54 protein-coding genes and 1 pseudogene (2 of these 55 running past the window's edge) are annotated in these 55,186 nt (G+C 65.2%); 25 read left to right on the top strand and 30 right to left on the bottom strand.

Annotated features, from left to right (window positions below; all coding sequences use genetic code 11):
- Window positions 1-766 carry the 3' portion of a GumC family protein gene (locus tag ACFO5X_RS05700; RefSeq protein ID WP_380716279.1) on the top strand. It extends 776 nt beyond the left edge of the window, so the window shows 766 of its 1,542 coding nt (coding positions 777-1,542); the start codon falls outside the window, past its left edge; its stop codon occupies window positions 764-766.
- Between the two features lie 39 nt (window positions 767-805).
- Window positions 806-1,693 (top strand): CpsD/CapB family tyrosine-protein kinase, encoded by an 888-nt coding sequence (locus ACFO5X_RS05695; protein ID WP_380716278.1) that lies wholly within the window; start codon window positions 806-808, stop codon window positions 1,691-1,693.
- Here the strand turns inward: ACFO5X_RS05695 and ACFO5X_RS05690 are convergent.
- On the bottom strand, window positions 1,687-2,346 hold the full coding sequence (locus ACFO5X_RS05690; RefSeq protein ID WP_380716277.1) for a rhomboid family intramembrane serine protease: 660 nt from the start codon (window positions 2,344-2,346) through the stop codon (window positions 1,687-1,689). The genes ACFO5X_RS05695 and ACFO5X_RS05690 overlap by 7 nt on opposite strands.
- 111 nt (window positions 2,347-2,457) lie before the next feature.
- On the opposite strand from ACFO5X_RS05690, the gene serB reads away from it, so the two are divergent.
- From serB to ACFO5X_RS05670, 4 genes are read left to right on the top strand one after another with little or no spacing between them, the layout of a single operon-like run.
- Window positions 2,458-3,342 (top strand): phosphoserine phosphatase SerB, encoded by an 885-nt coding sequence (gene serB, locus ACFO5X_RS05685; protein ID WP_380716276.1) that lies wholly within the window; start codon window positions 2,458-2,460, stop codon window positions 3,340-3,342.
- Window positions 3,343-3,380: 38 nt separating this feature from the next.
- Window positions 3,381-3,707, top strand: a complete 327-nt coding sequence (locus ACFO5X_RS05680; RefSeq protein WP_380716275.1) for an ArsR/SmtB family transcription factor — start codon at window positions 3,381-3,383, stop codon at window positions 3,705-3,707.
- 3 nt (window positions 3,708-3,710) lie between these two features.
- The gene (locus ACFO5X_RS05675; RefSeq protein ID WP_380716274.1) at window positions 3,711-4,169 is read left to right on the top strand and encodes an SRPBCC family protein; all 459 of its coding nucleotides are present in this window, start codon (window positions 3,711-3,713) and stop codon (window positions 4,167-4,169) included.
- A 27-nt stretch (window positions 4,170-4,196) separates the two neighbouring features.
- Window positions 4,197-4,511 (top strand): hypothetical protein, encoded by a 315-nt coding sequence (locus ACFO5X_RS05670; RefSeq protein WP_380716273.1) that lies wholly within the window; start codon window positions 4,197-4,199, stop codon window positions 4,509-4,511.
- Window positions 4,512-4,516: 5 nt separating this feature from the next.
- Here ACFO5X_RS05670 and ACFO5X_RS05665 read toward each other — a convergent pair whose 3' ends face one another.
- A complete protein-coding gene (locus ACFO5X_RS05665; protein WP_380716272.1) occupies window positions 4,517-5,521 on the bottom strand; it encodes an asparaginase in 1,005 nt (334 codons plus the stop codon).
- A gap of 169 nt (window positions 5,522-5,690) precedes the next feature.
- Between ACFO5X_RS05665 and ACFO5X_RS05660 the strand changes: the two genes are divergently transcribed.
- The 4 genes from ACFO5X_RS05660 (at window position 5,691) to ACFO5X_RS05645 (ending at window position 8,608) form a co-directional block, all read left to right on the top strand.
- Window positions 5,691-6,221, top strand: a complete 531-nt coding sequence (locus ACFO5X_RS05660; RefSeq protein WP_380716271.1) for an invasion associated locus B family protein — start codon at window positions 5,691-5,693, stop codon at window positions 6,219-6,221.
- Window positions 6,222-6,311: 90 nt separating this feature from the next.
- Complete coding sequence (rlmN, locus tag ACFO5X_RS05655) at window positions 6,312-7,493, top strand: dual-specificity RNA methyltransferase RlmN (RefSeq protein WP_380716269.1); 1,182 nt, start codon at window positions 6,312-6,314, stop codon at window positions 7,491-7,493.
- The gene (locus ACFO5X_RS05650; protein WP_380716268.1) at window positions 7,490-8,233 is read left to right on the top strand and encodes a DsbA family protein; all 744 of its coding nucleotides are present in this window, start codon (window positions 7,490-7,492) and stop codon (window positions 8,231-8,233) included. Before rlmN ends, ACFO5X_RS05650 begins: the two co-directional genes overlap by 4 nt.
- A 165-nt stretch (window positions 8,234-8,398) precedes the next feature.
- Window positions 8,399-8,608, top strand: a complete 210-nt coding sequence (locus ACFO5X_RS05645) for a hypothetical protein (RefSeq protein WP_380716267.1) — start codon at window positions 8,399-8,401, stop codon at window positions 8,606-8,608.
- Window positions 8,609-8,620: 12 nt separating this feature from the next.
- On the opposite strand, the gene ACFO5X_RS05640 is transcribed toward ACFO5X_RS05645, so the two are convergent.
- Both ACFO5X_RS05640 and ACFO5X_RS05635 read right to left on the bottom strand, forming a co-directional pair.
- A complete protein-coding gene (locus ACFO5X_RS05640; RefSeq protein WP_380716266.1) occupies window positions 8,621-9,637 on the bottom strand; it encodes a calcium-binding protein in 1,017 nt (338 codons plus the stop codon).
- A 112-nt stretch (window positions 9,638-9,749) separates the two neighbouring features.
- On the bottom strand, window positions 9,750-10,592 hold the full coding sequence (locus tag ACFO5X_RS05635; protein ID WP_380716265.1) for an LOG family protein: 843 nt from the start codon (window positions 10,590-10,592) through the stop codon (window positions 9,750-9,752).
- 76 nt (window positions 10,593-10,668) lie between these two features.
- On the opposite strand from ACFO5X_RS05635, the gene ACFO5X_RS05630 reads away from it, so the two are divergent.
- The 3 genes from ACFO5X_RS05630 to ACFO5X_RS05620 all read left to right on the top strand — a co-directional run bounded on the left by ACFO5X_RS05630 (window position 10,669) and on the right by ACFO5X_RS05620 (window position 13,123).
- Entirely contained in the window at window positions 10,669-11,592 is a 924-nt protein-coding gene (locus ACFO5X_RS05630) for a threonine/serine dehydratase (protein WP_380716264.1), read from the top strand.
- Between the two features lie 62 nt (window positions 11,593-11,654).
- Window positions 11,655-12,482 (top strand): 2,3,4,5-tetrahydropyridine-2,6-dicarboxylate N-succinyltransferase, encoded by an 828-nt coding sequence (dapD, locus tag ACFO5X_RS05625; RefSeq protein ID WP_380716263.1) that lies wholly within the window; start codon window positions 11,655-11,657, stop codon window positions 12,480-12,482.
- A gap of 308 nt (window positions 12,483-12,790) precedes the next feature.
- Window positions 12,791-13,123: a hypothetical protein gene (locus tag ACFO5X_RS05620; RefSeq protein WP_380716261.1), complete on the top strand. Its 333-nt coding sequence runs from the start codon at window positions 12,791-12,793 to the stop codon at window positions 13,121-13,123.
- A 10-nt stretch (window positions 13,124-13,133) separates the two neighbouring features.
- Here the strand turns inward: ACFO5X_RS05620 and ACFO5X_RS05615 are convergent, their stop codons facing one another.
- The gene (locus tag ACFO5X_RS05615; RefSeq protein WP_380716260.1) at window positions 13,134-14,189 is read right to left on the bottom strand and encodes a Hint domain-containing protein; all 1,056 of its coding nucleotides are present in this window, start codon (window positions 14,187-14,189) and stop codon (window positions 13,134-13,136) included.
- Between the two features lie 303 nt (window positions 14,190-14,492).
- On the opposite strand from ACFO5X_RS05615, the gene dapE reads away from it, so the two are divergent.
- The 4 genes from dapE (at window position 14,493) to ACFO5X_RS05595 (ending at window position 20,004) form a co-directional block, all read left to right on the top strand.
- Window positions 14,493-15,638 (top strand): succinyl-diaminopimelate desuccinylase, encoded by a 1,146-nt coding sequence (gene dapE / locus ACFO5X_RS05610; RefSeq protein ID WP_380716259.1) that lies wholly within the window; start codon window positions 14,493-14,495, stop codon window positions 15,636-15,638.
- A 16-nt stretch (window positions 15,639-15,654) separates the two neighbouring features.
- Window positions 15,655-16,230 (top strand): TIGR04282 family arsenosugar biosynthesis glycosyltransferase, encoded by a 576-nt coding sequence (locus tag ACFO5X_RS05605; RefSeq protein WP_380716379.1) that lies wholly within the window; start codon window positions 15,655-15,657, stop codon window positions 16,228-16,230.
- A 30-nt stretch (window positions 16,231-16,260) separates the two neighbouring features.
- Window positions 16,261-18,519: a ribonuclease R gene (gene rnr, locus ACFO5X_RS05600; RefSeq protein WP_380716258.1), complete on the top strand. Its 2,259-nt coding sequence runs from the start codon at window positions 16,261-16,263 to the stop codon at window positions 18,517-18,519.
- A 204-nt stretch (window positions 18,520-18,723) separates the two neighbouring features.
- On the top strand, window positions 18,724-20,004 hold the full coding sequence (locus ACFO5X_RS05595) for a lytic murein transglycosylase (RefSeq protein ID WP_380716256.1): 1,281 nt from the start codon (window positions 18,724-18,726) through the stop codon (window positions 20,002-20,004).
- Between the two features lie 4 nt (window positions 20,005-20,008).
- Here the strand turns inward: ACFO5X_RS05595 and ACFO5X_RS05590 are convergent, their stop codons facing one another.
- The 6 genes from ACFO5X_RS05590 to ACFO5X_RS05565 form a co-directional block, all read right to left on the bottom strand.
- Window positions 20,009-21,187, bottom strand: a complete 1,179-nt coding sequence (locus ACFO5X_RS05590) for an ABC transporter permease (RefSeq protein WP_380716255.1) — start codon at window positions 21,185-21,187, stop codon at window positions 20,009-20,011.
- Window positions 21,188-21,191: 4 nt separating this feature from the next.
- Window positions 21,192-22,469: an ABC transporter permease gene (locus ACFO5X_RS05585; protein ID WP_380716254.1), complete on the bottom strand. Its 1,278-nt coding sequence runs from the start codon at window positions 22,467-22,469 to the stop codon at window positions 21,192-21,194.
- On the bottom strand, window positions 22,466-22,756 hold the full coding sequence (locus tag ACFO5X_RS05580) for a DUF1330 domain-containing protein (protein ID WP_380716253.1): 291 nt from the start codon (window positions 22,754-22,756) through the stop codon (window positions 22,466-22,468). Before ACFO5X_RS05580 ends, ACFO5X_RS05585 begins: the two co-directional genes overlap by 4 nt.
- Before the next feature lie 65 nt (window positions 22,757-22,821).
- A complete protein-coding gene (locus ACFO5X_RS05575; protein ID WP_380716252.1) occupies window positions 22,822-23,928 on the bottom strand; it encodes an extracellular solute-binding protein in 1,107 nt (368 codons plus the stop codon).
- Between the two features lie 101 nt (window positions 23,929-24,029).
- On the bottom strand, window positions 24,030-25,013 hold the full coding sequence (locus ACFO5X_RS05570; protein WP_380716251.1) for a hypothetical protein: 984 nt from the start codon (window positions 25,011-25,013) through the stop codon (window positions 24,030-24,032).
- Between the two features lie 113 nt (window positions 25,014-25,126).
- Window positions 25,127-26,227 (bottom strand): ABC transporter ATP-binding protein, encoded by a 1,101-nt coding sequence (locus tag ACFO5X_RS05565; RefSeq protein ID WP_380716250.1) that lies wholly within the window; start codon window positions 26,225-26,227, stop codon window positions 25,127-25,129.
- A 231-nt stretch (window positions 26,228-26,458) separates the two neighbouring features.
- Here ACFO5X_RS05565 and ACFO5X_RS05560 point away from each other — a divergent pair, with 231 nt between their 5' ends.
- The 4 genes and pseudogenes from ACFO5X_RS05560 to ACFO5X_RS05545 form a co-directional block, all read left to right on the top strand.
- Window positions 26,459-27,643, top strand: a complete 1,185-nt coding sequence (locus ACFO5X_RS05560; protein ID WP_380716249.1) for a M24 family metallopeptidase — start codon at window positions 26,459-26,461, stop codon at window positions 27,641-27,643.
- A complete protein-coding gene (gene argE / locus ACFO5X_RS05555) occupies window positions 27,640-28,803 on the top strand; it encodes an acetylornithine deacetylase (RefSeq protein ID WP_380716247.1) in 1,164 nt (387 codons plus the stop codon). The genes ACFO5X_RS05560 and argE overlap by 4 nt, the downstream gene beginning before the upstream one ends.
- Before the next feature lie 102 nt (window positions 28,804-28,905).
- Window positions 28,906-30,531, top strand: coding sequence for a long-chain-fatty-acid--CoA ligase (locus tag ACFO5X_RS05550; protein ID WP_380716246.1), 1,626 nt, complete (start codon window positions 28,906-28,908; stop codon window positions 30,529-30,531).
- A gap of 77 nt (window positions 30,532-30,608) precedes the next feature.
- A pseudogene (locus ACFO5X_RS05545) lies at window positions 30,609-30,701 on the top strand (chemotaxis protein MotB); the annotation flags it as partial.
- Window positions 30,702-30,909: 208 nt separating this feature from the next.
- Here the strand turns inward: ACFO5X_RS05545 and ACFO5X_RS05540 are convergent.
- Window positions 30,910-31,269, bottom strand: coding sequence for a flagellar biosynthesis protein FlgN (locus ACFO5X_RS05540; RefSeq protein WP_380716245.1), 360 nt, complete (start codon window positions 31,267-31,269; stop codon window positions 30,910-30,912).
- On the bottom strand, window positions 31,259-31,480 hold the full coding sequence (locus tag ACFO5X_RS05535; RefSeq protein WP_380716244.1) for a rod-binding protein: 222 nt from the start codon (window positions 31,478-31,480) through the stop codon (window positions 31,259-31,261). The genes ACFO5X_RS05540 and ACFO5X_RS05535 overlap by 11 nt, the downstream gene beginning before the upstream one ends.
- A 173-nt stretch (window positions 31,481-31,653) precedes the next feature.
- On the opposite strand from ACFO5X_RS05535, the gene ACFO5X_RS05530 reads away from it, so the two are divergent.
- Complete coding sequence (locus ACFO5X_RS05530) at window positions 31,654-33,354, top strand: flagellar hook-length control protein FliK (RefSeq protein WP_380716243.1); 1,701 nt, start codon at window positions 31,654-31,656, stop codon at window positions 33,352-33,354.
- 4 nt (window positions 33,355-33,358) lie between these two features.
- On the top strand, window positions 33,359-34,018 hold the full coding sequence (locus tag ACFO5X_RS05525; RefSeq protein WP_380716242.1) for a flagellar hook capping FlgD N-terminal domain-containing protein: 660 nt from the start codon (window positions 33,359-33,361) through the stop codon (window positions 34,016-34,018).
- Window positions 34,019-34,030: 12 nt separating this feature from the next.
- Here the strand turns inward: ACFO5X_RS05525 and ACFO5X_RS05520 are convergent, their stop codons facing one another.
- From ACFO5X_RS05520 to ACFO5X_RS05495, 6 genes are all read right to left on the bottom strand, one after another.
- The gene (locus ACFO5X_RS05520; RefSeq protein ID WP_380716241.1) at window positions 34,031-35,404 is read right to left on the bottom strand and encodes a UDP-glucose dehydrogenase family protein; all 1,374 of its coding nucleotides are present in this window, start codon (window positions 35,402-35,404) and stop codon (window positions 34,031-34,033) included.
- Between the two features lie 75 nt (window positions 35,405-35,479).
- Window positions 35,480-36,799 carry an NAD(P)/FAD-dependent oxidoreductase gene (locus tag ACFO5X_RS05515; RefSeq protein ID WP_380716240.1) on the bottom strand — a complete coding sequence of 440 codons (1,320 nt, stop codon included), beginning with the start codon at window positions 36,797-36,799 and terminating at the stop codon, window positions 35,480-35,482.
- Complete coding sequence (locus ACFO5X_RS05510; RefSeq protein ID WP_380716378.1) at window positions 36,796-37,614, bottom strand: ABC transporter permease; 819 nt, start codon at window positions 37,612-37,614, stop codon at window positions 36,796-36,798. Before ACFO5X_RS05510 ends, ACFO5X_RS05515 begins: the two co-directional genes overlap by 4 nt.
- Window positions 37,611-38,492 (bottom strand): ABC transporter permease subunit, encoded by an 882-nt coding sequence (locus tag ACFO5X_RS05505; protein ID WP_380716239.1) that lies wholly within the window; start codon window positions 38,490-38,492, stop codon window positions 37,611-37,613. Before ACFO5X_RS05505 ends, ACFO5X_RS05510 begins: the two co-directional genes overlap by 4 nt.
- A gap of 12 nt (window positions 38,493-38,504) precedes the next feature.
- The gene (locus ACFO5X_RS05500; RefSeq protein ID WP_380716238.1) at window positions 38,505-39,632 is read right to left on the bottom strand and encodes an ABC transporter ATP-binding protein; all 1,128 of its coding nucleotides are present in this window, start codon (window positions 39,630-39,632) and stop codon (window positions 38,505-38,507) included.
- 66 nt (window positions 39,633-39,698) lie between these two features.
- Window positions 39,699-40,784: a polyamine ABC transporter substrate-binding protein gene (locus ACFO5X_RS05495; RefSeq protein ID WP_380716237.1), complete on the bottom strand. Its 1,086-nt coding sequence runs from the start codon at window positions 40,782-40,784 to the stop codon at window positions 39,699-39,701.
- Window positions 40,785-40,924: 140 nt separating this feature from the next.
- On the opposite strand from ACFO5X_RS05495, the gene ACFO5X_RS05490 reads away from it, so the two are divergent.
- Window positions 40,925-41,611 (top strand): GntR family transcriptional regulator, encoded by a 687-nt coding sequence (locus tag ACFO5X_RS05490; protein WP_380716236.1) that lies wholly within the window; start codon window positions 40,925-40,927, stop codon window positions 41,609-41,611.
- A 65-nt stretch (window positions 41,612-41,676) separates the two neighbouring features.
- Window positions 41,677-43,071 carry an aspartate aminotransferase family protein gene (locus ACFO5X_RS05485; RefSeq protein WP_380716235.1) on the top strand — a complete coding sequence of 465 codons (1,395 nt, stop codon included), beginning with the start codon at window positions 41,677-41,679 and terminating at the stop codon, window positions 43,069-43,071.
- A 36-nt stretch (window positions 43,072-43,107) separates the two neighbouring features.
- On the opposite strand, the gene ACFO5X_RS05480 is transcribed toward ACFO5X_RS05485, so the two are convergent.
- The 11 genes from ACFO5X_RS05480 to ACFO5X_RS05430 all read right to left on the bottom strand — a co-directional run.
- The gene (locus ACFO5X_RS05480) at window positions 43,108-44,682 is read right to left on the bottom strand and encodes a gamma-glutamyltransferase (protein ID WP_380716234.1); all 1,575 of its coding nucleotides are present in this window, start codon (window positions 44,680-44,682) and stop codon (window positions 43,108-43,110) included.
- A 37-nt stretch (window positions 44,683-44,719) separates the two neighbouring features.
- Window positions 44,720-45,946, bottom strand: a complete 1,227-nt coding sequence (locus tag ACFO5X_RS05475) for an MFS transporter (RefSeq protein ID WP_380716233.1) — start codon at window positions 45,944-45,946, stop codon at window positions 44,720-44,722.
- 36 nt (window positions 45,947-45,982) lie between these two features.
- Window positions 45,983-46,726, bottom strand: coding sequence for an SDR family NAD(P)-dependent oxidoreductase (locus ACFO5X_RS05470; RefSeq protein WP_380716232.1), 744 nt, complete (start codon window positions 46,724-46,726; stop codon window positions 45,983-45,985).
- Window positions 46,723-47,733 (bottom strand): ABC transporter ATP-binding protein, encoded by a 1,011-nt coding sequence (locus tag ACFO5X_RS05465; RefSeq protein ID WP_380716231.1) that lies wholly within the window; start codon window positions 47,731-47,733, stop codon window positions 46,723-46,725. The genes ACFO5X_RS05470 and ACFO5X_RS05465 overlap by 4 nt, the downstream gene beginning before the upstream one ends.
- Entirely contained in the window at window positions 47,730-48,782 is a 1,053-nt protein-coding gene (locus ACFO5X_RS05460; RefSeq protein WP_380716230.1) for an ABC transporter ATP-binding protein, read from the bottom strand. The genes ACFO5X_RS05465 and ACFO5X_RS05460 overlap by 4 nt, the downstream gene beginning before the upstream one ends.
- Window positions 48,782-49,621: an ABC transporter permease gene (locus ACFO5X_RS05455; RefSeq protein ID WP_380716228.1), complete on the bottom strand. Its 840-nt coding sequence runs from the start codon at window positions 49,619-49,621 to the stop codon at window positions 48,782-48,784. Before ACFO5X_RS05455 ends, ACFO5X_RS05460 begins: the two co-directional genes overlap by 1 nt.
- Window positions 49,618-50,622 (bottom strand): ABC transporter permease, encoded by a 1,005-nt coding sequence (locus ACFO5X_RS05450; RefSeq protein ID WP_380716227.1) that lies wholly within the window; start codon window positions 50,620-50,622, stop codon window positions 49,618-49,620. The genes ACFO5X_RS05455 and ACFO5X_RS05450 overlap by 4 nt, the downstream gene beginning before the upstream one ends.
- Window positions 50,623-50,707: 85 nt before the next feature.
- Window positions 50,708-52,261 carry an ABC transporter substrate-binding protein gene (locus ACFO5X_RS05445; RefSeq protein ID WP_380716226.1) on the bottom strand — a complete coding sequence of 518 codons (1,554 nt, stop codon included), beginning with the start codon at window positions 52,259-52,261 and terminating at the stop codon, window positions 50,708-50,710.
- A gap of 104 nt (window positions 52,262-52,365) precedes the next feature.
- A complete protein-coding gene (locus ACFO5X_RS05440) occupies window positions 52,366-53,256 on the bottom strand; it encodes a polysaccharide deacetylase family protein (RefSeq protein WP_380716225.1) in 891 nt (296 codons plus the stop codon).
- 10 nt (window positions 53,257-53,266) lie between these two features.
- Window positions 53,267-54,016, bottom strand: coding sequence for an SDR family NAD(P)-dependent oxidoreductase (locus ACFO5X_RS05435; protein WP_380716223.1), 750 nt, complete (start codon window positions 54,014-54,016; stop codon window positions 53,267-53,269).
- Window positions 54,013-55,186: the 3' portion of a hydantoinase B/oxoprolinase family protein gene (locus tag ACFO5X_RS05430; RefSeq protein WP_380716222.1), read on the bottom strand. 839 nt of this gene lie beyond the right edge of the window; only the last 1,174 of its 2,013 coding nucleotides appear in the window; the start codon falls outside the window, past its right edge — the gene reads right to left on this strand; its stop codon occupies window positions 54,013-54,015. The genes ACFO5X_RS05435 and ACFO5X_RS05430 overlap by 4 nt, the downstream gene beginning before the upstream one ends.

The following is a 55,186-nucleotide window of genomic DNA, read 5'->3' as shown; positions in this document are numbered from 1 at the left end:
CAAGTCCGAACTGGCCTCGGCACTGCTGCTCTATTCCGAGACCAACCCGAAGGTGAAGCTGCTGCAGGCGCGGGTCGCCCAACTCGAGGGTGCGGTCCAGGCAGAGCGGGCGTCCGTTGGAAGCGCGAGCCAGCCGGGAGAAACCGCCAATCCGGCGCTGAACCTGCAGCTTGCCGAAATCGATACCCGGATATCGACCCTGGAGAACCAGCGCCAGGGACTCGAGGAAAAGATCGCGACACTGACCGACGTGATCGACCGCACGCCTTCCAATGCGATTCAGCTGGAAGAGATGCAGCGGGTCTACAAGAACCTCGAAGACCAGAGCAACGCGGCGGTCGACCGGCTTGCGCAGGCCACGACCGGCGAACGGATCGAGATCCTGTCGCGCGGCGAGCGCATCTCGATCATCGAACAGCCGGCGATCCCGAACCTTCCGACCAAACCGAACCGCATCAAGATCGCGGGTGGCGGCACGTTCATGGGAATCGCATTGGGACTTGGCCTCGTTGTTCTTCTTGAATTCCTGAACCGTGCTCCACGCCGGCCCGAGGATATCATCAAGAAGCTGGGCGTCTGGCCGATGGCGGCCATCCCCTACACCCGGACGCGCCGCGAACTGTACGTCCAGCGCAGCATCAAGGTGGCGATCACGCTGCTGATCCTGGTGGGCGGGCCTATCGCGGTCTGGGCGGTGCACGAGTTCTATCTGCCGCTGGATCTGCTGGCAGACAAGGTCATGAACAAGCTGGGCGTGCGCTGGTAGGGCGGCACACCGGGTAATTTTCGAACGGAGAGGCAAGGCATGGACCGGCTTCAACAGGCAATCAGCAAGGCCCGGCGCGAACGCAGCGCCTCCACGGAGCGTGAGGTTCCGACGCCGGTTGCGGCCGCCATCGGCGCGGCCCGGCGATCGGCCGCCGAGATGCAGACCGAAGCGCCAAAGGCCGCCGCGGTCGAGCGCCCGCTGGGCGATCTGGCCACGCGCTGGGCGCAGTTCAAGCCGCTGCAGGTCAGCGCGCGCTCGATCCAGAACAACCGTCTGCTCGCCTTTTCCACGGGTGAGACCGCAATCCCGTATGACATGCTGCGCACCCGCGTGCTGCAGGTTGCGCGCAAGAACAACTGGAAGCGGATTGCCATCGTCTCCCCGGAGAGCTCTGTGGGCAAGACGACCATCACCGCCAATCTGGGTTTCAGCTTCAGCCGGATGCGCGACAAGCGCACCATGGTTCTGGACTTCGACATGCGCCGGATGGGCCTCGCGCGCGTCCTGGGCGCGCAGACCGAGTTCAGCATGGCGGATGTGCTGCAGCGGCGCATTCCCTTTTCGCAGCACGGGCTGAGCCACGACACCAACGTTGTTTTCGGGCTCAACCGGAACCGGTCGCAAAACACGTCCGAGATCCTGCAGGATCCGATGAGCGCCGAGGTATTGGCCGAACTGGAAGAGATCTACCAGCCGGACATCATGCTGTTCGACACGCCGCCGCTGATGGCCAGCGACGACAGCCACGGCTTCCTTCAGCTGGTCGATTGCGCCCTGCTGATCGCCGCGGCCGAGCGCACGCCGGTCGAACGGATCGACGTGGCCGAGCGGCAGCTGTCCGAACTGACCAATGTGATGGGAATCGTGCTGAACCGCTGCCGCTATACCGGCGGCGCGCATGGTTACGAAAACGATTATTACTGATCGCCGCGGCGGCGCGGCAGCGCCGCCATCGCCGCCACACCGGCGGCAAAGCCGCCCAGATGCGCCTCCCAAGCCAGGGCTCGATCCTGGGCGAGCCACATCAGGGCGTTCAGCGCCACCATGATCACGATATCCCGCAGCACGGTCAGGGCGCGCCGGCCGGCGCCTTCGATCTGGCGCCATTCCAGCCAGCGCCAGGCCCCGGCCAGACCGAACAACGCGCCGGACGCTCCGACCATCGGGTTCAGCGCAGCGCCCAGCAGCGCAAAGCCAAGCGCCCCGCCGACGGCCGAGACGACGTAGACCGCAGACAGACGCCAGCCCCGCAACGCGCCGGCGGTCATCTGCATCAGAACGATCAGCGCCATCATGTTTCCGGTGAGATGCCAGAGGCCGGCGTGCAGGAACGAATAGGTCAGGAACATCGTCACCGGCTGTCCTGGATAGTTCGGCCGCCAGTTGCCGAGCAGCCCGGTCCAGAAGGCACCGTTCTGATAGGCGGTCGTCCGCAGCCGCTGGGTGGCCAGCCAGCCATGATCGGCTGCCGTCAGCACGAGTTCGATCACGCTTGGCAGCACGAGAAACAGCAGCAGCATCGGCAGTTGCGCCCGCCAGTATGTCTTGTCCGCCTCGGGGAATGGCCGTTCTGTCATGCCGCCAGCGTTGACGGTTTTGGCGTGAAAGAACAAGCGGCAAGAGTGCGGCCGCTATCTGGTCAAGCTGCCTGAGCTGGTCTAGGCAACGCAAAGAAGACGGAGGTATGAATGTTCGCTGTCACCCTGCTTACCGATCCTGCGGCGCCCTCGCTGGACCCCGCGTTGGCCGAGTCCCTTCGCAATGCCTGGGGCGGCGGCGCGCTGCGCTGGCTGGCCAGGGACGAGGCGGTGGAGTTCACCGTGCCCGAACGTCCGGGCAACCTGTGGGAGGTCTGGGCCGACCTGCAGCGGATGAAGACCGATCTGGTGGTCCAGCCCGACGCAGGCCGGCGCAAGCGCATGCTGCTGGCGGATATGGATTCGACGATGATCCAGCAGGAATGCATCGACGAACTGGCCGATGTCGCCGGCGTCGGGGAGCATGTGAAACAGATCACCGCGCGCTCGATGAACGGCGAATTGGAATTCGAAGGCGCGCTGACCGAGCGGGTCGCGCTTTTGAAAGGCCTGCCGGAAAGCGTCATCGCGGACGTGCTGGCAAAGCGGATCACGCTGATGCCGGGCGGTCCGGAACTTCTGGCCACGATGCGTGGCAACGGCGGCCATGCGGCGCTGGTCTCGGGCGGGTTCACCGCCTTCACGCAGGTGATCGCGGGCAAACTGGGTTTTGACGAACACCGTGCGAATACCTTGCTGGCCCGGGACGGGGTGCTGGTCGGCGAAGTTGCTCTGCCGATCCTTGGCCGGCAGGCGAAGGTCGAGGCGCTGGAACAGATCACGGCGCGGCTGGGTATCGCCGAGGCGGATGTGATCGCGGTGGGGGACGGCGCAAACGATCTGGGGATGCTGCACCGCGCCGGAACGGGTGTCGCGCTGCACGCCAAACCCGCCGTGGCCGCGGAATGCGACGTGCGGATCAATTTCGGCGACCTGACCGCGCTGCTTTATATTCAGGGCTACGCCCGGGCGGACTTCCTTGCTCCCATAGATTAACAGTTGCGTTAATTAATGGATTGCGCAATATTGCGGGTATGGCTGACCTGACCCGCACCTTTGCCGCGCTTTCCGATCCGACCCGCCTGAGCATGGTCGAGCGGCTGATCGAGCACGGCGAACTGCCGGCGGGCGATCTGGCCGCCGCCTTCACCATCTCGGCGCCGGCGGTGTCGCGCCATCTCAAGGTGCTGCGCGAGGCAGGGCTGGTGGACCAGCGTATCGCCGGTACCCACCGTTTCTACGCGGTGCGCCGCGAAGCGATGAAACAGATCGCCGACTGGACGCTCGACCGGCGCGCCTTCTGGTCAGGTAGCCTCGACAGGCTGGACAGCCTGCTGGCGCTGGACCCCGAGGGAGACTGACCGATGAAGGACACGCATGACACCGAATTCATCCGCGACTTCACCGTCAGCGTCGACCGGCTGTGGAAGGCGGTCACGCGGCCGGAAGAGCTGGTGCAGTGGTTCGGGCCGGAAGGTGTGCGGCTCGAATCCTGCGACATGGATTTCACCCGCACGGGCCCCTGGGTCTGCGTGATGATCGGGCGCGAAAGCGGCAATATCTTCAAGGTTTCGGGGCAGGTGACATCCGTGCGCGCCCCGGACGAGCGCGGCACAGGCTCGGTCGGGTTCACCTGGGCCTGCCATGACGACATGGACCGCCGCGGCGACGAGAGCCACGTCAGTTTTACCGTGACGGCGACCGAAAGGGGATCGCGGCTGACGCTCAGCCATCGTGATCTGCCAACGCTGGAAGAAGCACAAAGCCACACGCGCGGCTGGCTGGCGACGCTGCCGAAACTGGAACGCTATCTCGGGCAGTGACCCGACAACCAAGGGAAAGGACCGAACATGCCAAAATTCCTGTTTGTCTATCATGGCGGCAAGCGCCCGGAGACCCAGGCCGAAATCGACAGGGCGATGGCGGCCTGGGGCACGTGGATGAGCGACAATGCGAAGGCACTGGTCGATGCGGGCAATCCGGTGGGGATGTCCAGAACCGTCAGCGCCGCCGGCGTGGCGGATGATGGCGGGGCGAACCCCGCCTCGGGCTACAGCCTTGTCGAAGCGGCGGACATTGACGCGGCCTGCGCCATCGCCGCCGCCAATCCGATGGTGATGGATGGCTCCGGCTCGGTCGAGGTTGCGCCAATCGTCGAGATGTAGCTCGTTCAGATCGGGCGGATGAACCCGGCAACCGGACGGATCACCCCGGCGTCCAGGCCCAGCCGGCTGCGGATCGGGGCGTTGCAGTAATCCAGCGCGACGGGGTTGTCCGATTCCAACAGGCCAAGCCAGATCAGCATGGCAGCCATCGTGCATTCGCTTGCGCGGGTCGCGCCATCGGCGATCTTGAGCGCGACGCCAAGGCCCTGTTCGGGCAGGATCGCGGTAAAGACGCCCTCGGCGCCGGTCTTGACCGCCGCCTTGCCGCCCAGGGCGCGCATCAGCGCCGTGCAGGCGCGGCCCTCCCCGGCCACCAGCTCGGGATGCGCCATCATCGCCTGCACCAGCCGCCCGGCGGCGGCGCTGGCCTGATCGCTGCGCGACCCGGCCGAGGCGAACCAGGCCATCGCGCGGGCGAGACCGTGCAGGCTGGTGGCGAAGTTCGGCGCCGAGCATCCGTCGATGCCATAGCCGGGGCTGTCCTCGCCGGTCACCTCCTCGAAGGCCGCCAGAACTGCCTGCTGCACCGGGTGGTCGACCTCGTGATACTCCGGGCCGCCGCCCATATACCGGTTCAGCGTCAGAAAGCCCGAGTGTTTCCCCGAGCAGTTATTGTGAATCTGGCAGGGTTGCTGACCCGAGCGGATCAATCCATCGTGCGCGGCCTTGTCCGCCGGATCCTGCGGACCGCAGCGAAAGTCGCTTTCCGCCAGGCCCAGCTGATCCAGCCATCTCTCGACCCGCGTCGTATGGATCGCCGCACCGTTGTGCGACGCGCAGGCCAGCGCCAGCTGTTCCGAGGTCAGGCCATAGCGGTCCGCCGCGCCCGAGGTGATCAGCGGCAGAGCCTGGATCATCTTGCAGGACGAGCGCGGATAGATGACGGCCTCGGGATCTCCCCAGGCGGCAACGATGTTTCCGCTGGTGTCGCAGACCACGGCGTGGCCCGAATGCGTGCTCTCCAGCAGCGCCCCGCGCCAGACTTCGACAAGCGGAACCGCGTTTTCCATGTAATCCCTCGTTTCTGGGCGAAATTCTGCCAATCGCCCTTTCGCACATGGCGGAAGTTAAGATAGTGTGTTCACGTCGGCAAGCGACAGGCAGCGCCGCAAAGACGGTATGCGAAATACCGCTGGCGCCCTAGGTATTGAGGTTACGGACAGTCTGGAGGCTGGACAGATGGGATCGAAACGAGCGCGCGTCCTCGCGGGTCTGTGCTTGGCCGGTTGGGCGGCCACCGCATTCGCGCAGGATCAGAGCGACAACCGTGTGGCGGCAGAAACCGATTGGAGCGTCTTCGTCGAGGCGAAGCCCAAGGAATGCTGGGCCGTCTCCGCGCCGAAAGAAACGGTGAACACCCGCGACGGACGTGTCGTCGCCGTCAAGCGCAGCGACATTCTGCTCATGGTCTTCTTCCGTCCCGAAAGCGGCGTGATGGGGCAGGTGACCTTCACAGGCGGCTATCCTTTTGCCAAGGATTCGACCGTCGGCCTGGATATTTCCGGCACGCAATTCGAACTCGGCGCGGATGGCGAATGGGCCTGGCCGCGCTCGGCTGCGGATGATGCCAAGGTGATCGAGGCGATGAAGCGCGGCAGCAGCGCCATTCTGACCGCCCGGTCTTCGCGCGGGACGCAGACCAAGGACACTTTCTCGCTGCTCGGATTTACCGCCGCGCTGGAAGACGCCCAGAAGCGCTGCGCGCAGTAACCGGCAGATCCGGCCGAGTACGCAGGATTGCTTTGAACTGGGGCGCGTTTGCGCCTATATGGTCGCTTTGCGCTGCCACGGATACCGCTCATGCCTGCTTCGGCCCCGATCACCCAGGACGTCGTCACCCTTCCCCGGGCCTTGCCCGAGGGGCGGATCAACCTTGTCGGGCTGACCCGTGAGGCGATGCGCGCTGCGCTGATCGAGGCAGGCACGCCCGAGAAGCAGGCGAAGATGCGGGTCGGGCAGATCTGGCAGTGGCTGTATCAATGGGGCGTGCGCGACTTCGGGGCGATGACCAATCTCGCCAAGGGATATCGCGCCGAACTGGCTGAAACCTTCACCATCGAGCTGCCCGAGATCGTGACCAAGCAGGTCAGCAATGACGGCACACGCAAGTATCTGGTGCGGATCGCCGGCGGGCATGAGGTCGAGACGGTCTATATCCCGGAAGAAGACCGCGGCACGCTTTGCGTTTCCTCCCAGGTTGGCTGCACGCTGACCTGTTCCTTCTGCCACACCGGCACGCAGAAGCTGGTGCGCAACCTGACGGCGGCCGAGATCATCGGCCAGGTCATGCTGGTGCGCGACGACCTGGGCGAATGGCCGGTGCCCGGTGCGCCGAAGGACGAGACACGGCTGCTGTCCAATATCGTGCTGATGGGCATGGGCGAGCCGCTTTACAACTTCGACAACGTGCGAGACGCGATGAAGATTGCGATGGACGCCGAAGGCATCCAGCTGTCGCGCCGCCGGATCACGCTATCGACCTCGGGCGTGGTGCCCGAGATCGCGCGCACGGCCGACGAGATCGGTTGCCAGCTGGCGGTGTCCTTCCATGCCACCACGGACGAGGTGCGTGACAAGCTGGTGCCAATCAACAAGCGCTGGAACATCCATGCGTTGCTGACCGCGCTGCGCGCCTATCCCAAGGCGTCGAATTCGGAGCGCATCACTTTCGAATACGTGATGCTGAAGGACGTGAACGACAGCGACGACGACGCCCGCCGCCTGGTGCAGCTGATCGAGGATTACGGGATTCCGGCCAAGATCAACCTGATCCCGTTCAACGAGTGGCCCGGCGCGCCCTATCAGCGCTCGTCCAACAACCGCATCCGTGCCTTTGCCGATATCGTCTACAAGGCCGGCTATGCCTCGCCCATACGGACGCCGCGCGGCGAGGATATCATGGCGGCCTGCGGCCAGCTGAAATCGGCGACCGAGCGGGCGCGCAAGAGCAAGCGCCAGATCGAGGCCGAAGCGGGCCTGTGAGTCGGCGCGCCCTGCTGATCGGCGGCGCGCTGGCAGTCGCCTGGGTGATCGGCGCACCCAAGCTGTTGCGGATGTATCAGCCGGAATTCGCCTTCGAGGACATGCCGTCGCTGCCGGGCTTCCGCAGTCTGGGCTTTGGCCGGGGCAGCGGTGCCAGCGCCGCCCTGATCGGCATCGGCGACGCGGAAACTCCCGAAGAGGCGCGTCTTCGTGCAACCCTGGCCGAGCGGCCCTGTTCGGCGATCTTCGGACCGGCCGGGGGTAATGACCGGCTGCCGGTGGCAGTCTTCACCGATTACTACTGCCCCTATTGCCCCGAGGTCAGTGACCTGGTGCGCCGTCTGGATCAGGCGGGAGAGGTGCGGGCGGTCTGGCGCGAATGGCCGGTCCTGGGCCCGCGCTCAGAGGCCGCGGCGCGTGCGGCTCTGGCGGCGGCCCGGCAGGGAGCCCACGATGCCGTGCATGCCCACCTGATGCGCGCGCCGTTGCGTCCCGGCCCGGCGGCATTGCGAGCTCTGGCGACGGATTTCGGTCTCGACCCCGAACGTCTGGTGCAGGACGCGGCAAGCGAAGAGGTCCGCACACAAGTCGACACAACCCGCGCGCTGGCCGGGGTCCTGGGCCTGCCCGGCACGCCGGGGCTGGCGATCGGCCGGACCTTGACTGCCGGTCGAATCCCGGAAGACCGGCTGCGCAGGTTGATTGCGCTGGAGCGTGAGGGTCCGGCCTGTATCGACTGACCCTGGGCAATTCTGGCCAAACTGTGTTCAGCGTTACGAAATCATCAACAGTCTGGCGCCAATATCGGCTTTATCCGCCCTGAAATTACCTTTCCCGGGTTCGATTTCGGCCCTGTTGGGCGACGACAGTCAGGCCATGGACAGAAGAAAACCAGGAACCAGATCATGGAACACGCCACTTTCACGGACCGCCCGGTCGAAGCGCCGCTGCTGAAACTTCTGGCCGAGGAACGCCAGAAGGCCCTGTCGGCGCGGGAATGGAAATTTCGCCTTGCCGGCTATGGCTATGGCATCAAGGAAGACGGCCCGCGCCGGGTTGTGACGCAGCTGACGAACGGGATGGAACTGGGCGTACTGCCGGTCAGCTTTCACTGACCGGCTTAGGGCTCAGCTGAAGTCCCACCAGTCGGGGATTGCGATCCAGTTGGTAGCGGACGCTTTGTACTGAGTCAGTCCGTCAAGCATCAAACCATAGTCGGCAATCCCGTCGCCGGTGGTATCGATTGTGACAAGACCATTTTCCATACGGATCTCCGCCACGCCGTCCGTGCCAGAGAACGCGCGCTTGCCGATGTAGCGGATCTCGTCGACTTCGTTGTAGAGCAGCGGTGAAAATTCCGTGAGGTCGAGCTTGTCTCCCTGACGGGCCTTGAAGTCGGTCACGGTTGTCGGGCTGGTCTTGTCCCAATTCAGTCCGCTGACCTGGAACTTGTCCGCCCCCAGGCCCCCGGTCCAGGTGTTTTTGCCTTGGCCGTCCGAGGCGAAAGTATCCTTGCCAGCCTGCCCAAACAGGCGGTCATCGCCACCCTTGCCTTCCAGCCGGTCATTGCCTGCGCCGCCGAACAGCGTGTCGTTGCCGCCAAAGCCGTCGATCTGATCGTGACCGCCGCCGCCGCGCACGATGTCATTGCCATACGAGGCATTGATGGTGTCGTTTCCCGCGCCAAGGTTGATGATGTCATCCCCGACCGAGCCGTTGATATAGTCCGGAGCATTGGTCAGCGCGCCGCGCAGGCCGGTCTGTGTCAGTTCGTTCCAGATCAGACCCGATCCGGCGACATTCACCACGCGAGAGAAATCCACGCCCGAGTTGACGGCTACCACACCAACGATGTCGCCATCCCGCAGGAATTGCACGCGGGTGATGGTGCCCGTCCAGTTCCCGCCGGACTGCGAGAAATCGCCGAAGAACCGGTAGCCCACTTCCGCCTGGTAGTCGGGCTGATTGTGGATTTGATAGCTGAAGTCCGTGGTGAGCGTAATCGCCTTGGCAGCATTGCGGGCTGGCAGGGCATCGGCCCAGTCCTGCGCGTCGTAGTAGTGAAACCCCGTGGTGGCGAAGCTGAAAACATCGGCATAGTAGAGGGGTTCGGGGGAGACGGATTTGATGACGGATTTGGTCATTCGGCATTCTTTCGCAATTACTTAAATACAGACACGCACTAATGTAGTGCCGCTCATTTACTAGCGGGCCTCCGACCACTTCGCAACTCTGCACCGTATCCGAAAAGACAGATCAGCGACCCGGAATGCGCTCGCGCGGCGGGGCCGGTTCCCAGTTGTCGATGATATGCGCCGCCTCCTCGGCGGTTTCGACATAGCGGAACAGGCCAAGGTCTTCTTCCGAGATCGTGCCGGCCTCGGCCAGCGCTTCCCAGTTGATGATCTTCTCCCAGAATTCGCGCCCGAACAGAAGGAAGGGCACCCGCTCCATGCGGCCGGTCTGGATCAGGGTGAGACTTTCGAATGTCTCGTCCAGGGTGCCGAAGCCGCCGGGAAACACGCAGATCGCCTTGGCCCTCATCAGGAAGTGCATCTTTCGGATCGCGAAATAATGGAAGTTGAAGCAGAGGCCGGGCGTGACATACTGGTTGGGCGCCTGTTCGTGCGGAAGGACGATGTTCAGCCCGATGGAGCATCCGCCGGCCTCATGCGCACCGCGGTTGCCGGCCTCCATAACTCCGGGGCCGCCGCCGGTGACGATCACATGCTCGCGGCAGTCGGTGGCGATCGACTTGGCCGTCATAAGCCGGGCGAATTTCCGCGCCTCTTCGTAATAGACCGAGAGGGCCGCCAGGGTGGCGGTGCGCGCCGTGTTCTTCTTTGCAGGTTCCGGAATGCGAGCGCCCCCGAACAGCACGACCGTACTTTCGATTTGGTGTTCGTCCAGCATCATCTGGGGCTTCAGCAACTCGAGCTGCAGGCGAACCGGCCGCAGTTCGTCGCGCAGCAGGAATTCCTCGTCGGCGAAGGCCAGGCGATAGGCCGGCGCGCGGGTCTGCGGTGTATCCGGAACATGGCGGGCGGTGTCCTTGTCCGAATGGGCGTCACGGAAGGGGCTCGTGCGGTCTTCTTTCATCGGGGCGGATTCCTTGGTTGCGCGTGGCCTCCATCCCTATAGGGTTCGCGCTGGCAAGACCAGTTGAGGGGTGGATATGACCGATTGGAAACAGGCGATCGAGACGGCCGCGGCACGGATCGCGCCCCATCTGGTCGTGACTCCCGTGGTGACGGTCGATGGCTTCGGTCTGGGCTATCCTGTCGAGATGAAACTGGAACAGCTTCAGCATACCGGCACCTTCAAAGCGCGCGGGGCGTTCAACACGCTGCTGGCCTCAAATGTGCCGGCCGCGGGGGTGGTCGCGGCCAGCGGCGGCAACCACGGGGCGGCCGCGGCCTATGCGGCGCGCCAGCTGAGCTATCCGGCGCATATCTTCGTGCCCGAAATGGCGGGGCCGTCGAAAATTGCCCTGATCCGCGCAACTGGCGCGGAATTGACAGTTGTGCCGGGACAATATGCCAATGCGCTGGAACAGGCGCAGGCGCATGAGGCAAAAACCGGCGCGATGCAGATCCATGCCTATGATGCCGAACTGACGGTTGCCGGGCAGGGAACGCTGATGCGCGAATGGGAAGCGCAGGGCCTGCAGGCCGACACCGTTCTGATCGCGGTGGGCGGCGGCGGTCTGATCGCCGGGGCGATGGCCTGGCTTCAGGGTTCGCGCAGGGTGGTGGCGGTCGAACCCGAGACCAGCCGCGCGCTCAACGCCGCGCTTGAGGCGGGCGAACCTGTGGATGTCGAGGTCTCGGGCGTCGCCGCCAATGCGCTGGGCGCGAAACGTATCGGAACCTATTGCTTTGACCTCGCGCGACAGACGGGCGCCCATTCTGTGCTGGTGAGCGATGAGGCGATCACCGCCGCGCAGACCGCGCTCTGGCGCGAGCGGCGGCTGCTGGTCGAACCGGCCGGGGCGACGGCGCTGGCCGCGCTGATATCGGGCGCCTATGCTCCCGCCCCGGGCGAAAAGGTCGCCGTGCTGGTCTGCGGCGCCAATATCGCCCCGGATCCGCTGGGGTAACGCAGATTGCGCCGGGCCGGTTTGCTGGCTATAGCGGCGCGACCTTAACGCAGGAGCAAGAGATGTCGAACGCCCAGCTTGAAACCGCCATCGAAGCCGCGTGGGAAACCCGCGACCAGATCACCCCGGCCACCACCGGCGAGACCCGCGAGGCGATCGAGGATACGCTGTCCGCGCTCGACGGCGGCACGCTGCGCGTGGCGGAACGGCAGGCCGACGGCAAGTGGCACGTCAACCAGTGGGCCAAGAAGGCGGTGCTGCTGGGCTTTCGCATCAAGGATATGGAACAGCAGCACGGCGGCCCGCAGGGCGGCGGCTGGTGGGACAAGGTCGACAGCAAGTTCGCCGGCTGGGGCGACAACCAGTGGAAGGCCGCCGGCTTCCGCGCGGTGCCGAACTGCATCGTGCGCAAGTCGGCCTATATCGCGCCGGGCGTGGTGCTGATGCCCTCCTTCGTCAACCTCGGCGCCTATGTCGACAGCGGCACCATGGTCGACACCTGGGCCACCGTCGGCTCCTGCGCGCAGATCGGCAAGAACGTTCATCTCTCGGGCGGCGTCGGCATCGGCGGCGTGCTGGAACCGATGCAGGCCGGCCCTACCATTATTGAGGACAACTGCTTTATCGGGGCGCGCTCGGAAGTGGTCGAAGGCGTGATCGTGCGCGAAGGCTCGGTTCTGGGCATGGGCGTGTTCATCGGCCAGTCGACCAAGATCGTCGACCGCGAGACGGGTGAGGTCATGTATGGCGAGGTGCCGTCCGGGTCCGTCGTTGTCTCGGGCTCGATGCCATCGAAGAACGGCGTGAACCTCTATTGCGCGGTGATCGTGAAACGGGTCGATGCCAAGACACGGTCCAAGACCTCGATCAACGAGCTGCTGCGCGACTGAACCGCGCATTCGGGGGCGTTTTGGCGCCCCCGAGACCCCTAAAGGGGTCGTAAATGGCCATTTCTGAACGCTTTGTTTCAAAACGCGAAATCAAATGTGGCGGGATTGCCTTATTTCCAGCCCCTCTTTGATGTAGAAAACCCTTGTTCAGTTGACGAGTTCGATGGTTTCGACGGCACAAGCTGCCCGCCCCGGCCCCTGATCCCGCTGCGCCCTGTTTAGCGCGTGTTTGTCTGCGATTTAGCAGCGGGACAGAGTCCGGAGCGCGGGTTCTTGACAAAGGCCCAAGCGCGGCGCATCGCGGGCGCATGGCACAGAAAGAATCCCGACAACAGGTTTATACGCTGCTGGTCCAGATCGGCCGCAAGGCGGGCGACGGCTTGCCGAAGGGCGCAACGGGCGCGGCGCTGCTTTGCTATGCTTCGGGCATCGACGAGGCCGAGGCCGTGCGCGAGACGGTTGCCATCCTCAAGCAGGCCGATTGCGCTCCTCTCGATGTGACCGGATATGGCACGCTGGCCGAGCGCGAGGCGCAGGGCGACGTGATCGATCCCGAGGACCGCGCGCTGATGATGCGCGCGCTTGAGGAAAACTCGGTGATTGTCGCCCAGATGACGCCGTTCTTCGACAAGGACGAATGACGCACTGCGCCTAGGCCGCGCGGTGCTCCGCCAGCACGATGGCATCGAAGGCATGCAGCACGGGGCTGGCTGGCGTGGCGTGTTCGGGCAGGCTGGCGCGGTCCAGGTCCGCGAGGATGCTGGCGCCCAGTAGCGCAGGCTTTCGTCGGATCCGGCCGATGTTCAGGCTTTCCACCGGGCAGCCGGCGGCGATCAGGGTTTCCTGATCGGGCAGAACCAGCTGAACATAGGGCACCAGCCATCCGGCGCGCACCGGCTGCACCTGCGGACTGCCCAGCAGATGCCCGGCCTGCAGGCGCACGGTCTCGCGCCCGAAGAGGTATTCGACCTCCGACCCGTCGATCAGCAGCTTCTGCGTGCTGGCGACCGCAATGTCCTGGCGCAGTCCGAAGTAAGGCGCGCGCAGGCAGACCGGGGAAAAGGTGCCGCGGCCGGGAACGATGCGGCTGATCGCGTGTAGCACCGGCACAGCGGTTCCTTCGGCGGTCAACACCAGGTCGCCCCGGCGCAGGTCGCCGGCCCGTCGCGCGCCATCCGGCGTGGCAATCGGGATGCCGGGGGTCAGCGCGGGCTGCGGGCCCACGGGTTCGACCGCATCCGACGCCGCGGCGAACAGCACCTCGGGCGACAGATAGCGGTCCGGTCCGGGACCGATCAGCGCGGCGATGTGGTCGTGGTGCATCGGGCGCGGGTTCGGACAGGGCAGCAGGGTGATCTGGTCCCGTCCCGGGCGCTCGATGGCGAGCCACCCGCTGCGCGCGGGCGCGTCCCAGGCATAGGTGATGCGCAGCACGTCGGCGCGCCCGGAGTCCGCGCAGTCGATCACATGGTTCACCACCTCGCCGCAGAGATCGAGGATCAACGACAGCCCCCCGCCCGGCAGAGCCTGCAGCGCAAAGGACATCGGCCAGTCGCCGACGGCCGATGCAGCCAGCAGCGGCTTCAGCCGCCGCAGTTCGGGCAGGCGGGTCTCGATCACCAGGGCGCCGCGCACGACCAGTTCTTCGGCCCCGCCCAGGGGCGTCAGCCAGGCGGCATTCTGGTCGCAGACGGCAAGCCAGGCCATGGGTCAGCCGGCCCTGTCTGTCGGAAGCGTCTTCATGTCCTGCCCGGTCCTCATATGCCATGGCAGGACAGCGGCGCGGTGCGCCGGCTGCGTCGAAACGCGGGGCCAGCCGTTTTCGGCCTTGCTGCCCTGCGGGGACCTGCCTCTGGTCGTTCTTGTGTTAACCTTACGGTATCATGACCCGAAACCTGCCGATAAGAAGTTTTCTGCGCTCGAGCCTTGGCGGCGCGGCCTTTTTGTCACAAGTCTGGGCGCGAGCCGTGGCCGGACCGGCCGCCCGAAAGACCAGGAGACCTGCCCGCCATGACCCCGACCGATGCCGTCGCGCTGACCGCCGACCTGATCCGCTGCCCTTCTGTGACGCCCGAGGAGGGCGGCGCGCTTGCCCTGCTGGAGGCAACGCTCGCCGACGCCGGGTTCACCTGCACCCGCGTCGACCGGGGCGGGGTGGCGAACCTTTATGCCCGCTGGGGCGCGAAGGGACACGCGCGGACCTTCGGATTCAACGGCCATACCGACGTGGTGCCGGTCGGTGATGCCGCCGCCTGGACCCACCCGCCCTTCGGGGCAGAGGCCGTTGATGGCGTACTTTTCGGACGCGGGGCAACCGACATGAAATCGGGCGTGGCCGCCTTTGCCGCCGCCGCCATCGACTTCGTGACCGAAACCCCGCCGGACGGCGCCGTGGTGCTGGCGATCACTGGCGACGAGGAGGGCGACGCCACGGATGGCACCGTCGCCCTGCTCGACTGGATGGAGACGCAGGGCGAGGCGATGAGCGCCTGCCTGGTGGGCGAGCCGACCTGCCCGCAGCGGATGGGCGAGATGATCAAGATCGGCCGGCGCGGGTCGATGACGGCCTGGTTCACAGTTCGGGGCGTGCAGGGCCATTCTGCCTATCCCCACCGGGCAAAGAACCCTTTGCCGGCGATGGCGCGGCTGATGGACCGGCTGGCCAGCCACGAACTGGACCGGGGCACCGATCATTTCGATGCCTCGACCCTGGCGGTCGTGACCATCGACACCGGGAATGCGGCGACCAACGTGATCCCGGCCGAGTGTCGCGCAGCGGTGAACATCCGGTTCAACGATACCCACACAGGTGCGGGCCTTACAGACTGGTTGCAGGCCGAGGCCGACCGCATCGCGGGCGAATTTGACGTGCGGGTCGAGATGAAGGTGAAGGTTTCGGCCGAAAGCTTTCTGACACCGCCCGGGCCGCTCTCCGATCTGGTCTCGGCAGCGGTCGAGGCGGAAACCGGGGTGCGGCCCGAGCTGTCGACGACCGGGGGCACGTCGGATGCGCGGTTCATCAAGTCGCATTGCCCGGTTGTCGAGTTTGGCCTGGTTGGCAAGACCATGCATCAGGTCGACGAATGCGTCGAGATCGACCAGATCCACCAGCTGAAGCGGGTCTACGGTCGCATCCTGGCCGACTATTTTGCCTGAGCGCACGCTGATCGTGATGGTGAAAGAGCCGCGGGCCGGGCGCGTGAAAACGCGGCTCGGGCGCGACATCGGCATGGCGTCGGCGGCCGCGTGGTTCCGCAGTGAAAGTGCGGCGCTGCTGCGCCGTGTGCGCGACCCGCGCTGGCGCGTCGTGCTGGCTGTTTCACCGGATATGCAGGCTCTGCACCGGCAGATCTGGCCCGCCGACCTTCCGCGCATTCCGCAGGGGCCGGGGGATCTCGGCCGCCGGATGGCGCGGGCGATGGGGCAGTTCCGCGGGCCGGTCTGCCTGATCGGCGCGGATATTCCGCAGCTGTCGCGGGGCCACATCGCGCGTGCCTTCGCGGCGCTGCGGGGCCACGACGCGGTCTTCGGGCCGGCCACGGACGGCGGCTTCTGGCTGGTCGGATTGCGGCGCGGCGGGCTGGCGCGCCCGCGCATGTTCGAAGGCGTGCGCTGGTCCACGCCCGACACGCTGACGGAAAGCCGCGCAGCCTTGGGTCACTTGCGGATCTGCCTGGCCGATAGGCTGTCGGATGTGGATACGGCGGAAGACCTGCGCGCGCTGCGCAAGCGGGATTTTTGCCGATGACGGCATCCCTGCTGCGTGGTAGTCAGCGCCATGAGCAGCATCCCCTCCAAGGCCGAGATCCTCGACTGGATCGCAGCCAACCCGACCCTCAATTCCAAACGTGATCTCGCCAAGGCCTTCGGCATCAAGGGCGCGGCGCGGATCGACCTCAAACGTCTGCTGAAGGAGCTGGAGGCCGAAGGGCATCTGGAGAAGCGGCGCCGCACCTACCGCGACCCCGAGCGCCTGCCGCCGGTGACGGTGCTGCAGGTGAAGGCGCCCGACGCCAACGGCGATCTCTTCGCCCGCCCGCTGGAATGGCACGGCGAGGGGGTGGAGCCGGTGGTTCTCGTGGTCCCGCGCGCCTCGGACCCCGCGCTGGGCGCGGGGGATCGCATCCTGGCCAAGCTGGCGGTGGTGCATGAAGAGGATCACAACTACGAGGCGCGGCTGATCCGGCGGATCGGCACCAACCCGCGCCGGGTTCTGGGGGTCTTCCGCAAGACTTCGGAAGGCGGGCGCATCGTGCCGGTCGACAAATCCGGGCAGAACGAATGGATGGTGCCGGAAGAGGCCCGCGGCGGCGCCAAGGACGGTGAACTGGTCGAGGCCGAGGCCTTTGGCCCGGCCGGCCGGATGGGCCTGCCCCGGGCCCGCGTGACCGACCGGCTGGGCGACCCGAGCGCACCTCGGGCGGTGTCGCTGATCGCCATTCACCAGCATGGCATCCCCGATCACTTTTCGGACGCGGCAATGGCCGAGGCTGACAAGGCCAAGCCGATGGGGCTGAAGGGCCGCGAGGACCTGCAGCATCTGCCCCTGATCACCATCGACCCGGAGGATGCGCGCGACCGCGATGACGCCGTTCTGGCGGTGCCCGATGAGGATCCTAAGAACGCGGGCGGCTTCATCCTCTGGGTCGCTATTGCCGATGTGGCGGCCTATGTGACGCCCGGATCGGCGCTCGACGCCGAGGCGCGCAAACGGGGCAATTCGACCTATTTCCCGGACCGGGTCGTGCCGATGCTGCCCGACCGGCTGTCGGGCGATCTCTGCTCGCTGCACGAGGACGTGCCGCGCGCCTGCATCGCGGTGCGAATGCGGATCGACGCGATGGGTCAGAAGATCGAGCACCACTTCACCCGCGGGCTGATGAAGTCGGCGGCGTCCTTTGCCTATGAGGATGTGCAGGCGGCGATGGACGGGCAGGTGTCGGAAAAGGCCGCGCCGCTGCTGGACGAGGTGATCAAGCCCCTGTTCGCGGCCTACGAGGCCTTGACCAAGGCCCGCAACGACCGTCAGCCGCTGGACCTTGACCTGCCCGAACGCAAGATCGTGCTGAGCGAGGAGGGCAAGGTGACTTCCGTGCGGTTTCGCGACCGGCTGGACGCGCACCGGCTGATCGAGGAGTTCATGGTGCTGGCCAATGTCTGCGCCGCCGAGACGCTGATCGCCAAGAAGTCGCCACTGCTGTTCCGGGTGCACGAGGAACCGGCGCCCGAAAAGCTCGAATCGCTGCGCGAGACGGCACAGGCGGCGGGCTATACGCTGGCCAAGGGGCAGGTGTTGCAGACGCGGCATCTGAACAGCTTGCTGAATCAGGCAGCGGGGAAGGACGACGCGGAGCTGATCAACCTTTCGACCCTGCGGTCGATGACGCAGGCCTATTACTCGCCGCAGAACTTCGGGCATTTCGGGCTGGCGCTGCGGAACTATGCCCATTTCACCTCTCCGATCCGGCGCTATGCCGACCTGATCGTGCACCGGGCGCTGATCGCGGCGCATGGCTGGGGCGATGACGGGCTGAGCGCAGCAGAGATCGACGGGCTCGAGGCGACGGCCGAGCATATCTCGGACACCGAGCGTCGCTCGATGATGGCCGAGCGGGACACCAACGACCGCTATCTCGCCGCCTATATGGCCGATCGGGTGGGCAACGAATTCAGCGGGCGGATCAGCGGGATCGCGCGGTTCGGGGTCTTCGTGAAGCTGGACGAGACCGGGGCCGACGGGCTGATTCCGATCCGGTCGCTGGGGCGCGAGTATTTCCATTTCGACCGCGAGGCCGGCACCCTGATGGGGGCCGACACCGGGACGGTGATCGGCATCGGACAGCGGGTGACGGTGCGGCTGGCCGAGGCGGTGCCGGTGACGGGCGGGCTGGAGCTGGAGCTGCTGACGCTGGAGGACCGGGCGCTGCCGAAGGGCAGCGGCCCCTCGGGGCGGGGCGGACCGCGGCGCAAGGCAGCGGTGGCCAGGCGCAAGGCCGGAAAGGAAAAGCGCAAGGTCAGCCGCAAAAGGCGCGGCTGAGGGTGTCCTAGCTGGGACGGGGGGTCAACATATTGATTCTCCTGTATTTTTGCAGAGTGACGTTTTCAGCCGGGGGCGAGAGACGGCTTTCGCAGGGGAAAACACGGCATAATTCCCGCAGAATTTCGCTTGAGCTGTCGGCACGCTTTTGCGGCTGCAGCTTTCACGCTAGATTGATCCTGAGCAGACTGGCAGGACGAAACAATGCGTCTATGGATGAAAGCGGGGCTTCTGGTCCTGGGCTATAATTTCGTGCAGGCCGGAAGTGCGGAACAGTCTGCCCCGGAGGGCACGGTACTGGCCGTCTCGCAATCGCTGCGGCCGACATCGCGGCCGGAGGCGCAGGATATGGGCGAGGCCCCCGAGAGCGAGAGTTTCTCCGTCTGGCTGAAAGGGTTCAAGGCCCGGGCGGCGGCGCAGGGCATACGGCCGGCGACACTGGAGCAGGCTTTCGCCGATGTCACCTATGATGCCGAGGTGGTGCGGCGCGACCGTAGCCAGAACGAATTCACCAAGACGGTCTGGGACTATCTCGACAGCGCGGCTTCGGACGCGCGGATCGCGGCGGGCAAGGCAGCACTGGCCAAGCACAAGGCGCTGCTGGAACGGATCGAGGCCAAATACGGGGTCGACAAGGAGATCGTCGTGGCGATCTGGGGGCTGGAAAGCGCCTATGGAAGCTTTCGCGGCAGCGACAGCACCATCCGCTCGCTGGCGACGCTGGCCTATGACCAGCGGCGCCGCGACTTCTTCGAAAACGAACTGATGGAGCTGCTGCGGATCGTGGATGCCGGCGACGTCCGATTGGCTGATCTCAAAGGCAGCTGGGCCGGGGCAATGGGGCATACGCAGTTCATGCCCTCCTCTTTCCAGGCCCATGCGGTGGATTTTACCGGCGACGGGCGGCGCGACATCTGGTCGGAGGATCCAAGCGACGCCCTGGCCTCGACGGCGGCCTATCTCAAGCACTTCGGCTGGACCAAGGGGCAACCCTGGGGCGTGGAGGTCACCCTGCCCGAGGGCTTCACCTACACCCTTGCCAACCGGCAGGTGACGAAGACGCCGGCCGACTGGGCGGCGCTGGGCGTGCTGGGGCTGGATGGCAAACCGGTGCCCGACTACGGGCTGGCGTCGATCCTTCTGCCGGGCGGCGGCGCGGGCGCGGCCTTCATGATCTTCGACAATTTCGAGGTGCTGGAGCATTACAACACCGCCGACGCCTATGTGATCGGCGTCGGGCATCTGGCCGACCGGATCTCCGGGGGCAAGCCGGTGCAGCACGACTGGCCGCGCGGCGACCGGGCGCTGACCTTTGACGAGCGGGTGGAGCTGCAGCGGCTGCTGACGGCGAAGGGGTTCGACACGGTGAAGCTGGACGGGCGGATCGGCCCGCTGACGATCAACGCGGTGCGGGCCTATCAGGTGGCCACCGGGCTGCTGCCCGATGGCTATGCCTCGCTGCGGCTGCTGCAGACGCTGCGCTAGCGGCTCAGCCCGGGCTCATCCCGCGCAGGCGTTCCGAGCGGCGGCGCAGCATTTCGACCACCGTAAGCAGGACGATGGAGATTGCCACCAGGATCGTCGCGACGGCGAGGATGGTGGGCGAAATCTGTTCGCGCAGGCCGGTGAACATCTGCCAGGGCAGGGTCTTCTGCCCGGCAGAGCCGACGAAGAGCACCACGACCACCTCGTCGAAGGAGGTGATGAAGGCGAACAGCGCGCCCGAGATCACGCCGGGCAGGATCAGCGGCATCTGCACGCGGAAGAAGGTCGTCACCGGGTCCGCGCCCATGTTCGAGGCGGCGCGGGTCAGCGAGTTGTCGAAACCGACGAGCGTCGCGGTCACGGTGATGATGACGAAGGGAATGCCAAGCGCGGCATGGGCCAGAACGACCCCGATATAGGTGCCCTGCAGGCCGATGCGGGAATAGAAGAAATACATCCCCGCCGCCGAGATGATCAGCGGAACGATCATCGGCGAGATCAGGATCGCCATGATCGCACGGCGGAACGGCACATGGGGCTGGGACAGGCCGATGGCGGCAAGCGTGCCGAAGCCGACCGACAGCAGCGTGGCCATCGGCGCGATCATGACCGAATTCTTCAGGGCCTGCTGCCAGTCCGAATTGGTGAAGAAGTCGTGGTAGTGCTTGAGCGAAAAGCCCGCGGGATCGAGGCGCAGCATCTCTGGCGTGAAGGTGAAGAAGTTCTGGGCGTTGAACGACAGCGGCATCACCACGAGGATGGGCGTGATGAGGAAGATGAAGATCGCGCCGCAGATGACCCGGAAGGTATAGTGCCAGAGGACCTGGCCCGAGGTCAGGTAGGGCGCGAGATGGGTGCGGTAGCGCCCTTCGTAAAGCCAGAAGATCAGCCATCCGAAGAACCAGCCGAAGGCGGCCCCTATGATGGCGGCAGAGACGCCTCCGATCAGGTATCCGGCGATGGCCATGGCGGCCAGAAGGGCCCAGCGGACCGCCCTTTCGGGCAGCCCGGAGAGCGGGGCGGCGAAGGCGATGGCCCCCATCAGCAGCGCACCGATCACGACGCCCAGCAGGCCGGAGCCCTGGGCGGTGCCGACAAACAGCCCGGCCAGCGCGCCGAAGGCGGCGGTGACGGGTACGTAGAACGAAACCGGACGGCGCGGGACAGTTGTGGTGACAGTCATGTCCTCAGCCCCCCAGCTTGACGTTGTCGATGCCGACGATGCGGTCGTAGGCCCAGTAGAGCAGCAGGACCGCTGCGAGCAGGATCGTGCCCAGCGCGGCGGCGAGCCCCCAGTTCAACGACCTGGAGATGTGATAGGCGATCCGGTTCGAGATGAAGGTGCCTTCGGTGCCGCCGACGATCTCGGGCGTGATGTAATAGCCGATGGCGAGGATGAAGACGAGGATGCTGCCGGCGCCGATGCCGGGCACCGACTGCGGGAAATAGACCCGCCAGAAGGCGGTCCAGTTGGTGGCGCCCAGCGATTTGGCCGCGCGCAGGTAGCTGGGCGGGATGGTCTTCATCACCGAATACATGGGCAGGATCATGAAGGGCAGCAGGATGTGGGTCATCGCGACGATGGTACCGAACTGGTTGTTGATCATGACGAGGCGCGAGTCGTCGGCGACGAGGCCGAGCCAGACCAGCGTGTCGTTGATCACGCCCTCTTGCTGGAGCATGACCTTCCAGGCCGAGGTGCGCACGAGAAGCGAGGTCCAGAAGGGCAGCAGCACCAGGATCATCAGCAGGTTGGCGGTGCGGTCGCGCAGGTTGGCCAGCAGCCAGGCGACGGGATAGCCAAGCAGGATGCACGACCCGGTGATCATCAGTGACATGAAGAGGGTGCGCTTGAACAGCAGGATGTAGATCTGTTCGTTCTCGGGGCGAGCCTCGGGGCCGTCGATGCCCTTCTTGAGGTCGATGGCGTTCAGGAAGTAGCCGTCGGTGTAGCGCGGGGAATAGATGTAGAGCGTGCGCCAGATCTCGAGACTGCCCCAGTCCTTGTCGATCTTGAGGAATTTTTCCTTGAAGGGCGCGTCGTTGGCGAGGTCGAATTTCTCGACCGTGCGGCCGGTCTTGCGCAGCAGCGAGGAAGAGCCGGAGACCTCGTAGTTGAGGCGCGAGCCGAGGCGGGTGTGGGTCTTTTCCTCGACGGCCTTCTTCAGGTCGACGGCGAGGGCGGCAAAGACTGGCTCGTCCGGGGCTTCGGTGGAGTGGGGATCCCAGCTGGACAGCGCTTCGACCGTGTTCGGGAGCGTTTCCTGCACGATCTGGTTCTCGACCGAGCGGAACAGCATGTCAGCGATGGGGGCGATGAAGGTGAGCAGGACGAAGATCAGCAGCGGCGCGATCAGCGCCAGGGCGCGAATCTTCTGCACGCGCAGGGCGCGGGCGAGGCTGCGCTTGAGCGGGGTTCCGTCGGCGGCAAGCACCTTGCCGGACTGGGCGGTCGCATCTGTCATGGCTGGCCCTCGATGATGACGATGTCGCTTTGCGAATGTGCCATGCGGATTTTCGCGGCCTGCTGGTAGCCCTCCGAGCGGTAGCAGGCGAGTGCGGTGTCGTAGTCGGGGAATTCGATCACCACGTGGCGATCCTTCTGCGGCGCCTCAGGCGTTTCGTTGCGACCGCCGCGAACCAGGAACTTGCCGCCGAAACTTTCGACCACCGGCGTGTCGAGCCGGACGTATTCGGCATATTGTTCCGGGTTGGTGACGGTGACGTGTACGATCCAGTAGCCCTTCGGCATCGGCGAAACCTCCTTGAGCGTGGTGCGGGGCCCGGTGACCGGACCCCGCGTCGGTCAGTGCCAGATCAGTTGGCGAGCCACGCCTGGAACTTCGCGTCCATGTCGTCGCGATAGTCTGCCCACCAGGTGTAGTTGTTCACGAAGGTGTTCTTCGCGTTGTTCGGATCGGTCGGCATGTGCGGCGCCATTTCGATGCCGAGGGTGGCGTGCTTGCCGACCAGCGGCGCCGACGACTTCCGAGCCGGGCCATACGAGATGTATTTCGCCTGATCCGCCAGACGCTGGGTGTCGGTGGCGAACATCAGGTAATCCATCACGCGGGCCAGGCGGTCTTCGGGCAGGCCGGCCGGAACGATCCAGCCGTCGATGTCGAACATCTGCCAGTCCCAGGCCATGCCGACGGGCTGCTTCTGCTCCTCGATCATCGAGAAGAGGCGGCCGTTGTAGGCGGAGCCCATGAAGATTTCGCCATCGGCCAGAAGCTGCACCGGTTCGGCCGAGGCCGACCACCAGATCGTCTGATCCTTGATGGTGTCGAGCTTGGCGAAGGCGCGTGCGACGCCTTCGTCGGTCTCGAGCATGTCATAGACTTCTTCATAGGGAACGCCGTCGCAGAGCAGGGCCCATTCCATGTTGGCGATCGGCTGCTTGTTCAACGCGCGCTTGCCCGGATACTTCTCCAGATCGAAGACGTCGCAGGCGCCGGTTGGCGGCTCGGTCCCGGCGGGAACCATATCCTTGCGATAGCCAAAGGTCGTCGAGAAGACGATCTGCGGAATGAAGCAGTCGGAAACACGCAGGTCGCCGAAATCCTCGCTGGCCTTGGTGCCGTCGGGGGCATCGGCAAGCTGGGTGTCGGCGTCGATTTCCATCGCCAGGCCTTCGTCGCAGAGACGGATGGCATCGGCGGCTTCCACGTCGACCAGATCCCAGGTCAGGTTGTTGGCTTCCTTCATAGCGCGCAGCTTGGCCACGGCTTCGGGCGAGCTTTCGTCGTTGATGATCTTGATGCCGGTCTTTTCGGCGTAGGGGTTGTGGTAGGCGTTCAGCTGCGAGGCCGAATAGGCGCCGCCCCAGCTGACGATGGTCATCTCGTTGGCCATATCGGCCGCCGAAGCGGTCGTGGCGATGGCCAGCGCGCTGGTGGCCAAAAGGGTTGCGGTTCTTTTCATGTCTTTCAACTCTCCCGTTGTCACCCGTTTCATCGGACCACGGCCATTCGGGTCGGGTGTCCCTGAATGGCCGCTACACGTGATGCGGAAATGTTACTCCGTCAGTCCTGGAATTCCATTTCCTTCTGCAGTTCTGCCTTCTTCTGCTTGGCCGCGCGGAAGGCGGCGATCTTGGACGCCGTGGTGGACTGTGCCTTTTCCAGCGCGACCGTCATCTTGAGCAGGGTCGTTCCGTTCGGCTTGGCGTATTGCTCGAGCTTGCGAAGGGTCTTTTCGGCTGCGGCCAGCTCTTTCTTGGCCTTCAAGAGCAGCTTTTCGGCGGTCTTGACCTCGACCCCGTCGGACAACAGCGTGTCGATGCCCGAGATGATCGTGGCGGAGGTATTGACCGCCTTCCCGAGCGTCGATGCCATGCCGGCATATTCCGTCGCGACATTCTTCTTCAGACCCGCGTCGGTCGCACCGGTCGGGCCGAGCGCGTCGTCGATCGCCGAGCGCGAGGAGGCGACCAGCAGAGTGGCGTAGATCACCTGCGCGCCCTTGAGTTCGGGCAGAAGCACGGTTGTGGCCACCGAAATTGCCACGTTGAGCCCGCGCTGAATCTCGGCCTGGCGCACCAGCTTCTTGGCCTTGGCAAGATCCTTGGTCAGCCGTTCCACCTTGGCGATGGTCCGGTCCAGCTCGCCCTCGCCGTTCTTGACGATCAGGGTCATCAGTTCGACCACGCCCGTATATTGCGTGGCGAGCTTGGCATCGAGATAGGCGGTGAACATCGCATTCTGCGCCGCCAGCACCTCGCATTGCGCGGCCAGGCTGGCCCAGAGCTTTTCGAGCTGGGTCACCTTCTTGCGGTCCGGGTCCTCGGGGTCGATCTTGTCGTTCAGATCGCAGAACTTGTTGTAGAACGCATTCGCCTTGGCGAAATCGGTACGGTAGTCCTTCACCAGCTTGGCGGGATATTTCTTGATATCGCTGTTCTTGAGATTGGTCTCGGCCTCGTCCGCGACGTCCGAGTAGAACTCCTCGGTTTCGTCGGTGAAGGCGCGCAGCACCTTGAAATTCTCTTTCGCAATCTTGTCCGGCATGGGGAATCTCCTGCAATGAGCGGCGCGCGCGTGTCGCGCGCCGGTCTAATGCGGGCCATCTGCATCTTGCGTCTTCATCCCGTCCGTAACCTGCTTCACACCGTTCCGTCATTTCAGGCATCGAGCGCCCGGCAATCTTCCGGCAGCCAGCCGATGTCGATCTTGGTGCCGGGCTGCAGCCGTGCCTGATCGGGCGCGTTGCGGGTCTTGATGATGAAATCTTCGTTGCCCGCGACGCGCAGGCGGGTGCGGAAGATATCGCCCATGTAGATGAATTCCATCACCTCGGCGGGAAGGGTATGCGCGCCCTCGCGCAGGCGGGCCTTGTTGTATTCGACGCGTTCGGGACGGATCGAGACGCGCGTGCGCTCGCCGGGTTTGGAGACGTTGACCGGTTTGCAGTCGATCAGCCCGCCGCCGTCGAGCTGGACCAGCGCGGTGCCGTTCTTGATTTCCTTGACCACACCTTCCAGCGTGTTGTTCTCGCCGATGAACTGGGCGACGAAGCTGTTCTCGGGCTCTTCATACAGCTTGTCGGGCGGGGCGAGCTGCTGGATGCGGCCGTCGTTGAAGACCGCGACGCGGTCGGACATGGTCAGCGCCTCGGTCTGGTCGTGGGTCACGTAGACGACGGTGATGCCAAGATTGTCGGCGATGCGCTTGATCTCGAACTGCATGTGCTCGCGCAGCTGCTTGTCGAGCGCGCCAAGCGGTTCGTCCATCAGCACCAGCTCGGCCTCGAAGACGAGGGCGCGGGCGAGCGCGATGCGCTGCTGCTGGCCGCCGGAGAGCTGCGAGGGGCGGCGACCGCCGAAGGCGCCCATCTGTACCATGTCGAGGGCGCGTTTGACCTTTTCCTCGCGCTCGGCCTTGGGCATCCGCCGCACTTCCAGCGGGAAGGAAAGGTTCTCGGCCACGGTCATATGCGGAAACAGGGCGTAATTCTGGAACACCATGCCGATGCCGCGCTTGTGCGGCGGGATGTTGTTGATGCTGACCCCATCCAGGCGGATGTCGCCGTGGGTCGCGGTCTCGAACCCCGCGAGCATCATCAGGCAGGTGGTCTTGCCGGAGCCCGAGGGCCCGAGCATTGTCAGGAACTCACCCTTGGGCAGCGCGAGATTGAGGTCTTTGACGACGAGCGTCTCGCCATCATAGCTTTTTTGGACGCGTTCGAATTCGACGAACGCGCCGGAGTTCTGAGTTCCGGCCAAATGCGGCCCCCCTGTTGTCTCGGCAGGTTTTCCTGCGCTTTTGTCCCTTAATGTAACCACACCGAAAGGCATGGGTGCAACCGGGTTCCTGAATTCGGACATAATGCCGGGGCGCGTGGGCGCGAAATCGGGCAAAAGCGAACAGATCCGAGGCGTGCGCGGCATCTATGGGCTTCTGCCGGGCGCGGAAGCGGCTATGGTAGCGCAAAAGCGACAAGAGGGAGTGCTGACGTGGCTGCAACCGACCTGCCTTTTACCCGAGAAGAATACGCCGAGCGGCTGGCCCGCGTGCGCAAGGCGATGTCCGATGCCGATCTCGAGGCGCTGGTCGTCACGGATCCGTCGAACCAGGCCTGGCTGACCGGCTATGACGGCTGGTCGTTCTATGTGCATCAGGCGGTGGTCCTGCTGCCCTATGGCGAACCGATCTGGTGGGGCCGCCGGATGGACACCTTCGGGGCGCTGCGCACGGTCTGGATGTCCGAGAACCGGGTGCGGGGCTATGACGACAGCTACGTGCAGGCCAAGGACAAGCACCCGATGGAGGATCTGGCCAAGGTGCTGGTCGAATTTGGCGCGGGGGCGGGGCGCATTGGCGTCGAGATGGACAACTATTACTTCTCGGCCCGCGCGATGCACATGCTGCACGGCTCTCTGCCCAAGGTACAGTGGGTCGACGCGACCGGCGCGGTGAACCGGCAGCGCGCGGTGAAGTCCGAGGCCGAGATCGGCTTCATGCGCAAGGCGGCGGCGATTTCCGAGAAGATGATCGACGGTCTGCTGGAACGTGTCGAGCCCGGCGTTCCCAAGAACGAGATCGTGGCCGAGCTCTATCGCGACGCGATCCGGGGCGTCGACGGGGCCTGGGGCGATTATCCGGCCATCGTGCCCATGTTGCCCTCGGGGCTGGACGCCACGGCGCCGCACCTGACCTGGGACGGGCGGCCCTTCAAATCGGGCGAGGCCACGTTCTTCGAGATCTCGGGATGTTACCGGCGCTATCACGCGCCCTTCTGCCGGACGCTCTTCCTGGGCACGCCGCCCGACGACATGTTGCGCGCGGAAGCCGCCTTGCAGGAAGGTCTGGAAGCCGGGATCGACGCAGCGCGAGCGGGCAACCGGGCCTGCGATATCGCCAATGCGCTGTATGGCGCGCTGAAGAAGGCGGGGATCACCAAGGAAGGCCGCTGCGGCTATTCCATCGGCCTGAGCTATCCGCCCGACTGGGGCGAGCGCACCATCTCGCTGCGCGAGAATGACGAGACGGTGCTCGAGCCTGGGATGTGCTTTCACTTCATGCCGGGCCTCTGGCAGGACAACTGGGGTCTCGAGATCACCGAGCCGATTCTGATCCGCGCCGACGGCCCGGCCGAGACGTTCTGCAACCGCCCGCGAAAGCTGTTCGTGAAGCCATGAGCGCGCGGCTGGAAGAGACGGTTGCCCTGCTCGACCGGCTGGTCGCTTTTCCGACCATCTCGTCCGACAGCAACCTCGCCATGATCGCCGACCTCGCCGCGCGCCTGACCGACGTGGGCGCGCGGGTCGAGATGTTCACCGACGACACGGGGGCCAAGGCCAATCTCTTTGCCACTTTGGGGCCAGAGGGTGACGGCGGGCTGATCCTGTCGGGTCATACGGATGTCGTGCCCGTGGCCGAACAGGACTGGAGCAGCGATCCCTTCGTAATGCGGGAGGACGCCGGACGGCTGTACGGGCGCGGCACCTGCGACATGAAGGGGTTCATCGCCGCCGCCATCGTGATGGCGCAGGACTATGCACAGGTCGACCTGAAGCGCCCGCTGCACTTTGCCTTCACCTATGACGAAGAGGTGGGCTGCCTGGGCGCGCGCAACCTGGTGCCCGAATTGCAGAAGCGCGGCCTGCGTCCGGCCATGGCGATCATTGGCGAGCCGACGCTGATGGGCGTAATCGAGGGGCACAAGGGCTGCTGCGAATATACCGTGCGCTTTGGCGGGCGGGAGGGCCATGGCTCTGCCCCCGACCGGGGCGTGAACGCGGTGGAATATGCGGTGCGCTATGTCAGCCGGCTGATGGAACTGCGTGGCGAGCTGATGGCCCGGGCGCCGCGCAACAGCCGCTATCAGCCGGCCTGGAGCACGATCAACATCGGCTCGCTGCGCGGCGGGGTGGCGCATAACGTCATTGCCGGCAAGGCCGAGCTGGAATGGGAGACGCGGCCCGTGCAGAGGGGCGACCTGGCCTTCGTGAAGGAGGCCATAACGGCCTATGTCGCGCAGGAGCTGCTGCCGGCAATGCGCGCGGTCTATCCCGAGGCCAGCATCGAGACCGACGTGATTGGCGAGACCCCCGGTCTGGAGGTGCTGGACGAGAACGCCGCCCGCGATCTGGTGGCGGGGCTGGTCGGCGCGAACGGCTCTGACGTGGTGCCCTTTGGTACCGAGGCGGGCCTGTTCCAGGAAATGGGCATGTCGGTCGTCGTCTGCGGGCCGGGGTCGATCGATCAGGCGCACAAGCCCGACGAGTTCGTCTCGGTCGACCAGCTGGCGGCCTGCCTGACCATGCTCGACAAGCTGGGGCACAGCCTGGTGGCGTGACACAGCCCTTGCCGTACGGTGTGGAACGTCTCATCCTTTCCACACAGGCCGACCGCCGGGACGCGATCCCAACCAGAAGGCGCGGCCCAGGGGAGGACAAGCATGAACGGCACGATGATGGATCAGCCGCTGACGATCAGTTCGCTGATCGCCCATGCGGCGCGGTATCACGGCAATACCGAGATCGTTTCGGTGGAGTCGGACGGCGAGGCGACGATCACCACATGGCGCGCGGTCGAGGAAAACGCGCGGCGGCTGGCGGCGGCGCTGGCGCGGCTGGGGGTTGCGCAGGGCGAACGGTGCGGCACGATTGCCTGGAATAACCGGCGGCATCTGGAAATCTACTTCGGCGTGGCGGGGGCCGGCATGGTCTGCCACACGATCAATCCGCGGCTGTTCCCGGAACAGCTGGTCTATATCATCAACCACGCGCAGGATCAGGTGCTGTTCCTGGACCGCATGTTCGTGCCCGCCGCGGCCAAGCTGCGGCCGCATCTGAAATCGGTAAAGCATTTCGTCTACATGGGGCCGCGCGACGAAGAGATCGCGGGCCAGCTGGAGGGCGTGCTGTTCTATGACGAGCTGCTTGCGGCGGAACCTTCGGATTATGCCTGGCCTGATCTGGACGAGCGGATGCCGTCGAGCCTGTGCTATACCTCCGGCACCACGGGCAACCCCAAGGGCGTGCAGTATACCCACCGCTCGACCGTGCTGCATTCCATCGCGGGCAACCAGCCGGACGGGCTGGCGATGTCGGCCAAGGACACCGCGCTGGCGGTGGTGCCGATGTTCCATGCCAATGCCTGGGGCACGCCCTATATCGCCGCCGGCGTCGGCTGCAAGTTCGTGCTGCCGGGGCCGAAGCTGGACGGCGAGAGCCTGGTGAAGCTGATCGACACCCACAGGGTGACGCTGGCGCTGGGCGTGCCGACGATCTGGATGATGCTGCTGGGCGCGCTGGAGAAGACCGGCAGCAAGGCCGAGAGCCTCAAGCGCACGGTGGTGGGCGGCTCGGCCCTGCCGACCTCGATGATCCCGAAGTTCCGCGACCTTTACGGGGTCGAGCTGATCCACGCCTGGGGCATGACCGAGACCAGTCCGCTTGGCACGCTGAACCAGTTGCTGCAGAAGCACGAGGGGCTGAGCGAGGCCGAGAAGGGCAAGCTGCGCGAAGGTCAGGGCCGTCCGCCCTATGGGGTCGAGCTTCGGCTGGTGGACGACGCGGGCAACCGCCTGCCCGAGGACGGCAAGACGCAGGGCAACCTCCAGGTCCGGGGCCACTGGATCGTCGAGAGCTATTTTGCGGCCGGGAAAAGCGCGCTGACCGCTGACGGCTGGTTCGACACCGGCGATGTCGCGACCATCGACCAGGACGGCTACATGATCATCCGGGACCGGTCCAAGGACATCATCAAGTCGGGCGGCGAGTGGATTTCGACGGTGGAGCTGGAGGATATCGCCATCTCGCACCCCAAGATCGCCAATGCAGCGGCCATCGCCGCGCGCCATCCAAAATGGGACGAGCGGCCCGTCGTCATCGCGGTCAAGGCGCCGGGGCAGGAGGTCACGTCGGACGAGGTTCTGGCGCATTACCAGGGCAAGGTCGCCAGCTGGCAGGTGCCCGACGCCGTGGTCTTCGTGGCAGAGCTGCCGCTGGGTGCGACCGGCAAGGTGCTGAAGAACAAGCTGCGCGAGGAATACGGAGAGGTGCTGCTGACGGCGGGCTGACGTCGCACCGGCTGGCGTTAGCCGCTCCTTAAGACCTTCCTGCTAGGCCTTCTTTCGGGTGAGCGGAAGGTGGTGGAATGGCATCCTCGAATGGGGTCGCGCCGGTCATCATCAAACGGAAGAAGGTCGTGGGCGGCGGTGGCCACCACGGCGGTGCATGGAAGGTCGCCATGTCTTTTCCTTTTGGACATTGGGCAGATTCGGCCCGGGAGTTTCCGCCGATGACGGCGTTTCGAAACGTCGTTCTGACCAATGCGACAGCCTTGGTTCAGGCATCGCGCCACTTGCTCTCGAAGTGCTCTGGCAGATTGACGCGCAATCCCTAACGGAGTGCTAACTTCCGCTGACCGCTTCTGGCCAATTTTCCTAAACCGGACACTAAGCGCGCCGTTCGACCTGTCCGCCGGATTGCGTGATGTGGCGGGTTTTCCGTCCGGATTTATCGTAAGTTTCAAGACTTTGCCGGACCCGGCGAAGATCGGCCATTCGATCGGCAACGGCACGGATACCCTCCAGCGCGCTGTTCAGGAGGGCCTGATTGCGCGTCAGTTTGCTGCGCACCTCGGCGACATCCGCCCGTTCGCCTGCATCCAGGTCGTTGATCTGCCGGATCAGGGTCTCCTTCAACTCGACAATGCGCGCGACCTGGTCGAGATCGCCGGTCAGGAGGGCCTGCCGTTCCCGATCCAGCAACTGGTCTAGCTCGTCGATGACCGCCTGAGCCGTTTCATGTGACATCCGTTTTCTCCATCAGAGCGTTGAAAAGGGTTTCGGCAAGGCCGATTCCGCCGACCCTCGCGATCAGGCGGGCCTGCTCGCGTATCAGGAAGGAGCCGAACTGGTCCTCGCCCGCGCCGCCGCCGAACGCGTCGCGGGTCTGTCCCAACCCTGCCGACTTGAGCATTTCGGCAAGAAAGCTGGCTTCGAGTTCGACAGCTGCCGCGCGCATGGCGGTCTGTTTCGGGTCCGACCCCGCAAGGGGCTGGGGCGGGCCGGGAATCGCAGGGACCATGTTTTGCCTCGAATTGACTTCAATAATTCGAGTTTGCCCTGCACCGGTTAAAATAACCGTAACCCCTCTGTGGCCAGTTTCGGGGCGTTTCCGACAGAAGGCCGGCCAAGATGCAACTGCTTCCGATCCAGACAAGCCATCCAGAACGCGCGCTTCCCCTGGGTCCGTCACTGCGATTTGATGAAACGTCTGAGGCCGAAGCTCGGCTGATTTTTCACGCCCTGTATCGAAATCTTCAGGATATGCCGGGCCTCCCGGCGGCAGGGGCGGATGGCGCTCCCGAGGGGCGTGCAGACGCCGATGACGTGACAGACGAATCCGGGTTGAACACCGGCTTCGGAATTGCCGTCGTTGCGCCGCCAAGACCGGAGCCTTCGGCTGCCGGAGATGCAGGCGGCTCTCGATCCACGGGAGTCGCCGATACGGCGAATGCGATTCCGGTCGAGTCGTCACAGACGGAAGGAAATATCCTCCGTAGAGGGTCAGGGGAACGGAGCGCGTCGGAAAACCTTCAGGCTCAGGTATTTGCGACCGGATCGGCATCAGGATTTGCGGGCAGGACAGACGCCGGTTCCGACGTCGCTCAGGGCGCAGCCATGGCCGCCGCAGGTGCGCAAGGGGAGGGCCTGGCGGGACAGGGGCAATTCAAGCCTGACGGCCGCTTGACGGATTACAGATCCGCAGGTGCTGATGGATCGCCGTACCCTGGTGCACGCCAGGTTCAGATGGAGAGAACCTTTCTGGAAGAAGCCCGCCTGGAAGATCTTCCGGTTGGGTGGGAGTCGCGCGCTCCAGAGCCACTCCGCAGTCTCTGGGCTGGCGACCCGACCGTCGCTGTCACGGGCGGTCCGGCTTGGCACAAGACGCTGGCCTCTGCCGTGGAATATTCGGCCCTGCGGGGCGCCGAAGGGACCATCGCTCTGGCAGGCCCGCAGATGCACGGCGCTGCAAACGGTTTGACAGGGGATGACGTCGAGGTAACGCACCTCCATGTGTCTGATGCGCGCAGGGTTTGGTCCCGGCCGGAGGCAGCCGTGCGGCCCGGCATGCCGGAAACGGCAGGGGAGGCCGGGGCACGCATGCGCGTCGCGTCCCGGCAAGTTGAATTGCCCGCCTGGACTCCGTTTCTCGTTCCAACGATGGCGGATCATCCGGACGTCGGGGCGCAGACCCTGCCGTCCGTCGCTCCTTTGGTACTGGCGGACGGTTTCCGGGGCGCCGGTGGCTCTGTAGTCCGCTCCGCAGAACGGCCTCCGCCTGTGCGGATGATCGTCGCAGACGCCCGGATCGCGTTGGCCGGGAATGGGGATGTCGACGAGCAGGCCAGAGAAGGCGGTCTTCTGGAGCGCGCCCCAACAGCCCTGTCTGTTCCGGCACACGGAGATCTTGCGGCCCTTCACAGCGGACCCGTTCCTCAGCGCACCGACCTTCCGCGCGTTCTGCCCCAGAACCTGGCGGAGTCTCTAATTCAACAAAGCGGCCGTCACGTCGAAGTAACCCTGAACCCTGAGGAATTGGGGCGCGTCCGGATGCTGCTGAGCAGCGCCGACGGAAACATCAGCCTGATCATTACGGGAGAGCGTCAGGATACGCTCGACCTGCTGCGGCGGCATATAGACGCGCTTGTCCAGGATTTCCGGAAGATGGGGTTCGAGAACGTGGGATACGAATTCCGCCAGTTTGAGTCGGGCGGCCGGCGAGATCGCCCAACTGCTGCTCCCTCCCGGCGTTCTGCTGTGGAGGTCGACCTGACGGAATCCACAACATCGCGCAGACACACGGCAGCTTCCGGCCTCGATATACGGGTCTGACATCATGGTTCTTGCAGTCTCCACGGCCTCGGCCGCTTCATCGCCGATCCCCTCGGCCGCAAAACCCGCGGCTCTGACCTCGGATTTCGAGACCTTCCTCAGGATGCTGACGGCGCAGGCGCGGTTCCAGGATCCTCTGGAGCCCATTGATTCGACGGAATATGCGGCGCAGCTTGCGCAATTTTCCATGGTCGAGCAGCAGGTGCTGACCAACGACACCTTGCAGGCTCTGCTGGCGCATATGGGTCTGCAAAACCCCGCGAGCCTAGCGGCCTGGGTCGGCATGGAGGCGCGGGTCGTGGCGCCGGTGGCCTTTGACGGGCGTCCTGTCACCATCGCGCCCGAGGTCGCTCCCGGTGCGAGCGCGGCCACGCTGGTGGTGCGGACCGAGAGCGGCAGCGAGGTTCAGCGGCTGCGGCTTCCCTTGCAGCCGGGGACGCTGGAATGGGCTGGCGTGGACGACAGCGGGAGGCCTTTTCCGGCAGGCATCTACCGGTTTGAGGTAGAAAGCCTGAGCAATGGGACTGTGATCAGGACGGAACCCGTCGCCGTATACGCGCGGGTGACCGAGACGCAGCTCCGGGAGGGTGCCGTTGTCCTGATCCTTGAAGGAGGCCAGGCTGTGCCGGCCGAGGCCGCAACCGGGTTGCGGGAACCGGTCTGATCGATGCGGATATCAAAGACTATCGGACGTTTCCTGTCCCGATGCCTGGTCGTCCTGATCCGTCGCGTCGCCGAGATAATCGGCGCGGCCCACCGAGACGTATCGTTGAAAACCTGCCCGCCGCGCGTCACGCGAAGAATAGATGTTGCGCAGATCGGCCAGCGCCGGAAACGCCATCCGGCGCGCCAACCGCTTGAGATCCAGCGCGCGGAATTCGTTCCATTCAGTCAGAATCACCACTGCGTCGGCGTTCTGGGCCGCTTTGTAGGCGTCATCGAACCAGTGCACGCCCGGCAGGAGCTCGGACGCCTCGCGATGTCCCTGCGGATCGACGGCCCGAACGCGCGCGCCGGCCCCGATCAAAGCGGGAATCACGGTCAGCGAGGGCGCCTCGCGCATGTCGTCGGTGTTTGGCTTGAACGTGACGCCGAGCACGGCAATCGTTTTGCCGGCCAGCCTGCCGTCCAGCATGTCGGTGACCTTTTCGACCATGCGACGGCGCATCTCGGCGTTGACCTTGATCACGGTCTCGGTGATCTGCATCGGCAGTCCGTGCTCCTGGCCGATCCGGGCGAGCGCCTGGGTATCCTTGGGAAAGCAGGACCCGCCATAGCCCGGGCCCGCGTGCAGGAACTTGTTGCCGATCCGCCCGTCGAGACCCATGCCCTGGCTGACAAGCTTGACGTCGGCGCCGGTCCGTTCGCAAAGCGCGGCAATCTCGTTGATGAAGGTGATCTTGGTCGCCAGAAAGGCGTTGGCGGCATATTTGATCATCTCCGCGCTTTCCAGATCCGTGGTCAGGATCGGGAAGTCGCGCAGGTAGAGCGGCCGATAGATTTCGGCCATGACCTCGGCTGCGCGGTCGTTCTGGACACCGACAACGATGCGATCGGGGCGCATGAAATCGTCGATCGCCGCGCCCTCGCGCAGGAACTCCGGATTCGAGGCGACATCGAAGTCGGCCTGCGGATTGGCGCGGGCGATGACCTGCTTGACCTGCCGGTTGGTGCCGACCGGCACGGTGGATTTGGTGACGACCACCGCATAGCCGGTGAGCGCGCGGGCAATCTCTTCTGCCGCCGCCATCACATAGGTAAGATCGGCGTGCCCGTCGCCGCGTCGGGTCGGGGTGCCGACTGCGATAAAAACCGCCTCCGCGCCGTCAACGGCCGCAGCGAGGTCGTCGGTAAAGGACAGCCGGCCGGCCTCCACGTTCTTGGCCATCAAAGCGTCGAGACCGGGTTCGTAGATCGGCACTTCCCCGGCGCGCAACATCTCGACCTTCTTCGGATTCTTGTCGACGCAGATCACGTCATGTCCGAAGTCGGAGAAACAGACGCCCGACACCAGTCCGACGTAGCCTGTGCCCACCATTGCGATTTTCATAGTTCCGGCCCCGGTTCAGATTGCCTCGCGCAGCTTTCGGACGGCGCGCCGCCGCTGTCAACACGGGCCGGCCGGTCAGAGGTCTGCCAGGGCGCGGGCGATGTAAAAAGGTGGCATGAGCATACGGCGCAGCGGGCCGAGGGGGAAGCGAGCGAGCGGGGTGCGCATGACGGTCGGCACGCCATTTTCGCCTTGGATCAGCCTGGCGAGCAGGCTGCCGGACCAGCTGCCCATTGCCACCCCGTTGCCGTGATAGGCCATGCCGGCAAAGAGACCGGGGTGATCCGGAACCGGGCCCACGAAAGGTACGCGATTGCGGGCGAGGCAGACCATGCCGGACCAGGCAAAGGGCGACTCCACATGCGCCCATGCCGGAAACATCGCCTCGAAATCCCTCCGATTGCGCGCGCGCGCCCGGGCTTCTGCGACGGGGGAGGAGTGCAGCCCGCCGCGCATCCCGAAGAGGAAGCGGCGGTCGGGCATCAGGCGGAAGTAGTGCAACAGGCCGCGCGTGTCATAGCTGGCCTGCGCGCTGGTCCAACCCGCTGCGGCCAGTTCGGCATCGCTCAGCGGGCGCGTCACCAGAACGTTGGAGTGCGCGGGCACATAGCGAGCCGACAGCCAGTCTGGGAGGTCGTCGCTGGAGTAGCCATTGGTGGCGATGATCACCTGACGGGCGCGGACCCGGCCCACCGGCGTGGTCAGGTCGAAGCCGTCTTTCGCGCGGGACAGGGCGGTGACCGGGCTGCTGGCGCAGATGCGGGCCCCCGCGGTCCGGGCGGCGGCGGCCATGCCGAAGAGGTATTTGCGCGGGTTCAGGCCAAAGCCGACCGGGGTGGTCAACGCCCCGTGAAAGGGACCGGCGAGGCCCTGCGCGGCAAGATCCTTCGCCTCGGTCAGGATCGGTTCGCCTTCACCGTCGCGCACCATCTGTTCCGCGCGGCGACGAAATTTCTCCATGTCCTTCGGGCGATGCGCCAGTTGCGTCTCGCCCTTGGAATGCCGGTCGACGTCGATCTGCAGCCGGTCGATCAGCGCCTCGGCGAAATGCACGGCTCCGGCCTCGGCGCGCCAGTATTCGGCGGCGGCCGCGGCGCCGTAGGTCCGGGTCATTGCCGGCTCCTTGAGCATCGCTCCGCCGAGGCAGCAGAAGCCGCCGTTGCGGCCCGAGGCGCCGAAGCCGGGACTTTCGGCCTCGAGCACGAGGGCGCCGACCCCGGCCTCGGCCAGGTGAAGCGCGGCCGAGACACCGGTGAAACCGCCGCCGATGATTGCGACGTCGACATCGGTATCGCCGTCGAGGCGATCCCAGGCGGGCGCGGCGATGGTCTGATCCCACCAGCATCCATCGCGCGGCCCCGCGCCATAGGCATAAGTGCCGAAGATTCGTTTCATTGCGTGCGGGCCGCGGCCTGTTCGTCGCGCCGCTGGCGCACCATGTTCCGTTTGGACACCAGCGAGGCAGTGATCACGCCCACCGTGACGATGCCGATCATGATGGTCGACAGCGCGTTGATCTCGGGCGAGACGCCCAGGCGCACGGCCGAGAAGATCTTGATCGGCAGGGTCGTGGCCGACGGGCCGGTTGTGAAGGAGGCGATGACCAGATCGTCGAGCGAGAGGGTGAAGGCCAGCAGCCAGCCCGAGATGACGGCCGGCGCGATGATGGGCAGGGTCACCAGGCGGAAGGCCTCGGCGCGGGAGCAGCCGAGATCGAGGGCGGCCTCCTCCAGCGACTGGTCGAAAGTGGCGAGACGGGAGGAGACCACAACCGAGACATAGCACATGGTGAAAGTGGTATGGGCCAGCACGATGGTGGTCACGCCGCGGTCGAGACCGACGCCGATGAACAGGAGCAGGAGCGAGAGGCCGGTGATGACTTCGGGCATCACCAGCGGCGCATAGATCATGCCCGAGAACAGGGTGCGCCCCGGAAAGCGGCCGGCACGGATCAGGATATAGGCGGCCATGGTTCCAAGCACGGTCGCCAGAGTAGAGGAGGTTACAGCCACCTTGAGCGTGGTCCAGGCGGCCGACAGGAAGGCCTCGTTGCTCATCAACTCGCCATACCACTTGGTCGAGAATCCCGCCCAGACGGTCACCAGCTTGCTTTCGTTAAAGCTGTAAGTGACCAGGATGATCATCGGAATGTAGAGGAACGCAAAGCCCAGCGTCAGCGAGACCACGTTGAACCAGCTCAGCCGCATTATTGTTCAGCCTCCTGCTGCTTTTCCTGGTTGCGCTGGAACAGGACAATCGGAATGACGAGGATCAGCAGCAGGACCACGGCCACCGCCGAGGCCAGCGGCCAGTCGCGGTTGGAGCTGAATTCCTCCCACAGCACCTTGCCGATCATCAGCGTGCCCGAGCCACCCAACAGCGAGGGGATCACGAATTCGCCCAGGGCCGGGATGAAGACGAGGAAACAACCGGCGACGATGCCGTTGCGCGACAGCGGCACGGTTACCAGCCAGAAGGCGGTGAGGCGCGAGCAGCCCAGATCCTCGGCCGCCTCGATCAGCGAGCCGTCCATGCGGTCGAGCGCGGAGTAGATCGGCAGGACCATGAAGGGCAGGTAGGTGTAGATGATGCCGATATAGACGGCATAATTTGTGTTCAGAATGGTCAGCGGTTCGTTGATGACGCCGAGCCAGAGCAGGAACTGGTTCAGCAGCCCCTCGCGGCTGAGGATGCCCATCCAGGCGTAGACGCGGATCAGGAACGACGTCCAGAACGGCAGGATGATCAGCATCATCAGCGTCGCGCGCCATTCTTCGGGGGCGCGGGCCATGCCGTAGGCGATGGGATAGCCGATCAGCAGCGTCAGGAAGGTCGAGATGACGGCGATGACCAGACTGCCGACATAGGATTTCCAGTAAAGCGAGTCGGTGGTCAGGAAGACGAAGTTCTCGAAGTCGAGATCGCTCAGGAAGGCGCCGATGCCGGCGTCCCAGCTGAACTGAGGAACATAGGGCGGGATCGAGACCGCCACATCCGACAGCGAGATCTTCATCACGATGAAGAATGGGACGAGGAAGAACGCCAGCAGCCATCCGAACGGAATGGCGATGAGCAGGAACCTACGCATCTCGCGCCCCGCTCATCGGGCCAGCAGAACGCCGGCGGTGGCGGTCCAGGACAGCCAGACCGGGTCTTCCCAGGTGAAAGACCGCCGCGCAATGCGCCGCGTGTTGGCAGACTGCGCCTTGATGATGGTGCCGTTGGCCAGCTGCACGTGATAGGTCGAGATATTGCCCAGATAGGCAATGTCGTGAATTTTGCCCTGCACCGCGTTGTCGGCGGCTTCGGGCCGTTCCGCGGTGATCGTCACCTTTTCGGGCCGGATGGCCAGGAAACAGGTCTGGCCGGCGTCGAATGGCTGCGTGGTTGTCGCGAACAGCGGCGGTTGCCCCTCGGCCCAGTCCACACGCACCTGTCCCTCTTCCATCGGGGTGGCGCGGCCTTCGATGATGTTCACGCTGCCGATGAAGTCGGCCACGTAAACACTGTTCGGGGTCTCGTAGATGCGGTCCGGCGTGGCAACCTGGATGATCTGGCCCTCGTCCATCACCGCGATGCGGCTGGCGACGGTCATCGCCTCTTCCTGGTCGTGGGTCACGATGACGAAAGTCGTGCCGGTCTTTTCCTGGATGTCCATCAGCTCGAACTGGGTCGCCTCGCGCAGCTTGGCGTCCAGCGCGCCCAGCGGTTCGTCGAGCAGGAGGAGCCTCGGCGCCTTGGCCAGGCTGCGCGCCAGTGCGACACGCTGGCGTTGTCCGCCTGAGATCTGGTGCGGCTTGCGCTGGGCAAAGCGTTCAAGCCGGGTCAGCTTGAGCATCTGCTCGACCCGGGCGGCCAGCTTGTCCTTTTCCATCTTCTCGCGGCGCAGCCCGAAGGCGATGTTTTCCCAGACCGAAAGATGGGGGAACAGCGCATAGGACTGGAACATCATGTTCACGGCGCGCTTGTTCGGGGGAACCGGGACGATGTTCTGCCCGCCCAGTTCGATCTTGCCCGACGTCGGCGCCTCGAACCCTGCCAGCATGCGCATCATCGTGGTCTTGCCACAGCCCGAGGGGCCGAGCAGGGCAAAGAATTCGCGCGTGTAGATGTCGAGGGTGAGATTGTCGATGGCAACGAAATCGCCGAACTTCTTGGTGACATTCTCGAACCGGATCAACGGTTTTTCGTCAGGATCTTCCCAGGGAGCAAATACTTTGGCAGCCAAATCGAACCCTCGCGGCTAGTGGCGGAATCGGGCGGGTCCTGACGAACCCGCCCGCCGGGCGACGGGTCAGGTGCCCGACTTGACCTTGGTCCACAGACGGGTGGCGACCCGCTGAACCTTCGCGTCCCAGGGCGAGACGGTGTAGAGGTTCTTGACGGTCTCTTCCGACGGGTAGATCGCCGGATCGCCGATCACGTCCTCGGCCAGGAACTCCTGCGAGGCCTTGTTGCCGTTGGCGTAGTAGACATAGTTCGACGCGGCCGCCATGTTCTGGGCGTCCATCATGAAGTTCAGGAACTTGTGCGCGCCATCCGGGTTCGGGGCATCGGCGGGGATCGCCATCATGTCGAACCACATCAGCGCACCTTCCTTGGGCGCGTTATACGCGATCTCGACGCCGTTGTTGGCCTCGGAAGCGCGGTCGCGCGCCTGAAGCACGTCGCCCGACCAGCCGAAGGCCACGCAGATGTCGCCGTTGGCCAGCGCGTTGATGTATTCGGACGAGTGGAATTTCTGCACATAGGGGCGCACGGCCATCAGAACGGCCTCGGCCTTGCCGATGGTTTCTGCATCCTGCGCATCCGGGTTCTCGCCGATGTATTTCAGCGCGGCCGGAATCATCTCGGTCGGCGCATCAAGGAAATGCACGCCGCAGGAGGCCAGCTTTTCCATGTTCGCCGGATCGAAGACCAGTGCAAGGCTATCGATCGGAGCGTTTTCACCCAGAACCTCGGCCACCTTCTTGGTGTTGATGCCGATGCCGGTGGTGCCCCACATGTAGTTGATCGAATATTCGTTGCCGGGATCATACTGCGCGGTCCGCTCGGTGATCACGTCCCACATGTTGGTCATGTTCGGCAGCTTCGACTTGTCGAGCTTCTGGAAGGCGCCCGCCTGGATCTGGCGCTGCAGGAAGGTGCCGGTCGGCACCACCACGTCATAGCCCGATCCGCCGGCGAGCATCTTGGTTTCCAGAACCTCGTTGCTGTCGAAGACGTCATAGATCAGGTCGATCCCGGTTTCTTCCTGAAACTTGGTCAGCAGCTCTTCGTCGATGTAGTCCGACCAGTTGTAGACCCGGACTTCCTCGGCCGCGGCCATACCTGCGCTCAGCGCCAGTGCCGCAGCAAGCGGCAGAGTGTATCTGTGCATCTGTGTCTCCCGTGCAGACGCCGGTTGATCCCGGCTGCCGCTATATTTGATCAAGTTTTGCCTTCGCGGGCAATGACATGTATGTTTCCACGCGCGGATGTGCGACGCAAGGGACGTTGTTTCCCAAGGGAGGCCCATTTATGAGCGTGGTCAAAAATGTGGCACTGTCCCGGCCTCCGCAGGCGGGGCCTCTGCCGGTGCACGAACAGGTCTATCAGGATTTGCGCGCGCGGCTGCTGTTCGGCGAGATGGCGCCCGGCCAGGCGGTCACGATCAAGGGCCTGACCGAGGCGTTGAATGCAGGCATCACGCCCGTCCGCGAGGCGATCCGGCGGCTGATCTCGGACGGGGCGCTGGTGTTCAAGGACAACCGGCGCGTCAGCGTTCCCTCGCTCAGCCATGCCGATCTGGATCAGCTGGTTTTTGTAAGGAAATCAGTCGAATGTGAACTGGCGCGCCGGGCGGCGGGCCGGATTTCGCGGGGGGTGCTGGAGCGGTTGCGGCAGATCGACGGAGCCCTGGACGAGGCGATCTCGCGCGGCGACGTGCCGGCCTATCTGGCGCTGAACCACCGGTTTCACCAGACCCTCTACGATCAGGCCGGGGCGCCGATCCTGGCCGAACTGGCCAGCCGTCTCTGGCTGCGCTTCGGCCCCTCGCTGCGGGTCGTCTGCGGCCGCTTCGGGACCGAGAACCTGCCCGACCGTCACAAGGATCTGCTGGCCGCGCTGGAACGGGGCGACGAAGCGGCCGTCGTGACCGCGATGGCGCAGGATATCGAGCAGGGCATGGAACAGATGGCCGCGGTTCTGGACCGAAGCGGCTGATTCGATTGACACCCAGGAATTTGATCATATTCTGAGCGCATCCCCCGGACAGAGGAGTTTGCGCCATGACCACGATCACCAATCACCTGCCCACGGCCGAGCTTCAGCGGCTGGACGCGGCGCATCACATGCACCCTTTCACCACCGGCGACGCGCTGAACAAGAAGGGCGCGCGGGTGATCACCAAGGCCAAAGGCGTCTATCTGACCGACAGCGAGGGGATCGAGATCCTCGACGGGATGGCGGGCCTGTGGTGCGTCAACATCGGTTATGGCCGCGAAGAGATGGCCGAGGCGGCGGCGCGCCAGATCCGCGAACTGACCTATTACAACACCTTCTTCCAGACGACCCATGTGCCCGCCATCGCGCTGGCGGCCAAACTGGCCGAGCTGGCGCCCGGCGATCTGAACCACGTCTTCTTCGCCGGCTCCGGGTCCGAGGCGAATGACACCAACCTGCGGATGGTGCGCACGTACTGGGCGCAGAAGGGTCAACCCGAGCGGAACATCGTGATCGCGCGCAAGAACGGCTATCACGGCTCGACCATGGGCGGCGGCAGCCTGGGGGGTATGGCTCCGATCCATTCGCAGGGTGGTTTGCCGATCCCCAACATCCATCACATCGGCCAGCCGCACTGGTATGCCGAGGGCGGCGACATGAGCCCCGAGGATTTCGGCGTGATGCGCGCGCAGGAACTGGAACAGGCCATTCTGGATCATGGCCCCGAGCGCGTCGCGGCCTACATCGGCGAGGCGGTTCAGGGCGCAGGGGGCGTCATCATCCCGCCCTCGACCTACTGGCCGGAAATCCAGCGTATATGCAAGAAATACGACATCCTGCTGATCGTGGACGAGGTCATCACCGGCTTTGGCCGCACCGGCAACTGGTTCGCCTGCGAGACCTTCGGGATCACGCCGGACATCATCACCATCGCCAAGGGGCTGTCCTCGGGATACCAGCCGATCGGCGGGTCGATCGTCAGCGACCGGGTCGCGGATGTGATCAACGCCTGCGAGTTCAACCACGGCTATACTTATTCCGGCCATCCGGTTGCGGCCGCAGTTGCGCTGGAAAACCTGCGCATTCTCGAAGAGGAAAAGGTGCTCGACCACGTCCGCGACGTGGCAGCGCCTTATCTGAAAAAGAAGTGGGAGGCGCTGGCCGATCACCCGCTGGTCGGCGAGGCGAAGATCTGCGGCATGATGGGCTCCATTGCGCTGACACCCGACAAGACCAGCCGTGCCAAATTCGCCTCCGAAGAAGGCACCGTCGGCCTGATCTGCCGCGAGCGCTGTTTTGCCAACAGCCTCGTGATGCGCCATGTCGGCGACCGGATGATCATTTCGCCGCCGCTGGTCATCACCCCGGACGAGATCGACATCCTGATCGAACGGGCGACCAAATCGCTGGACGAATGCCTTGCGGCGGTCAAGGAGCAGGGTCTGTACAAGGCCGCCTGACGAAAGGCGGAAGCGTTTCCGCTTCCGCCCGCGCGATCACTGCGCGTTTTCGTGCATCGCGTCGCCCCAGGGCGTCATGATCTCGGTCGCGCCGCAGTTGCGCCCTCCTTCCCGCATCACGCCCGCCGGCACCGCGAAGGCATAGGGGTGCACCGTGCGCTTGGCCCGTTTCACCGGGCCAACCTTCGCCAGCGCCTCGGCGACCTCGGGCGGCAGATCCTCGTCCACCACTGTGCCGCTCGCTGCCGAGGCGTCGATGCGCGGGGTGTGAAAGGCGGTTTCCAGATCCATGCCGAAATCGGTGATGAAGCTGGTCAGGTTCGCCACCGCCGGCAGGATCTTCCGCCCGCCCGAAGCGCCGAGCGCGAACATGCGCCCGCCGGCCTGGCCCACGGTCGGGCAGATGTTCATGAGGCAGCGCTTGCCGGGCGCCAGCGAGTTCGGTTTGCCCGGTTCGGGGTCGAACCACATGATGCCGTTGTTCAGCAGCATCCCGGTCTGGGGCGAAACCACACTGCTGCCAAAGATCGACAGCAGGGTCTGCGTCACGTTCACCATGTTGCCGTGACGGTCGACCACCGAGAAGGTGGTGGTGCAGGCCGGGGCCTCGGGGCTTTCGCCAGTGTCGCCGCCCGTGGCCAGACGGTGCCGATAGGCATTGCCCAGCGCCCGGCCCAGCGCGGCGTAGCTCTCTGCCGAGGGCGCGTCGCCGGGTGTGAAGGCGGTTTCCATCTCCTTCAGCGTTGCCACCAGCTCGGCCCCGGCGGAAAGGCCGGAAGGCGCGTGGATCACCGCATCGCGATAACGAATCGTGCGGGGCTGGCTGGCCACCGCGCGATAGGCCGCCAGATCCTCGACCGTCAGCGAACCGCCCTTGGCCTGCACGTCCTCGGCCAGCATCCGCGCCACCTCGCCTTCATAGAAGTCGCGCGCGCCATGCTCGGCAAGGCGGCGCAGGGTGGCGGCATGGGTCTTCTGATCCAGATGCACATCCGTCAGGGCCGTCCATCCGGCGATATTGGGCCATTGCCCGTCGATCAGGAACAGGGCCGCCGCATCCGGATCCTTGGCCAGCTGCCGGGTGGCCGAGGCGATGATCAGCGAGGCATACCAATCGACCAGCATCCCTTCCTCGGCCAGCGCCACGGCCGGGGCGAGCAGATCGGCCCAGTCCACGGTGCCGTATTTCTGATGCGCCAGCTCCATGCCGGCAACGGTGCCCGGCACCGCCACGGCGGTCGCGCCATAGACGTTGCGGTCGTCCTTGACGCGGGTCCAGGGAAACAGGTCGCCGGCCTTGCCGCTGGGGTCCAGCGGATAGTCCTCGGTCTTCAGACCGGCCGGGGACCGCATCCCGAACTCGATGGTCTCGGCCCGCTCTTCGCCCGCGCGCCACAGGGTCATCATCCCGCCGCCCATCGGGCCCGACATCCAGGGCTCGACCACGCCGACGGCGAACGACGTGGCGATGGCGGCGTCGATGGCGTCGCCTCCGGCGGCCAGCACCGCCGCGCCCGCTTCTGCCGCCTTGCGGTGCTGCGAGGCGACGACGCCGCCATCGGTCCACAGCACTTCCTTGCGGATTTTCTGGGTCTTGGAGAAGTTGCTCATGTCCTGCCTTTCCTGTCTGTGCGCCGGTGACGCCTTGTTACCTTCTGCGCCGCCGCGCGCCAATTGTCAGCGCCAGACCGGCCAGTCCCGGGGCGAGGCCCGAGAGGATCAGCCCCGCGGCATAGCCATCCGTGGCGGCAATCACCCCCTGGATCAGCAGGGGGCAGATGACATAGCCCGAGAACAGCACGAAGGTGCCCGCGGCCGTGATCTCGCCCACGCGGCCCTCGGGCGCCGCCTCGGCCAGGCCGGTCAGGAAGACGCCATTCCACGAGACCACCGTGATCCCGGCCAGCGCGGCGAGCGCAAAGACCCAGGGGGCCGGGCTGCCGGGACCTATGGTGGCCAGCAACATCATCGTGCCAGCTGAGAGGAAACAGAGCATCGACAGCGCCTTTGCCGTGTCGCCGATGCGGTCCGAGAGCCAGCCCATCATCACGCGCCCGGCGACGCCCAGACCCTGCAACAGCGCGAACCCCGCGCCGGCGGCCGCCAGCGACCAGCCGGCGTGATCGGACAGAAACACCGGGAAATAGCCCATCACGATGCCCTGCGCGATCCCGAGGCAGAAGCCTGCCGCCGTGATCAGCCGCAGCTGCGGCGAGCGCAGCAGAAGGGCGATCAGGCGCACCGGCGCGGTCAGAAGCCCGCCAAGGGTGATCGGCGCGCGAAGCGGCGGGGCGACGTCCACCGGGCCTTTCATCAGCCCGAGCGCCAGGGCGGAACCCAGTGCCAGCAGCGCGGCGGTGACCAGCGTCGCGGTCAGGCTGTCGGTCGCCACCACGATGGCCGGCAACAGCAGCCCGGCGGCCAGCCCGCCCAGCGGCACGCCGGCCTGCTTGATCGAGAAGATCGTCGCACGCCGGTGCCTCGGCGTGACCTTCATCAGCAGGTCCGATCCCGCCGGGGTCGACGGCCCATAGCCCAGCCCGATCACGAAGGCCGCCAGCAACATCCCTTCCCAGCGCCCCGTGGCGCAGAAGACCAGCGCGACCGAGGCCAGCGCACAGCCAAGCTGGAGTTGTCGGAGCGACGGCAGGAACGACAGCAGCGCCGGCCCCCAGAGGAAGAACAGCATCGAGCCGAAAGAGGTGGCCGACGAAAGCTGCCCCACCGCCTCGGGCGGCATTCCGCTGGCCTCGGTCAGCGGCATCCCCAGCAAAGGCAGCGTCCGAGTCATCAGCGCCAGCACCGCCTGCACCAGCGTGACGGTGGTCACCAGCGGAACCCAGCCGGGCGTTGCGGCACTGCGGACGTCTGTCATCTTTCGGGCCTTTCGCGGGTGCCTTCGGGGGTCAGCTCAGATCACCCATTGAAAGCCGTCGATCTTGATATCCTGCCCGGTGACGAAACAGGGCTCGGACATGCAGAGAAAGGCAACCACCTGCGCGACATCGGCCGGCGTGCCGGTGCGGCCCATCGCGATGCCCTTGACCAGGTCGGGCTTTCGCGCGCGGATCAGGTCGTTCGAGCGTTCGGTCTCGATCACACCGGGGCAGACGGCATTGACCAGCACATGCGGCGCCATCTCCTTGGCCAGCGCGCGGGTCATGCCCAGCAGACCGGCCTTCGCGGTGGTGTAGGAAAACTTGGAAACCGCCGATGTGACGCCGCCGGTATAGGCATTCAGCGACGACATCATGACGATGCGCCCGGCCTCGGCCTTCATCATCCCCGGCGCCACCGCATGGGTCCAGTTGAAGGCGCCCTTGAGGTTGATGGCGATGGTGCGGTCAAAGCTCTCTTCGGTGATTTCGCAAATGCCGGTGGAGTTGGACTTGCCCGCGTTGTTCACCAGCACGTCCACCGGGCCGGTCTCGGCCTCGACCTCGGCCACGATCTGATGGGCGCGGGCAAAGTCGGCGACATCGGCCTCGAAGGTACGGCAGGTCCGGCCCATCGCCTCGATCTCGGCCTTGGTGTTCGCCAGATCCTCGGGGATCAGGTCGACTAGGACGATGTTGCAGCCCTGCCGGGCCAGTTCATGGGCGCAGCCGCGGCCGATGCCGCGCCCTCCGCCGGTGACGATCGCTGTCTTGGTCATGCGTTCTGTACTTCCTTGGTCGAGGGTTTGGGCGGAAAGACGTCGCCCGCGAAATGACAGGCGACCGATCGCGCGCCGACCATCCGGTCGGGCGGATCCTCCTGGCGGCAGATCGGCTGCACATGCGGGCAGCGGCCCTGGAACCGGCAGCCGGGCGGCAGCTTGGCGGCATCCGCCGGCTCGCCTTCCAGCCAGAAATTCTCGGTCACGCGGGGGCCGTTGACGCGCGGAATGGCGGCAAGAAGGGACTGGGTATAGGGGTGCTTGGGGTGTTCCATCAGCTCTTCCACCGGTCCCATCTCGACGATCCGGCCCAGATACATGACCGCCACACGGTGGCACATCAGACGGACGACGGAAAGGTCGTGCGAGATGAAGATATAGGTCAGGTCGAACGTATCGCGCAGTTCGCGGAACAGCCGCAGGACCGTGGCCTGCACCGACACGTCCAGCCCGGCGGTTGGTTCGTCCAGGATCACCACCTCGGGGTTCAGCATCAGGATGCGGGCCAGACCCACCCGACGCTGCTGACCGCCCGAGATCTCGTGCGGGAACAGATCGGCATGGCCGGCGGGCAGACCCACGGCGCTGAGGATCTCGCGCACCTTCTCCAGCCGTTCGCGGCGTGGCAGGTCGGTGTGGATGATCAGCGGTTCTTCCAGCGACTTGCCGATCTTCCAGCGCGGATCGAGCGAGGCGCCCGGATCCTGATAGGCATATTGCAGCCGCCGGCGCAGGGCGCGCGCCTCGCGCGGGGTGCGGCCGGCAATCTCGGTGCCTTCGAACAGGATCGAACCGGAGTTCGGCGCCTGAATGCCCATCAGCGTCTTGCCGAGCGTGGACTTGCCACAGCCGGATTCCCCGACAAGCCCCAGGATTTCGCCCTGCGCCAGATCGAAACTGACTCCGTCCAGCGCCCGGATCTCGCCCAGCTTTCGGGCAAAGGGGCCGCGGATCGGAAAGCGGACCGTCAGGTCGGATACGGACAGGATCGGGGTCTCGGTCATCCCTGGGCCTCCTTCTGAACGGGTGCGGCGGTCTCGAACAAGGGATGCACGCAGCGCACCACATGTCCCGGTCCCGCGACATTCGCAGGCGGCCGGGTGCGGCAGCCCTCGGTCGCGCGCTCGCAGCGGGTCTGAAACCGGCAGCCCGGCGGCGGCGCATAGAAGCTCGGCAGCTCGCCAGGGATTCCGGTCATCCCGCCACCGCCTTCGGGCAGCGAGGCCAGAAGCTTGGCGGTGTAGGGATGTGTGGGACGATTGAAGAACTCGGCCACCGGCGCGGCCTCCACATCCTGACCGGCATACATGACGGTGATCCGGTCGCAGATCTCGTAGGCCGAGCCGAGGTCGTGGGTGGTCAGGATCACGGCGACATCGCGGTCGCTGGCCAGCTTGCGCAGAAGGCCAAGGATCTGCGCCTGAATCGTCACGTCCAGCGCGGTGGTCGGTTCGTCGGCGATGATCAGGTCCGGCTCGGGCAGAAGTGCCATCGCAATCATCAGGCGCTGCCGCTGCCCGCCGGACACCTCGTGCGGATACTTCCGCAGCAGCTGGTCGGGCCGGGGCAGCTGGACCAGATTCAGCATCTCCATCACCTTCTCGCGGTCGATCCGGCGACGCGCGCGCGGATAGGGCGTCAGCAAAGCAGGCGCGCGGCTCGATCCTGCCGCGCGGCGCGGCGACTTCCACTTCATCAACTCGTCGATCTGCTGGCCGATGGTGAAGACCGGGTTAAGCGAGGTGAAGGGATCCTGCGGAATGAAGGTCACGCGGCGACCGCGCACCGACTCCTGCGCCTCGGCGCTGTCGGGCGAGAGCATGTCGACCCCGCCAAAATCGATGCGCCCGCCCCGGATTTCCAGCGAATGGCGCGGCAGCACACCCAGGATGGCCCGGGCGAGCGTGGTCTTTCCGCAGCCGGATTCGCCGACCAGCCCCATGATCTCGCCGCCCCGCACGGTCATGTTGGCGCCGTCCAGGATATGGGCGAAGCCGCCATCGCCGCGGAACCCGAGCGACAGGCCCTCGACGGTGAGAAGTGCGTCGGCCATCAGTTTCCCTTTCTCAGTTTGGGATCCAGGATGTCGCGCAGCCCGTCGCCCAGAAGGTTGAAGCCCATGACGACAAGGAAGATTGCCAGGCCGGGCGCGGCGGCATACCACCAGGCCTCGGGCAGGAATTCCCGCGCTTCCGAGATGGTGCGGCCCCATTCCGGTGTCGGAGGCGGCGCCCCAAGGCCGAGAAAGCCCAGGGCGGCGGCGGTGAGGATCGTGGCGCCCATGCCGATGGAGGTCCGCACGATGATCGCCGAGGCGGTGTTGGGCAGGATGTGCAGCACCATCACCCGGAAATCCGACGCCCCCAGCGCCTGAGCCGCCTCGACGAATGTCTGAGCCTTCAGCGACTTGGTTTCGGCATAGACCAGCCGGGCCCAGAACGGCCAGTAGGTCAGCGACAGCGCCAGGATCACGTTTTCGACCGAGGGGCCCAGCGTCTGGGCGATGGCGATGGCCAGGACGATCTGCGGCACCGCCAGGAAAACGTCCGAGGTGCGCATCAGGAACCCGCCCGGGAAGCCGCCGTAATAGCCGGCCAAAAGTCCGATGGGCACGCCTATGGCAACCGACACGCCCACCGCGATGACCGCAATCGAAATAGTGATCCGTGCCCCGAACAGGATGCGCGAGAAGACGTCCGATCCCATCCGGTCGGTGCCGAACAGATGCTCGGCCGAGGGCGGCTGCAGACGGTTGGTCAGGTGGAAGGAATTCACATCCTCGGGATAGGGCGCGAGCCAGGGGGCCAGGATGGCCACCAGGATCAGCCCCAGGATAATCGCGGCGCCAAGCGTTGCGGCCCGGTCTGCCAGAAGCCGTTTCAAAGCGGTCATTTCAGGGTCCTCGGGTCGATGAAGGTGTGCAGGATGTCGACAAGGAGGTTCACGCCGATGAAGACGACGCCGACGATGATCGAAAAGCCCAGGATGGCGCGGGTGTCCGATTGCAGGATCGACTGCACCGCATAGGTGCCGAGCCCCGGCCAGTCGAACACCGCCTCGACAACCACTGCCCCGGCGAAAAGGGTGCCGAAGATCAGGCCGATCTGCGTCACGGTCGAGATCAGTGCGTTGCGCAGCACGTATTTCCAGATGATGACCGCCGAGGGCATCCCCATAGCGCGTTCATAGAGCACGAAATTCGAGTTGATCACCTCCAGCACGCCGGCGCGGGTGAAGCGCACCAGCGTCGCGGCGGCCGGCAGCGCCAGCGTGATGGCGGGCAGCAGCATATGGTGCATCGCGTCCCACAGCGAGGCCCAGTCACCGGTCAGAACCGAGTCGAGCACGTAGAACCCGGTGATGTCCTCGGGGCCCCAACCGGCGATCCGGCCATTCAGGGGCGTCCATCCCAGCCGGGTGGAGAAATACATCTGCAACTCCATCGCCAGCCAGAAACTTGCGACGGCAAGGCCCGAAACGGACAGCAGGCGCAGGACCTGGTCGATCAGCGAGTTGCGCTTGACCGCGGAAATCACGCCCAGCGGCACGCCGAGTCCGATGGCGATGATCATGGCCGCAATGGTCAGCTCCAGCGTCGCGGGCAGGCGGTGCAACAGGTCGTCGGAAATCGCCCGCTGGGTATACAGACTCTTGCCCAGGTCGCCGGTCGCAAGATCGGCCACATAGCGCCCGAACTGGATATGCAGCGGCTGGTCGAGCCCCATCTCGGCCCGCAGCGCCACGACCTGGGATTCGGTCGCGTTCTCGCCCGCGATGATCCGTGCCGGATCGGTCGGGATCACGTTCGAGATGAAGAACACCACGAAGACGAGGCCGAACAGGGTAGGGATGAACCAGACGAGGCGGGAAAGGATGATCTCCAGTCGTCGCATGGGCGGCCTCCGATAGGGCTTGGGATGGTCGTGCCGGGAAAAAGGGCGCCGCTGCCGTCAGGCGGGCAGCGGCGCCCGGGGAGGATCAGTCCTCGATATAGGCCCAGCGCATGTCCTGGCCGTTGCCGACCGGGCAGAAGCGGACGTTCTTCAGCTTGGACGCATAGGGGCCATACCACTTGGTGTTGTAGATCCAGACGCCGGCGGCATCGTTGTAGACCTGCGTGGTGGCCTCTTCATACAGCTTCGCGCGTTCGGCCTGATCGGTGATGATCAGCGCCTTCTCCAGCATCGCGTCGACCTCGGCGTTATGATAATCCGACACGTTGCGCGTCGGCGCATAACGCGACCCATACTGCTCGCCGATCCAGTTGTTGGGGTCGGCATAATAGGTCGACTTCCAGTAAGGCACCATGTCCGGCATGGTTTCCGGGTTCTGCATGTTCGAGTTGATCACCGGCCAGGGCGAGCTTTCGATCTCGACGTTGATGCCCAGCTGGGCAAGCCCGTTCTGCATCAGCGCGGCGGCCTGCTCGGTCTCCGAGAAACCGGCCAGCGTGCCGATCTTCAGCGTGCGGATTTCTTCGCCATGCTCGGCCTTGTAGGCGTCGAGGTATTCCTTCGCCTTGGCCAGGTCGAACGTATACCCCGGAACCTTGGGCGCACCCCAGAGGTTGCCCGGCACGATGGTCGGGTTGCGGGCAACGGTGCCCTTCATGATCTCGTTGATATAGCCGTCGTAATCGAAGGCATGGGTCAGGACCATGCGGAAGTTCTTGTCGTCCATCGGGGCGCGGCCGTTGTGCACCGCGAAGTGGAAGACGCGCATCGACTCTTCTTCGAGGATCTGCACGTTCGGATCCTCGCGCAGCCGTTCCACCTGGTCGGGTGCGAGATAGCCGTCGAGACCCTGGTAATCGCCCCGCATCAGGCCCTGGATCCGGGTGTTGGTTTCCAGAACGGTGCGGAATTCGATCTCGTCGAGATACTTCTCGCCCCAGCCGGCGAAATGCTCGGCAAAGCGTTCGCCGATGAACCCGCGCGCAGGGTCATAGCGCTGCAGCATGTAGGATCCGGACCCGGCCACATGGTCGATCAGGTATCCCTGACCCATGTCGTCGTCCTTGGTGTTCGCCGCGACCAGCGCCGAGTTCACCACCAGAATGTCCGGCACCAGAGCGGCAAAGATTGCCGAGGGTTCCTTGAGCGTGAAGGCCACGGTGTAATCGTCCACCGCCACGGTATTGCCCGGGTCGATCATCGGCAGGAACAGCGAACCCGCGCCCTTCTTCAGGCCCAGCATCCGTTCGAAGGAATAGACCACATCCTTGGCGGTCATCTTGGTGCCGTCGTGGAAGGTCACGTCGTCGCGCAGGTTGAAGGTCCAGGTCTTGCCGTCTTCCGAGACGGTATGGTCCTTCGCCAGCCAGGGGATCAGCTGCGGCGGATTGTCGACCCAGCGATACAGCCCGTCATAGAAGTTGAGCCGGGACGCCACGCGGGCCACGTCGCGCACCGTATGCGGATCGAGCGTGTCATAGGCCGAGTTGTTGGCATGGACATATCTGTCCTTGGCGATGCCGAAAGTAGGAGCAGCGAAGGCCAGGGCGGCGCAGACTGCCAGGATGGTCCTTTTCATGGATCTTCCTCTCTATTGGGTTTCGTGGTGACGTCTCTTCTTGTGTTGGGCCGCACCGGCATTGGCCGGGACGGCAAGGGCCTTGGCGCGGCCGGCGGCGGGGCCTAGCCGTTGGCTTTGACCCAATCCACGATCTCGGCATGCGTGGCGAACCAGACGTCGCCCCTGGACTTGGCCAGCCGGATCAGTTCCTCGAATATCCAGATGCGCGAGCGATATCCGGTGATGTGCGGATGCATCGTCAGCTGGAAGATGCCGCCCTCGGCATAGGCCGCCTCGAACTCGCGGCGGAAAATGTCGAAGACGCCCTCGGGCGGGGTATAGGGGCGCAGGGCCGAGAAGCGGTTCATGTTGAAATAGACCGCGTCGTCGCGGATCCATTCCACCGGCAGCTCGATCACGCCGGTGTCCTCGCCATCCAGCAGCAGGGTGTGGCAATCGACATCCGCCATCAGCGAGCTGTCATAGGCCAGCCCCATGTCGCGGGTGATCTCCAGCGTCACATGAGAAAAGTCCCAGGACGGTGTGCGGATACCCACGGGGCGTGCGCCGCTGATCTTTTCCAGCATGTCGGCCGAACGCATCTGGAGGTCGCGCTCCACATCCGCCGGCAGGATCGAGTTGCGCTCGTGAATCCAGCCGTGGATGCCGACCTCGTGGCCCTCGGCCACGAACATGCGGGTTTCGTCCGGATACAGCTGCGCCACAACGGCTGGGACATAGAAGCTGGCCCTGATGTCGTGGCGGCGGATGATCTCCATCACCCGCGGAATGCCCTGCCGGTTGCCGTATTGCCCCCGGCTCATCGCGCCGATCGACTTGCCGCCGTCGCGCAGCTCGTTGGTTTCGTGGTCGACGTCGAAGGACATGGCCACAGCGCATTTCGCGCCGCCGGGCCACGAGGCCGGCTTCAGGCTATCGCCCGCGCGGACCCGGTCGACCTTGGCACGCCAGGTCTCTTCGGGCCATTCCCAGGGGTTTTCGGATTCGGTCATGATCTGCTCCTTACGGGAAGGGGTGGCCGGAAACGGGCAGCACCTGCCCGGTGATGAATCCCGCCCGGTCCGAGGCGAGGAAAGCGCAGGCGGCGGCGATGTCCGCCGGTTCGCCCAGCCGGCGCATGGCGATGTTCTGCAACATGCGTTGCTGACCCTCCTCTCCATAGCTGGCCCACTGCTTTTCATAGTCGGGCGAGGTGCGCAGAAAGCCGGGCGCGACCGAGTTCACGGTGATGCCGAAGGGCCCGAGTTCCAGCGCCATCTGGCGGGTCAGGCCGATCAGCCCGTGTTTCGCCGAACAGTAGGACTGGATGCCTGTCAGGCTGGGTTTCAGCCCAGCCCCGGACGAGATGGTGACGATCCGCCCCGAACCGCGCGCCTTCATCGCCGGGATGACCGCGCGCATCAGGTTCAGCGCCGACATCACGTTGCCGTCGTAGATCGCCATCCACTCGGCGTCGCTGACCTCTTCCAACGGCTTCTTCGACTGGCCGCGTACGCCGCCGGCGGCGTTGACCACCACATCGGGCGCCAGATCGCCAAAGCGCGCCTTGACCGCCCCGAAATCGCCAAGGTCGATCACCTCAGTCGTCACGCCGGGATGCTCGGCAGCCAAAGTGGCAAGTTCATCGCCCAGGATGTCGGCGGCCACGACCCGCGCGCCGGCTGTCGCGAATTCCGCCGCGATGCCCGCGCCGATTCCGCGCGCAGCGCCGGCAACCAGAACCGTCTGTCCGCTGAAGTCGAAGCTGATCATTCCGCCGCCTCCTTGACCTGCATCGAGCGAGCGAGGCCCGGAACGCGGATCTTCACCGCCTCGACGGCCTCCCAGACCTCCGATCCGTCGCCCCGGCGCGTGCCCTCGGGCAGGGCGGCGATGCGGTCGAAGACCTCGCGCTTGACGAAATGCCGCCAGTGCACCGGCATCTGCGTCAGCGCCTCGGTCAGCGCGGCATAGTTGGCGTCGGTCCAGACCGCCTCGAAAGCCAACCGGCTCGCGTTATAGGTGAATGTCTGCGGTGCGGGCGCGACATGGGCCGCGCGCAGGGCGCGGGTGGCCTCGGCGTCGACCTGGCCCTCGGCATCGACGACGACACCATATTCCGATGCTGCCGCCGCCGGCGTGACGGCGCTGCGCAGCACATCGCGCACCACCAGCTCGACGGGCCGCGCAAAGGGGTCACCGAACCCGGCGCCGCCGCCCGACGTCAGGTTGAACACATCGCCCGGCCCCAGCGGCACCACGTCGGTGTTGCCCAGGTCGATAGTGCGACCTGCGGGCGTGACCTGCGTGAAATGCGACGGCGCGCCGGGCAGACCGCCCGCGCCGCCCCAGGCGGCAAAGATCGTGCGGTCGCGGTTGCGCGCCGTCACCACCGTATCGGGGGTGAAAACCTCGACTTCCAGCTCGGTCGCCATGCCGCCGCGCGCGGTGCCCGGGCCGCCGCTGTCGGGCACCAGGCCATAGCGGCGGAACTTGATCGGCACCTCGACCTCGTTGATCTCGACCGGGGTGTTCTTGAGGAAGGACGAATTCGCGCCCGAGCCGTCGGTGCCGTCGCCCAGCGCCGAGCCGCCCGCACCGCCCGTCACCGGGTCGATCGAGGCCATGGTCAGCTTGCCGCTGGTCGCATCGAAGGTCTTGACGTTGACGATGCCGCCGCCACCGGCGGCGCCCACCGGCAACCGGTCGGGCGCGGCGGCGTGAAAGGCGCCCATGACAACCCCCTGCAGGCGCCCGCAGGTCAGCGAGCGCATCCCGACAGCGGCCGGGAACTGCGGGTTCAGCACCGTGCCCTCGGGCACGATGCAGGTCGCGGCGCGCAGGATGCCGCCGTTCAGCGGGATGGAGGGATCGAGCGTGTAGAGGCAATAGTTGTATCCGACCATCAGCAGGATGTGGCGCGGGTTGCCGCCGGTCGGCATG

Origin of the sequence: Seohaeicola nanhaiensis (genome assembly GCF_042654245.1) — a bacterium.
GTDB lineage: Bacteria > Pseudomonadota > Alphaproteobacteria > Rhodobacterales > Rhodobacteraceae > Seohaeicola_A > Seohaeicola_A nanhaiensis.
Note: the sequence above shows the minus strand (reverse complement) of the source record. Positions and strands in the feature narration are given on the sequence as shown.

What these genes read in the sequence shown, in the direction of transcription:
- rlmN (WP_380716269.1), top strand. Translation starts at nt 6,312, where the DNA reads ATGCCTGCTTCGGCCCCGATCACCCAGGACGTCGTCACCCTTCCCCGG.
- ACFO5X_RS05490 (WP_380716236.1), top strand. Translation starts at nt 40,925, where the DNA reads ATGAGCGTGGTCAAAAATGTGGCACTGTCCCGGCCTCCGCAGGCGGGG.
- ACFO5X_RS05680 (WP_380716275.1), top strand. Translation starts at nt 3,381, where the DNA reads ATGGCTGACCTGACCCGCACCTTTGCCGCGCTTTCCGATCCGACCCGC.
- ACFO5X_RS05590 (WP_380716255.1), bottom strand. Translation starts at nt 21,187, where the DNA reads ATGACTGTCACCACAACTGTCCCGCGCCGTCCGGTTTCGTTCTACGTA.
- ACFO5X_RS05585 (WP_380716254.1), bottom strand. Translation starts at nt 22,469, where the DNA reads ATGACAGATGCGACCGCCCAGTCCGGCAAGGTGCTTGCCGCCGACGGA.
- ACFO5X_RS05455 (WP_380716228.1), bottom strand. Translation starts at nt 49,621, where the DNA reads ATGACCGCTTTGAAACGGCTTCTGGCAGACCGGGCCGCAACGCTTGGC.
- ACFO5X_RS05505 (WP_380716239.1), bottom strand. Translation starts at nt 38,492, where the DNA reads ATGCGTAGGTTCCTGCTCATCGCCATTCCGTTCGGATGGCTGCTGGCG.
- ACFO5X_RS05440 (WP_380716225.1), bottom strand. Translation starts at nt 53,256, where the DNA reads ATGACCGAATCCGAAAACCCCTGGGAATGGCCCGAAGAGACCTGGCGT.
- ACFO5X_RS05450 (WP_380716227.1), bottom strand. Translation starts at nt 50,622, where the DNA reads ATGCGACGACTGGAGATCATCCTTTCCCGCCTCGTCTGGTTCATCCCT.
- ACFO5X_RS05480 (WP_380716234.1), bottom strand. Translation starts at nt 44,682, where the DNA reads ATGAGCAACTTCTCCAAGACCCAGAAAATCCGCAAGGAAGTGCTGTGG.
- ACFO5X_RS05595 (WP_380716256.1), top strand. Translation starts at nt 18,724, where the DNA reads ATGCGTCTATGGATGAAAGCGGGGCTTCTGGTCCTGGGCTATAATTTC.
- ACFO5X_RS05605 (WP_380716379.1), top strand. Translation starts at nt 15,655, where the DNA reads ATGGTGAAAGAGCCGCGGGCCGGGCGCGTGAAAACGCGGCTCGGGCGC.
- ACFO5X_RS05550 (WP_380716246.1), top strand. Translation starts at nt 28,906, where the DNA reads ATGAACGGCACGATGATGGATCAGCCGCTGACGATCAGTTCGCTGATC.
- ACFO5X_RS05630 (WP_380716264.1), top strand. Translation starts at nt 10,669, where the DNA reads ATGACCGATTGGAAACAGGCGATCGAGACGGCCGCGGCACGGATCGCG.
- ACFO5X_RS05645 (WP_380716267.1), top strand. Translation starts at nt 8,399, where the DNA reads ATGGAACACGCCACTTTCACGGACCGCCCGGTCGAAGCGCCGCTGCTG.
- ACFO5X_RS05460 (WP_380716230.1), bottom strand. Translation starts at nt 48,782, where the DNA reads ATGGCCGACGCACTTCTCACCGTCGAGGGCCTGTCGCTCGGGTTCCGC.
- ACFO5X_RS05635 (WP_380716265.1), bottom strand. Translation starts at nt 10,592, where the DNA reads ATGAAAGAAGACCGCACGAGCCCCTTCCGTGACGCCCATTCGGACAAG.
- dapD (WP_380716263.1), top strand. Translation starts at nt 11,655, where the DNA reads ATGTCGAACGCCCAGCTTGAAACCGCCATCGAAGCCGCGTGGGAAACC.
- serB (WP_380716276.1), top strand. Translation starts at nt 2,458, where the DNA reads ATGTTCGCTGTCACCCTGCTTACCGATCCTGCGGCGCCCTCGCTGGAC.
- ACFO5X_RS05695 (WP_380716278.1), top strand. Translation starts at nt 806, where the DNA reads ATGGACCGGCTTCAACAGGCAATCAGCAAGGCCCGGCGCGAACGCAGC.
- ACFO5X_RS05615 (WP_380716260.1), bottom strand. Translation starts at nt 14,189, where the DNA reads ATGGCCTGGCTTGCCGTCTGCGACCAGAATGCCGCCTGGCTGACGCCC.
- rnr (WP_380716258.1), top strand. Translation starts at nt 16,261, where the DNA reads ATGAGCAGCATCCCCTCCAAGGCCGAGATCCTCGACTGGATCGCAGCC.
- ACFO5X_RS05620 (WP_380716261.1), top strand. Translation starts at nt 12,791, where the DNA reads ATGGCACAGAAAGAATCCCGACAACAGGTTTATACGCTGCTGGTCCAG.
- ACFO5X_RS05580 (WP_380716253.1), bottom strand. Translation starts at nt 22,756, where the DNA reads ATGCCGAAGGGCTACTGGATCGTACACGTCACCGTCACCAACCCGGAA.
- ACFO5X_RS05475 (WP_380716233.1), bottom strand. Translation starts at nt 45,946, where the DNA reads ATGACAGACGTCCGCAGTGCCGCAACGCCCGGCTGGGTTCCGCTGGTG.
- ACFO5X_RS05670 (WP_380716273.1), top strand. Translation starts at nt 4,197, where the DNA reads ATGCCAAAATTCCTGTTTGTCTATCATGGCGGCAAGCGCCCGGAGACC.
- ACFO5X_RS05495 (WP_380716237.1), bottom strand. Translation starts at nt 40,784, where the DNA reads ATGCACAGATACACTCTGCCGCTTGCTGCGGCACTGGCGCTGAGCGCA.
- ACFO5X_RS05575 (WP_380716252.1), bottom strand. Translation starts at nt 23,928, where the DNA reads ATGAAAAGAACCGCAACCCTTTTGGCCACCAGCGCGCTGGCCATCGCC.
- ACFO5X_RS05485 (WP_380716235.1), top strand. Translation starts at nt 41,677, where the DNA reads ATGACCACGATCACCAATCACCTGCCCACGGCCGAGCTTCAGCGGCTG.
- dapE (WP_380716259.1), top strand. Translation starts at nt 14,493, where the DNA reads ATGACCCCGACCGATGCCGTCGCGCTGACCGCCGACCTGATCCGCTGC.
- ACFO5X_RS05675 (WP_380716274.1), top strand. Translation starts at nt 3,711, where the DNA reads ATGAAGGACACGCATGACACCGAATTCATCCGCGACTTCACCGTCAGC.
- ACFO5X_RS05535 (WP_380716244.1), bottom strand. Translation starts at nt 31,480, where the DNA reads ATGCGCGCGGCAGCTGTCGAACTCGAAGCCAGCTTTCTTGCCGAAATG.
- ACFO5X_RS05530 (WP_380716243.1), top strand. Translation starts at nt 31,654, where the DNA reads ATGCAACTGCTTCCGATCCAGACAAGCCATCCAGAACGCGCGCTTCCC.
- ACFO5X_RS05470 (WP_380716232.1), bottom strand. Translation starts at nt 46,726, where the DNA reads ATGACCAAGACAGCGATCGTCACCGGCGGAGGGCGCGGCATCGGCCGC.
- ACFO5X_RS05690 (WP_380716277.1), bottom strand. Translation starts at nt 2,346, where the DNA reads ATGACAGAACGGCCATTCCCCGAGGCGGACAAGACATACTGGCGGGCG.
- ACFO5X_RS05445 (WP_380716226.1), bottom strand. Translation starts at nt 52,261, where the DNA reads ATGAAAAGGACCATCCTGGCAGTCTGCGCCGCCCTGGCCTTCGCTGCT.
- ACFO5X_RS05660 (WP_380716271.1), top strand. Translation starts at nt 5,691, where the DNA reads ATGGGATCGAAACGAGCGCGCGTCCTCGCGGGTCTGTGCTTGGCCGGT.
- ACFO5X_RS05435 (WP_380716223.1), bottom strand. Translation starts at nt 54,016, where the DNA reads ATGATCAGCTTCGACTTCAGCGGACAGACGGTTCTGGTTGCCGGCGCT.
- ACFO5X_RS05525 (WP_380716242.1), top strand. Translation starts at nt 33,359, where the DNA reads ATGGTTCTTGCAGTCTCCACGGCCTCGGCCGCTTCATCGCCGATCCCC.
- ACFO5X_RS05515 (WP_380716240.1), bottom strand. Translation starts at nt 36,799, where the DNA reads ATGAAACGAATCTTCGGCACTTATGCCTATGGCGCGGGGCCGCGCGAT.
- argE (WP_380716247.1), top strand. Translation starts at nt 27,640, where the DNA reads ATGAGCGCGCGGCTGGAAGAGACGGTTGCCCTGCTCGACCGGCTGGTC.
- ACFO5X_RS05640 (WP_380716266.1), bottom strand. Translation starts at nt 9,637, where the DNA reads ATGACCAAATCCGTCATCAAATCCGTCTCCCCCGAACCCCTCTACTAT.
- ACFO5X_RS05665 (WP_380716272.1), bottom strand. Translation starts at nt 5,521, where the DNA reads ATGGAAAACGCGGTTCCGCTTGTCGAAGTCTGGCGCGGGGCGCTGCTG.
- ACFO5X_RS05465 (WP_380716231.1), bottom strand. Translation starts at nt 47,733, where the DNA reads ATGACCGAGACCCCGATCCTGTCCGTATCCGACCTGACGGTCCGCTTT.
- ACFO5X_RS05520 (WP_380716241.1), bottom strand. Translation starts at nt 35,404, where the DNA reads ATGAAAATCGCAATGGTGGGCACAGGCTACGTCGGACTGGTGTCGGGC.
- ACFO5X_RS05570 (WP_380716251.1), bottom strand. Translation starts at nt 25,013, where the DNA reads ATGCCGGACAAGATTGCGAAAGAGAATTTCAAGGTGCTGCGCGCCTTC.
- ACFO5X_RS05540 (WP_380716245.1), bottom strand. Translation starts at nt 31,269, where the DNA reads ATGTCACATGAAACGGCTCAGGCGGTCATCGACGAGCTAGACCAGTTG.